The sequence below is a fragment of the Fluviicola taffensis DSM 16823 genome, assembly GCF_943372375.1.
Lineage (GTDB): Bacteria > Bacteroidota > Bacteroidia > Flavobacteriales_D > Crocinitomicaceae > Fluviicola > Fluviicola taffensis_A.
This window is the reverse complement of record NZ_CALRYJ010000012.1, coordinates 57,672-115,342: the sequence shown is the minus strand read 5'-3', so window position 1 is coordinate 115,342 and position 57,671 is coordinate 57,672. Positions and strand designations below refer to the sequence as shown.

The window sequence follows — 57,671 nt, the reverse complement described above, 5'->3', positions numbered from 1 at the left end:
AAATCCAGCATTCGTTAATCCGAATGGTGATGACTTTAAGTTTTACTCCACTTCCAGTTTGAGTAACAATGCTAATCCGACTTACTCAACGGCACAGGATATACGTGGATTTGGAAGAAATTCACCTCCTGATATTGGTGTTTATGATCTCCCTTAATCTTTCGATTCGGCAGTTTTAAATCTCCATTTCTCACTTTTTCCGACGATATTCAGGTATTCTCCGTAACAAAGATTCAGACTGAGCTTTAGTGAAATGCTATGTAGTGAGGAATCATACGACTGACGCACATCCGTTCGAAAATAATAGCCGTAATTCAGAGATAATACACCGAATAAGGTAATCCCTACTTCAGGAAGTAAAAAAGTAGATTTCCGGGCAAACAACACCGAGCTTTGCACATTGAAACCGATTGGATCTTTCAAGCGCTGATAAATCCCGCGTATGGAAATACCATCACGCCTTTCATCAACTAGGGTAATCCACTTATAAGTGCTTTCAATCCCATAATAATTAATAACATCGTTGGTAAGTCGTCCGCGGGTGGCAAATACATTCGCTCCCAATTCAAAAGACTTCAGATCTACGAAATTCTTTTCTATGCTGATTCCAGGTTTATAGTGCAATTTAACAACTCCAACCCTGTCCTGACCAAAAAGGATCAAAGGAAATTGAAAGATTAGTAGTAAAAAAAGAAATTTGGTCTGCATGGGTTGATTCTTTAAACATGTAAGCCGATTCAAGGTAAGAATTTCTTCATGAAAATGGACATTTTGAGTAAAAAACGTAGTTCGCCTTTCATTCTAACAACTGATTGGCTTATCAAGTATCCGGACTTTTTCATTTCCAATCTAAACGTGGAAATGATTATTATTGTGCAGAACATCAAATTACTACACATTGCTTATGAAATTCAATACATTCATTTTCGCACTTGTTTGTTGCGTTTTTTCTTTTTCCTTAAACGCCCAGATTGTTATCAATGAAGGCAGCAACCGGAATTATTCAACCATTGCAGATGAGGATGGTGAATTCCCGGATTGGATCGAATTGCACAATACCACTTCGGACACGGTTTCTCTCTTCAATTACTCATTGAGTGACAATCCATCGCAACCTCAAAAATGGACATTCCCTGCAATCAATTTGCTCCCGAACGAATACAAGACCGTTTTTTGCAGCGGAAAAGACCGGAAGCCCATTTCAGGTTTCACACATGTGCTTACTGCATCCAATTACACACCAACAACAGGTTGGAATACGCATACATTGACAACTCCTTTCTATTGGGATGGTGTTTCAAATATTCTGGTCAACACCTGTTCGTACAGCGGAGCCGGTTATACACTCAATTCCATTTTCAATCAAAGTACGACCCCTTTTGCTTCCACCGCTTTTGCCTTTCAAGACAACAGCGATGCCGCTTGTGGCTTCTCTTCCGGAAATACGGCAAATCAGCGACCAAACATGAGATTCAATGGATTTTCTGTTGGAAGCGGAACCATTCAAAATTCGGGAACCGACTACCCTGCCCCCTATGGAAACTGGTATTGGGGAGCGAAACACCAATTGCTCATATTAGCATCCGAATTGAGTGCAGCGGGATTAACTGCCGGTTACATCAACTCCTTTGGATTCGATGTAGTGAGCACAGATCCGGGCATGGTTTACGATTACATCGAATTTGACATGATGCTGGTTTCATACGCTTCATTATCGTCCAATTTTGAGATGGTCAACCCTAACCAGTATCAACATACCAATTTTTCCATTTCAGGCTCCGGCGAAACTATCGGTCTATACACTCCTTCACAAACCCTTTTAAATAGTTTATGGGTTAATTGTCAGAATTTGGATGAAAGCCGCGGATTACTTCCGGATGCGAGCAGTAATTTCGTGACATTCGGATCGCCAACACCTGAATCAACCAACAACGGTTCTCAAGGATATAACGGATACTTTCTTCCACCTGTTTTCTCCGCTCAATCGGGTGTCTACGGTACAACTGTTCTCGTAACAATTGCCAATACAAATGGTTCGGGCTCCCAGGTCTACTATACCACTGATGGAAGTACACCAACTACCTCTTCCACTTTATATACAGGAAATCCTGTTCCTGTTCTTTATTCCAGCGTTTTACGTGCACGTGTTTTTGGCACCGGTTTTTTACCCAGCAGTATCACCCAAGCTTCCTATTTACTGGGAATCAACCATGAAACACCAATAATCTCTCTCATCACTGACAACCAAAACCTATATGGACCAGATGGTATCTTTGATAATTGGCAACAGGATTGGCAGCGCGCTGCACACATCGATTATTTTTCAGAAACCGAGCAGTTATTATTCTCCAGGAATACAGGTATGCAGATCGATGGAGGTTATGGAGGAAGTCGTTCCCACCCTCAGCATTCGTTCCGCTTGGAATTGGACAATGGAACTTTAGGTGAAGGTCCAGTCAATTATCCGGTAATTCCAAACCGTCCAAACAGAACAAAATACAGCAATTTTTACATCCGGAACGGAAGCAATCAATGGCTCCAATTTCCTTATAAAGATGCCTGTCAGGAAGAAGCGATGTCTGCAACGACAAACAACTATTATTCTGCCTGGCGTCCTGTGACAGTTTACATCAATGGATCTTATTTCGGTTTGTATGAATTGCGTGAAAAAATCGACGATGAGTTTTTCAAATTGGCGGATGATGCACACAAGGATTCTTTAGACATTTTGTCTTTGAGTGCATGGAACAATTCTGTTTTGCGTTCAGTGACAGGAGCTCCGGTAGATACATTCAATACGGTTTATGCTGCTTTCAACAACTTAAATCCTGCTTCCGTATCCTATTGGGACCAGGCGGATCAGTATTTCGACCAAACTTATTACACGGATTACATCATTGCGGAATCATGGATGGGGAATACCGATTGGCCTCAAAACAACATCAAGATCTACCGTTCAAATAAAACCGATTTCCGTTACCGGTTTTGCACCATTGACATGGAACTTGCGCTGGCACCATTTTCCTGGTCTGATTGCTACGATGACCACATTGCCTATATGATGGGACAAAGCACAGGCAATCCATTCATTAATATTTGGTTAAAAGGAATTCAGAACAATCGATTCAAGGATTACTTCATCAACCGCTATGCGGATCTAATGAATACCGAATACCTTCCAAGCCGCTTAATCCCATTGGAAGATGGTTTTTTCAATCAAATTGCCGTGGAAATGCAAAAGGAATATGCGCGTTGGGGAGACCCGAACAACATTCCTCAACAAATGACCGATTTGTACAACAGTCATCTCACATTCCAGGATCAACTCACCGAACGAAGCAATCAGGTTAGAGATCACATCGAAAACAACTTCAGTCTACCCAATCAAGTGAACCTGGTTTTGGACGTACATCCTGCCGGAGCCGGGAAGATTCATATCAGTACGATTGAACCGGGAACCTATCCGTGGAATGGGATTTACTTCAACGGGGTACCGATTAAAATTGAGGCGATTGCCAATCCCGGATTCACTTTTAGTAATTGGGGAAACAACGGAATCATTGCGAATGTCCTTTCACCTGTATATTTAGACACATTGGATGTCACAGCGATTCAATTTGACGCTTATTTCACTGGGAGTGGTTTAGGTTTAGCTGAAAATAGTCAACCTAACGGATTCAATCTATATCCGAATCCTGCACAAGAACAAGCTATTATAGTGAATCTTCAGCAAACAGCAAATGAATCTTTGAAGTACCAATTGGTCGATTTATCCGGTCGCATTTTGGAGTCTCATGCACTTTCTGTTACCCAAGCGGAAACACCTATAAATCTATCGGGGTATCCCAATGCAATCTATCTAATCCGCATCGTTTCAGGTACGGAAATGGTGCAGCAAATGCGATTAGTTAAAATGGGGAAATAATTGAACTTAAGACAGAGTAAAAGATATCTATCATTATAAGACAAAAAAAACCGGTGCAACCAAAGCTGCACCGGTTAAATATAAAGTGATACTTACTTAGTATTTAAGGTCTCCGTTTATCTCTCTTACAGCATCTGCTGCTTCAGCAAACTTCGCTTTCTCATCTGCAGTAAGTGTGATATCTACGATCTTTTCCACTCCGTTTTTCCCGATAATTGCAGGAACTCCCAAACAGATGTCACTTTGTCCATATTCACCGTCAAGCATCAAAGAACAAGGAATCATTTTCTTTTGGTCACAAGCGATTGCCTGAACCATTACGGAAACAGCTGCACCCGGTGCATACCAAGCTGAAGTTCCCAAAAGTTTCGTCAGGGTAGCCCCTCCTACTTTCGTTTCTTCAACTACATATTTTTGCTGCTCATCACTTAGAAATTCCGTTACTGGAACACCATTTCTTGTTGCTTTGCTTAATAATGGAAGCATTCCTGAATCACTGTGCGCAGCGATCACCATACCATCCACATCAGAGATCGGGCTTCCCAATGCTTCTGCCATTCTATATTTGAATCTCGCAGAATCAAGTGCACCACCCATTCCGATAATCTTGTGTTTAGGAAGACCTGAGGTTTTGTGTACCAAATAAGCCATGGTATCCATTGGATTGGAAACAACAATAATGATCACTTCCGGAGAATGCTTCACTAGGTTTTGCGTAACATCTTTCACGATACCTGCATTGATTCCAATCAATTCTTCTCTGGTCATTCCTGGTTTTCTAGGAATACCCGAAGTGATTACGGCTACATGAGATCCTGCAGTTTTACTGTAATCCCCTGTTGTTCCAGTAATTTTCGTGTCGAATCCGTTAAGTGATGCTGTTTGCATTAGATCCATTGCCTTACCTTCGGCAAATCCTTCTTTAATATCTACTAACACCACTTCTGAACAGAAGTTTTTCATTGCGATATACTCTGCACAGCTTGCTCCTACAGCTCCTGCACCTACTACCGTTACTTTCATTGCTATCTAATTAAAATGATACTTAATTTCTATAAATCGCAACGAATTTAAGAATAAAACTTTGCTCCTGCTGTAAATTTTGTATAGAAATAACGTTATTTGTAATTCAAAATTAAAAATGCAAAATTCAAAATAATTACAAGTCTGGAATTGTAAGCAAATAGTTCTATTTGCTTTTGCATTTTAAATTTTACATTTTGAATTTCTTTAAAGAGGCAACCCTATTGACAATCCTTCGTTATTGAGTAGAGACAGTGAAACAGAATTGGGAATTAGAAGATATAATTGAAGGCTGTAAGTCATCCGACAGGAGGGCACAGGAGCAATTATTCAAGAAGTTTTATGGTAAAATGCTTGTTGTTTGTCAACGGTATATTCGCGATAAGGATTCTGCCCAGGAAGTTTTACAAGAAGGTTTCATTAAGGTCTTTGAACATGTTAAGGGTTACGACAAGAAAGGATCTTTTGAAGGTTGGATGAGAAGAATTATTGTGAATTGCGCAATTGATTCAATCAGAAAATCTAAAAAGGATTGGGTGCTTAGCGATAACGACAATGATTTCAAATACATCCCTGAAGAAGATCAACTCGGGGAAGATTGGGAAATCACGACGTTAAAAGCTGAAGTTGCAATGGAAGCTATCAATAAGCTTTCTCCAGCTTACAAAGCCGTTTTCAACTTGTATGTGATGGAGGAATTTACGCACAAAGAAATTGCGGAGATACTTGAAATCAGTGAAGGAACGTCGAAATCCAACTTAGCAAAAGCCAAAATGAACCTACAGAATTATTTGAAACAGAAATTTACAAAAATTGCTCAATGAAGAACATTGACCAGATTATAAAAAAGTCCCTTGAGAACCATGAGTTGCCTTACAACGAGGCTGCATGGGAATCCATGTCTAAAAGATTAGACGGGACAACTCCTTCTCCATTCTACCGTAAATGGTGGGTTGCCGCTTCAATTGGTACCATACTAGTTGGTTCTGCCATCTTTTTCTCCTTGAACTCCAAATCGGAGTCATCGAAAGCTATTGAACCAAATACGCAAATAGCAAACGAATCAAATACCACAGTTCAAACGAATAAACCAACTGAAAATCGTTTGAATTCACATGATACTCCTCAAACAAACACATTAAGCGAACAACAAAATGCAAGCAATTCAACTGAAAAAGTTGAAGAAAGCACGAATCCTCATCGTATTTCCAATGAAATCCCTGAGGTTACTCCATCAAACAATAGCAATCCTCCAATCATCAATTCTCAAAAAAGTGAGAATGGTAATCATGGAACTCCGTCTGAGCAAAAAACTTACTTACCGGTTTTGATCACTCAAACGAATCTATGTATTGGAGACGAGATTGAAATTACGAATCCGAATGATGGGTTAGCGATTTCAGTTGTTCAAAACAACCGCACGCAAATTATCAAGGCAGGAAGTAAAAAAGTCATTACCGCTACTAATGAAGGCGTAATTGAAGTGGTGTCCGGTAAAACGGTACAGACAATTACTGTCAACAAACCAACCGATAAATTGTACATCAGCGCTGATCCAACAATCCTTTATGACAATGGTATTCCTTCGATTGAGTTCAATGTTGCAGGGAATGAATCCGGAGTTCAATGGAGTGTTGAAAAACACCATGGTGAAATTCGAAATGGCAATTTTATTGTTCATCCTTATACCGGAAAAGACATTACCGTAAAAGTCACCGGTAAAGATTTAAATGGATGTACTGTTAGCGAAACAAAAAACATAACGTTAAAAGAAGAATACAATCTACAGGCTGTTAACACATTTAATATCAATTCAAACGATCCTAGAAATACGAGATTCATGCCATATGCATTGATTGAGAGAAATGTTGCATTTGAATTATTTATTTACGATGCTAAATCAGGTCGCGTAATTTATAAAACGAACGATACTTCAAGTGGTTGGGATGGTACGGATATGAATACCGGATCTGTTGTTCAGCTAAATTCAATTTATGGCTGGAAAGTAATTATGAAAAATCCATTACCGGGAGAACCAAAGGAATATAAAGGAACAATTTTAGTAAATAATTAAAGATAGTTCTACCAGACTACTACTGGGTATTGGGAAAGGAAACTTTCCCTTTTTTGTTTCAGATTAGTTTGATATTCTGCTGCTTTCTTTGATTCGGGATAAAGTAACCGATGTTCTTCCATTTTACGAATTTTCATCAATTCTTCAATAATCTCATTCGTTCTATCCAAAAAAAGCTCCTGTTTCAGGAAATCCCAAACAAATTGGGTTGCCTGGTCCGTTGGATGAACTCCATCTGTTTCGAAATAACGGTAATCTCTCAATATATCATTTACCAGTTCATAGGCAGGAAAATAATGGATTTGATCGCCACTGAGTAAAGAAACCAAACGGAATAACTCCGATTTTGATCGGGAATCCGCTATCAGACCATCTCGCACATAGCGGACAGGACTCACTGTAAATATCACTTGAAGTGATGGATTCGCTTTCCGTAACTCATTCAATGCAAGGTGCCAGATGGGAAGCATTTTCCCGGCATCACTTAATTCCTTATCAAAAGTTGATTGAGCTTGTTGATGGCAATTCGCAACGATATTCCCGGATGATTTTAATCGGTAACCATGAGCAGAACCGAATGTGACTATCAGAATAGAAGCCTTCTCCAGAGATTCTTTCAGCTCTTTCAACTGATGGTTCATTAATCGCTCCAATTCTGGAGCATTCATTGCATACAGGGTGCTACTTGCATCATAACTCAAACTCACATCTTCTTTTTGGACAAATTCACTCCATTCTGTTTTACCGAAAGCCATTAAGATCTGCTTTGCTAAAGGAACCGGGTGAAAAATTACTCCCAAGGGATTATCAAGCACCTTAAAACCTGCTTTGCGAAACCAAGCCGACATATTGGTGGAGAAACATGAACCGAGCTGAACAATTGAATCACCGTGTTGAATTTTTGGAAGGGATTCCTTTTGACTTAAACTTGCTGTTGAAAGATTCATTTTAATTGTTCTAATGTGTGGTCAAACACTTTTTTCCATCCTTTCCACTTCCCGGCTTCAGCAATTGTTTCATTGTGCCAGATAAAACAAAAAACACCACCGTATCTCTTCACTTCAGCTACCAACTGGTCAATGACTGCCAGACTTTTCTCAATGCTCAGCTTTTTGTATTCCAGCAATGTTCCATCCATATAAGCAAAAGGAACAATCCGATAATGGGGAAATGCCTCATTCGTCAATAGATCAAAAAAGGCATGTTCATGCGCAGTTCCAGCACGAAAACCGTAATCATCCGCATATCCCATTGTAAAGTCTTTTTCGAATCCCTGGTCCATCATACGACGATAGGTTTTGGGCAGATTGAGTTTCAGAAAGTGCTGCCGAGATTCTCCAATTGGCTTGGAAGTGATGGTTTTAATGCGCACAACTTCCTGATTTAACTTCTCATCGGAATAATTGCTGGAATAGCTCGGATGCAATCCTAAATATCCGATGGAGCTCATTTCCAAAATCAACTGCTGATGCCTTTGATCATTCCAGGCAATATTCGTATCGTATTTGGCATAATTTCCTAAGTGCCAAAAAACGCGTGTCTCAGGATAATTTTTATAGATGGAACGAATCAATTCAAAAGCATCAAAGGGGTCTTCCAATTCTCCCTTTTGAACCAATTTTCGTATTTTAAGTCGTTCTTGGTTGTTTTTCACCAAATCTTTTCCATTAGACAACCAGGAACGCCAACCTTCCTTCCATTTAAAAGCGAAGGTATTATCGATGTCAAACGAAGGAATGATTTGAACACTTCTACCCAATTCCAATTGCTTTAAATACTTAGGAGAATGAATCCGGAAGAATGCTTCTATCCAATGCTCCACAATTTGAATATGCAACCAACCCAATTTGCTTTGGATACTTTCCTTTGAAGTAAACCGTCCATGTTCATCAGGAAATTTGACATGATATTCTTCATATCGGGTCAACACGTAGAAAATGGATGAAAGAGGATCCGAAACACTATCAAACTTCAAGCAATCAACTCCATGCCAGCTTCCCTTTTCTACTACAATGGATTCCCGGAATGTTTCTTCAAACAATAAGCTTGCCGGATTCAAACAAGGTGTATTCCCGAATTCGAAATCGGAATAGGAGATTTTAGTTCCTTCAAAAGATTCAAAAATAGGCTTGTCGTTGGTCAATTGGTATGCTAAACCATGCTCATTGAATACAAAATCCAAAGTGTAAATTAAGCGAACTGAAATTTCATCAACGTAAAACAGCATTTTCAAAGAAGTTCTTGATCTGAGAAGCTAAAATAGCCATTATCTGTGATAATGAGGTGATCAAGAACAGGCATTTCGATGAGTTCTCCGAATTGCTTGATTTGTTTGGTGATTTTCTTATCTGATTCGCTCGGTTTGCGATTTCCGCTCGGATGGTTGTGAGCCAAAATAACAGCTGAAGCATCCATATCAATTCCGTACTTAAATATGATTTTGGGATCAACATAGGTTCCTGAGACTCCTCCAATAGATAATTGCTTAACACGAATCAGTTCGTTTGCCCGGTTTAGGTACATCACGAAAAACTCTTCGTGACTCAAGTCTGTGAAATAAGGTCTAAGCTCCTTAAAAGCCCTTTCAGAACTATCCATTTTCGGACGTTTCTTAGTTCGGATTTCTTTCCTCCTGCGCCCCAACTCCAAAGCCGCTAAAATAGAAACTGCCTTCGATTTGCCAATCCCTTTGACTTCACAAAACTGCGACAATCTCAATTTCCCAAATTCATATAAATCACCTTTTGACAACAAGAGTAACTCCCTTGCCAAATCGACGGCTGATTTACTTCCGCTACCAGTTCCAATTAGTATTGCAATTAGTTCTGCATCCGAAAGCGAGTTTCTTCCTTTAAGCATCATTTTCTCACGTGGTCTGTCCTCTTCAGACCAATGACGGATAGTCATTTTTCGCACCTGCATTTTACTTTTCTTTTCCATGAAGTTACGAAAATAGTTTGGGTCAAAAAAGCATTTAACACACGTTTTTCCATTTTTATCAACATTTTAATCTTAATTTTTAATCAAAAAAAAGGAAATTGGTCCCGAATTTGAATTTAACCTTACTTTTATACGTATGGATTCTTTGACACAAATCGTACTGGGTGCCGCGGTTGCTGAAGCGGTTGCAGGCAGAAAAATGGGAGCTAAAGCAGCTTTATTGGGAGCAATTGGTGGAACCATTCCTGATTTGGATGTATTCCTGCGTTTCTTTTACGACCCTTTGGACGCAGCACTAGTTCATCGCGGATTTTCACATTCCTTATTATTTGCTCTTTTGGCTGGAACATTACTCACTTTTGTTTCGGATAAACTTACCAAACAACGTTACGCAAAAAGAATGTGGTTCTTGCTATGGTTTCTATCTATCGTCACTCACCCGCTACTGGATATTTTCACCAATTATGGAACACAGTTCTTCTGGCCATTTTCCTGGCGTTTGACCTTCAATTCTGTTTTCGTGATCGATCCGCTTTATACCATTCCATTCATATTCCTGCTTATTGGCGCACTTTTTATGAAAAGGGAATCTAAAAGAAGACGCATTTGGAATTGGTCCGGAATTATTTATTCTTCAGTGTATTTATTGTGGGGAGTCGTCATCAAACTGATCGTTTATAGCAATACCACTTCTTATTTTGAGCAAGCAGATATTCACCCAAAAAGAACCATGGTGACTCCTATGCCCCTGACTTCTTTCTATTGGGACTTGATAGTGGAAGACGATTCGAATTATTATGTGGGATACAAATCACTGTTTGCGCCATTTGACCCCAAAGACATAGAGGTCATTCCAAAAAATCACGAACTCTTGCAAAATATCAACTGGGAAGGAAATTCACGGATTGAAGAAATCGAATACATTACAAATGGTTTTTACGCCGTTGATTCGCGGTCGGATAGTTTGTTTATTTATGACTTGCGTTTTGGAACAACCGCTGCAATCACCAATGGAAAGATTAAAACCCCTTTGTTCGGTTATGGCTTCACTACAAAGGGACAAAAAATAGAAACACTCTTCTCACATAGAGCACGAGATTTCAGTAAAATTGACTTTAAGGTTTATTGGGATAAAGTTTTTGGAGAATAAGCCTACTTTGTTTTAATTTCTCAGGAGTTAAAACTATTTATTCATGAGAACTTCTAAGATTAAGGCACAAAAGCAGAAAAAGCCGGGTATGGAATCCAAAATGGTTCCCAAACCTGAGTACATCCGTAAGGGATACAAATCAAGTGGTAAACTCCTGAATAAAATTGCATTGATTACGGGAGGTGACAGCGGAATCGGAAGAAGTGTCGCGTTGCATTACGCCTATGAAGGAGCTCATGTTGCCATCGTCTATCTTTCTGAAAAAAAGGATGCAAAAGAGACCAAAGAACTTATTGAAGCTCAAAACAGAAAATGCCTGCTGATAAAAGGCGACCTTTCTGATGAAAAATTCTGTAAAAAGTGCATTGATGCCACTTTGAAAGAATTCGGGGGAATTAATATCGTGGTCAACAATGCCGGAACTCATTTTTCAGAGCGGGATGCAACGAAAATTACTACCGAACATCTGAAAAAGACATTCGAGACCAACATTTACCCGATGTTCTATCTATTAAAAGCGTTACTCCCCTATCTATCAAAAGGCGATTGTATTATCAATACTTCATCCGTAACTGCTTATCGTGGAAGCGACCATTTACTAGATTATTCAAGCACAAAAGGAGCTATTTCAACTTTCACCAAATCACTTTCCACCATGTTGGCAAAAAAAGGGATTCGTGTAAATGGTGTTGCACCTGGTCCGATCTGGACTCCCTTAGTTGTTTCCAGTTTTGATAAATTGGACGATTTCGGGAAGAATACACCCCTTGGTCGCCCCGGACAACCATCTGAAGTTGGTCCGGCTTATGTGTTTCTCGCCTCGCAGGACAGCAGTTATATCACTGGACAAGTTATCCATGTAAATGGTGGAGAAATAGTAGGAAGTTAGCCAACAGTAATCAATCACAAAACACAAGTAGTATGAAACAGAAAAAATCCGGCAAGCAATTTTTTGAAAGATTTGCGTCAAAAGCATCCAAAGCAGTAGGAAGTTCATATGCTTTTATCAGTGCATTGACAATTGTAATACTTTGGGCTGTCAGCGGTCCGTTTTTCGATTTTTCAGAGACCTGGCAGTTGGTCATCAACACAGGAACAACCATTATTACTTTCCTGATGGTTTTCCTCATCCAGAAATCCCAAAATAAGGATTCTTTGGCCATACAACTCAAGTTGAATGAGTTGGTCGCTTCCAATAGTGATTCGAGTAACCGACTGGTCGATATTGAAAGCATGACTGAGGAAGAAATGTTGATCGTCCAAAAATATTATCAGAAACTCAGTGAGTTGTCCAATAAGCATGAGCCTATAAAAACTTCCCATTCCATTGAGGAAGCACATCAGGACCACCAAGAAAAATATGCTTCAGCCTCAAAAAAACCGACCGCACGCAAAGCAACAACCAAACCTCCGACCTCCGGAACAGCAAAATCAAAATGAAGTTCTTTCACTTAAAAATGAGGGAATTCACTGTCGAATTGTTTATAAGTGAGATGGCAAAAAGCAATCGTAAGAAACTTTCGGCTTACATTTGCAGCAACTATGATAAAAATAGAAATGAAACATTGGATTACAATTTGTGCATGTTCCGTCTTATTACTTCAGGCTTGTGGACAAAATGCAGAAGGCACTAAAGCAGAACCTCAAAAAGAAGAACGAAAAGTTCCTCAGCTTCCGAAGATAAAACACACCTTCAAATTGACGGATTACTTAAGCGACAATGCAGATTTGGATAAGGATGTGGAAGATTTGTTCCAAACTTTGGATGATACCGCTATTGTAGCTCAATTGATCATGCCGGCAGTCGGAAGACTTGGAAATACTCCTCAATCCATTAAAGCTTTGATTGGAAAGCGTGCTATTGGTGGTGTTTTAATGTTGAATGGAACCAAAACGGAATTCACATCCTGGATCAAGGAATTCAATCAATTGAATGCAGCAAATGGAAATCCCGGATTTCTATACAGTGCGGATGCCGAACCAAGTTTGTTTAATCGGAAAATATCCGGTTCTTCAGTCGTTAAGAAAGCAAATGAGATCACCTCGCTGGCTGAAGTGAATCAATGTGCGGATACGATCGCAGCTACTTTAAAAGCCATTGGAATCAATTACAACTTCGCTCCTGTTGTCGATTTGGCGAAAAACGGAACAGTTGGATACCGCGGTTTTGCAAAAGTGGAAGCAAACAATGTTCCTTGGTCGAATGCCTTTATTGCACGGATGCAAGAACAAGGAATAATCGCTACCGCAAAACATTTCCCTGGACACGGATTGGTTTCAGGTGACACACATAAATCCCTTCAGGCAATCGACGGTGAGTTGAAAGAAGTTGCAACTTACCCCGGTTTGATCGAAAAAGGAGTATTGAGTATCATGATCGGACATTTAGCGGTGGTAAACAATTCGAAATACAATACAAACGGACTTCCTGCTACTTGCTCGAAAGTGATCATCACTGACTTGCTTCGCAAGGAACTTAGGTTTAAAGGATTGGTAGTGACGGATGCCATGAACATGGGCGGTGTTACAGCTGTAAAAGGAAATAGTGTGAAAGCGATTGAAGCTGGAGTCGATATCTTGTTAATGCCATTGGATTGTATGAAATCTCACGGTGAAATCCTGGCAAAATACCGTTCGGATGCAGCTTTCAAAGCAATTGTAGATGCCGCAGCAAAACGCGTACTTCGCATGAAATTATGCGCTGGAGCAATTAAATAACCTGGCAATTTTAACATTTGAGGTCGATTTTGAAATGAATCGGCCTTTTTTTTGCTCAATTGATTTTTGGCATTACTTTTATGGTGCTACTAAAAACTTAAAACTTATATGAAAACGATTGTTACGCTTATTGCATTAGTGGCTTGTCAGGTCATTTACGGACAAATCTTACACCAAACGCTTCGTGAAGATAAAACTCACGAATATTGGTTTTCCCTTGATCAGTATCAAAAACCGTTGAATTATGCTGTTGAAATTGCTCATTTGGGTGGAAATATCAATCGATTAACAGGAAAGATAAGCGGCAACAAGAAGAATGGAGCAATTGCAATCACAGATATCAAAGGCAAAGTACTATTCGAAAAGATATTGGGTCCGGAACTGAATTTTGAATTTGCTACCGATCAAAAGGAAATCGTGATCGAGTTTTCAGTCGACGGATTTGTCACCTACTCGAAAAAGATCAATGCGGAAACACTTTCTGTCCTCGTATTGAAATTACAACCGGAATCACAGGAGGAAGTTTACCAGATCAATGCTCAAAAGGAATTATCCACAAACGAATTGGACACCATCATGCAATGCGTGAACAATTGTGTTCAGTACACTGTCAATAAAGACGTCACATCTTGTGGAAAAAAGGGTGAATTCACCATCAGTGTTCAGCTTTAGCTTAGCTCAATTAGTGCAAATCCAACGAGAGATCAAATAGAATAAACTACCTTCGCATTCTTAATTCGCCTTTTTAATAAAGAGTCATGCAGGAATCGGTCAGATTAAACAAATTCATCAGCGATAGTGGTTACTGTTCACGCAGGGAAGCCGACAAATATATTGAGCAAGGATCTGTATTTATCAACGGTACACGCGCAATAATCGGCACGCAGGTAAAACCGAGGGATACGGTCGTGGTGAATGGACATACCATTCAACGAAAAGATCAGGAAGACGAACTATACATTGCCTTGAACAAACCCAAAGGAATCACTTCCACCACAGAAAAAGGAGTTGAAGATAACATCGTGGACTACATCGGTCACCCCAGACGCATTTTTCCGATTGGAAGACTGGATAAAGATTCGCAAGGATTGATTTTTCTGACAACCAATGGCGACATCGTAAACAAGATTCTACGAGCTGGAAATCAGCATCAAAAAGAATATATCGTCACCGTTGATAAACCCATCACTGCTGATTTTGTGGAGCGAATGGCTGCCGGAGTTCCCATTCTGGGTGTGGTCACCAAAAAATGTGTGGTCGAGCAGCTTTCATCCAATGTTTTCAAGATTATCCTAGTTCAAGGATTGAATCGCCAAATTCGAAGAATGTGTGAGTATTTTGGCTACAATGTGACCAAACTGGAGCGGACACGCATCATGAATATTGAACTGAAAGGGATTCCGTTGGGTGAATGGCGCGAATTGACGGATGCAGAAATGCGAATCATGAATGACTTGCTGAAAGATTCTACCGGAGAAGCTGATAAACCCAAAAGCAAACCCAATCCTGCCAAGAAAAAAGCACCGGTTCAGCAAAAGAAAAATTCACCCGAAAAGCCACGTACTTTTGGAAACAAACCTGGAGGAAGTAGCAGAGGTGGTGGAAAATCAACGAATTTCAAAGGAAAAAAGTCTGCACCAAGAGGACGAAAGTAAAACTCAATCTTTTCACCGCAAAGAACGCTGAGGACGCAAAGAAGTCGAAGCCATCCCTTTGCTCCTTCGCTGACCGCATGTAACCAAAGCTTTAGCGGCGGCACAAGCTATGGAGTCAAGCGTTCACTCTTTGTGATTCAATTAACCGCGAATTCCAAAGTTATTGAGGTCGATTTAAATAAAAAAACGGGACACTCTTTCGAATGCCCCGTTCAATCTATTTATTGATCTATTAATTCGTTGTCCGCAACCAATAATCAAACTTATTTTTGGAAGTTCCGTTTGGCTCTATCTTGAATGAAGGTCGTTCATATAGGGTCATTTCTACTGTCAGTTCCAACAACACATCATCTCTGGAAACTAGTAAAGTACACTTCTCGCCTTCTCCCAAACTTCCCACATAGCTTTCAACTCCGCTGTTATCTACACGCATGTTATCCGCTGCGATAATCTCATCCCCAACACTCAATCCTGCCGTTTCTGCAGCACTACCCGCTCTGATGGCTTTCACCATGCAATTTCCACCTTCCTGAGAAAGCGAGGCTCCAAAAGAAGTAACCGGTTTTCCAGCATAAGTCACATCCAATCCAATCTTACCGAATACTTCCTTGTAATTTGGAATTTCTGTCCCGTTCACGTACTTGTCAAAGAAGAAGTCCATATCCTGCCCCAGGAATTTCTCCAGGGATTCCTGAAATTCGATTTCGGTAAACCCGCGATTCTTCTTGATGTAAAACTCTTCATACAAATAGTGCATGAAATGATCCAACGACTTTGTTCCATTGAATTTATCGATAATCATTGCATCCAGGTAAGCACCCAAAATTGCACCTCTGGAATAGTAAGTCATCGTTGTGTTCGCACTATTCTCATTCGGACGATATCCTTTGATCCACGCATCATAACTCGAATGAGCAACCGGTTGAACACGCGAACCAACTGATCCTTCCACATAATTCAATGTTCCCAATAACTTTCTCAAGTATTCCTCTTTTGTATAATATCCAGCTCTTACCAATAACAATTCATCGTAATAAGAAGTGAATCCTTCCATCACCCAAAGCAATGAGGTATAATTTTCTTCATCGTAGTTAAACGGTCCCAATTGAATCGGACGAATGCGTTTCACATTCCATAAATGAAAATACTCATGTGCAACCAAGGATAAAAAGTCCTTGTAAGCTCCTCCGTATGTCCAGCGATTGACACTTAGAACACATGAATTGGCATGTTCCAATCCTCCTTGTCCATTTACCACATTGTGAATGATGAACGTATAATTCTTATTGGGGTTTTTCCCTGCGAATACTTCATTCTCCGATTTGACAATGCGAGCCATATCCACTTTCAATTCATCGATATCATAATTCCCGGCTCCGTAAATCGCCACCTTGTGTTTGGTTTCACCAACTGTAAAGTCAAATACTTCCTGGTTTCCGATTTCAAAAGGAGAATCCACCAACACATCATAATTTGGGAACTGAAAGGTTTGCCCCCCCTCTCCCGATTTTTGCTCGGATGATTTTTCCAGAGGCGTCGTAATGACTTTAAAATCTTTGTAAGGATAAACGGTTACTTCTCCTGCTTTGTCTTTATGTCCATCCAGATAGCAGAAAACTCCTGAATTTGAAACAAAGCCGTGTGTCAAATCCAAAAAGCTGGTCCGAACAGATAATTCGAATGCATAGACTTCGTATTGGACGCGGACCTTTTTTGATTTTCCGGTAACAATCTTCCATGCATTTTTGGAAGTCTTTCCAACTTTCAATTCTGCACCTTTTTCATCAAAGGCACGAACCAAATTTACATTTTTCGAAAACTCTCTTACTAAATACGATCCCGGAGCCCAAACCGGAATTTTAACCGTCAGATCACCCGCTTTGAATTCGGAAATTTCCATTTCAACCTCAAAATAATGATTTTGTGGTTTTGTCATACGCAATGCATAATGGATTTTCTGGGCGTTGATAATTCCTGCCAATCCAAGTGATAATAAAAGTAATACTGATTTCATTGCTTTATTTTAGTTTACCCAAATATACTTCTTTCCAAATAAATTCATCATTTTCTAATCCTTGTTAACAGCAATTTGACATGCGATTTACATTGTAGCAAAAAGAAGAGATGAATTTTGTACCATGAAAAAATCGTTGGTGGTAGTCCTTGGTGGATTTGGTTTGGTGTTGTTGATTTTCGCTTCTTTATCTTGGTATTTTAATCAAAAAATGCATGAAAAACAGGCTTTGCTTGTTAAATTGGACGACCTCTCCACTCAGGTTCAAGATCATAAAGACTGGATGGAACACATTACCAATCAGAAGATATGGTACGATTCCATTGCTAAAAACGAAATCGAATACCGAAGAAAAAATAGCTTCAGTCATGAATTGATTCGTCAGAATGTGACGGAGGTATTCTCTTCTAACAAAGAGGTGGAAAGAGAATTATTGTCGATGCTAGACGATTTATTACTCACTGAAGACCGTATTCTGAATGATATTTCAAAAATTGGGTTCAAGGAATTTGGTTACATTGGAAAAATGCGTGAAGTGATTCACCAGGTGGAAGAAACATTCCCTGAGTTTGATCAACAGATTTTGAGCCTCCGCAGGCATGAGAAAGATTACATCATGCGGAATGATGATAATTATGCAGAATCCCTTCACAAGGAAATTGAGAATTGGCAGGCTCGTGGAAATTGCCCTCCGGAGCTCATCCAATACCTTCAGTATTTTGATTCCGTGAGAAGTCGCATGCAAATCCTATTTGCAATCCCAAATCGAAACCATTATTCGAATTGGTCACTAAACGTTGCGAGTGTGCAGTCTAATCTGCGCCGTTTCAGAGGGGAATTTATCCGCGAGTCCTATTCCTTGTCCAATGATTCACTCACCATGCAATACATCATATCCGGAATCGCATTCCTGGCATTGATCATTGGAAGTGTTTATATCATAAAAAACATCACCATTCAAGTCAGCAGATTACAGCGCAGCATGAACGAGTTCATTTCTTCCAACTACCAGGATTTTGAAAGCATCTCCCCTCAACTACCTAAAAATGAAATTGGTCAAATCAGTATTCAATTCCTGAAAATGGCCCGGAAAATCAAATGGGATGTTCATTTACTGGAAGATCGTGTATCCAGACGAACCAATGCCTTACATGAAAAGAATCTCCAATTGGAAAAACAGCATACTGAAATGATGGATAGTTTGCGCTATGCTCAAAAATTGCAAGAATCATTATTGGTATCCAGAAAGCAACTGGTGCAGCATTTCGATCAAGTTCATGTGCATTACACCCCTAAAAATCTAGTCGGAGGAGATTTCTACTGGATGAAAAATTTCCGTGAAAACGGCGCTGAGAAAATTCTTTTTGCATTGGCAGATTGTACGGGACATGGAGTTCCCGGCGCTTTATTGAGCGTTTTAGGCATGAATACATTGGATGAATTGTTTGCCGATGGAATCCGGAAACCCAATGAATTGCTGGATTCCTTGCGTAAAACCATTCTCCGTCGGATCAGTTCGGAAGAAGAACAACGCATGGATGGAATGGACATAGCCATCTTTTGCTTGGACAAACGAAGTCGCGAGTTGCATTTCTCAGGAGCTCAAATGCCTCTATGGATCGTGCGGAACGCTGAAGTCATTGAATTGAATGGCGAGCGGGTTCCAATTGGCTTCACCTATATGAACCATCTCGAGTTCAAGTCGCAGCACCTCATTCTGGAGGAAGGGGACAAATTGGTTGTTTTTACAGATGGCATTGTGGATCAGTTCGGAATGGAATCAAATAAGAAATTTGGGAAGAAACAACTACGTCACCTCTTATCCCGCTCTTCCGACCAAAACGGAAGTGTTTTGTATAACCGTCTGATGAATCAGTTTTCCTTCTGGAAAGGCGAAGGGGAACAAACGGATGATTGTACGTTCATGATTTTGGAACCTAAGTTTGTGAGAACAAGAAATTTGAAGATTGAGACACCTATTGCAAACGAAAAAGTGGAAGTCTAATGAGTCAAATTGAGAATCCAAAAATTTGAAACTGGGATTAGATTGATATCAGCTCGGAATCGAAATGAAATGAGAATGCTTTCGTATCAACCGGATTTTCAAACAAATCAGGATAATACTTCTGCATCTCCTGATGCATCAACTCAAAAGGCACGTCCCCGAATTCGCCATAAAAATGCAGGTACTCCATAAATTGGGTATTCTCCACGTAAGCCTGGAAAAGAGAATCTTCCCTTCCATCCCATTCCAACAATGGTACTCCACTCAATTTACAAATTCGCGGATCAAAAGCCGGTGTACATTTACTCCATTTTCCTTCAATCCAAACTTCCACGTAGCCATGGAATACAATCTCATCCCGCTTTAAATAGGTTTTCAATTTCTCGACGCCGATGTGATTTTTAACAATTCCAAAACCCAACCTGGCAGGAAAACCAAAAGCCCGAAAACAAGCGCACGCCAAAAGTGCCTTTTCAACACACCACGCCCGATTTTTAGAAACGATCACGCTGGCTTTCAAAAAATCCGGACGTAAATCCAGGTGGTACGGATCATACAAAAAGGAATCGCGAACCGTTTCATAAATGGCCACAACTTGTTGAACAGAATCAGAATAAACCGGAATCGTTTGAATAAACTGCCTTACTTCCGGAGTTAAAAAATCCATCTGTGGGGTTTCCAAAAGGAATTCTCCCCAATTTACCTTCTGATTTTGCGTATTCATTGTACGAAATTAGTTAAATTCGTTGAGTGACGGATTCTGATAAAAAACATTCATTTCGCGAGGAGTTTGAGGCTCATCTTGAAAGCCCCATTCCTATTTTGACCCGGTTGCGCAACGTAATTTTCGGGAAGGAATCGCCCGACACCTATACTCAAATCAGTTTTTACCTGGGAGTGATCATTTGGACGATCTTTTTAGTCTGGACTATTTTAGGGCATATGGTACTCACCAGCACAGATTGGATTGAACAGGAAAAAGGACTGGACGTCCATTCGCTTATTGAACAACGTGGTGAAGCACTCGGATTTGTTGGAACGGACTTTCAGAACAGTCTGATCACTTTTTACAATGTTGCATTGGTTGCGTGGACCGGAATCTTTATCGGTTTGGTGCTTCAATGGCGAAAAAATGTGTATTTCATTTATTTCATTTGGGTAGCTGCGGCAACTTATTTACTAGCCATGTGGTTCTTATTGGGATTTTCCTATTGGTACAATGACACAACCACTTTTGACAAGATAGCTTTCTTCCTGCTCGTCGGACATTCCAGCCTTTACTATTATTTCCTGAATCGGGAAGCCCGCGGTGATAAAACCAATTTCTTCGGAATTGACGAGGATCCTGAATAACTAATAAATCAGTTTATTTAATTCCTTTATCAACTTTTCAACTAACTCAATAGGTGAATTTCGCTCATTCGGCATGATCAGTTTTGCCTGCTTGTAGAAATGCACTCGCTTACTCAACAATTCTTCCACAAAAGGATGGAATTCGGAATCACTCAGCTCCTTCAATAATGGTCTCAATTGCTTCTCATCCTTCAGGCGTTTGATCAAAGTCAACAAGCTTGTATTCAAATAAATAACCAATCCCAACTCATGCATTAATTCAAGAGCGCCTTCCACTATCGGGAGACCTCCTCCAACTGCAATCACAGCAGGTTCTGTTGATCTTAACTGATTCAGGAAGTTCATTTCCATTTCACGGAAGGCAGCTTCGCCATCTGTTGAAAAAATGTCTGTAATGCTCCTTCCTTCGATCTTTTCAATCGCTTTATCCGAATCAATAAACGGAAGGTTTAATCGTTCTGCGAGTAATTCTCCGACAGTGGATTTACCGCTTCCCATGAAACCAATCAGGAAAATAGGTTGTTTGTTCATATCACCAATGTATGTTCACCGCAAAGTCTCAGAGAGCGCTAACTCTTTGAATTTCCTTTGCGGTTAATTAAAAAATTAGTTTTCTTTCTTTTAAGTCCGTAAGCGCTCTTTCCAGTCTGATCAAATCTTCTTCTGAATTGAATGCATTGATAGAAAACCGAACGTATGCCTGCCCGTTTTGAACCATTACCGGAATCTCGATCTTATATTCAGAATAAAGGATATTTTTCAATTCCATAGGGTTTTCACAACGAACAGGAATACTTCCCAATTGACCGATAAATTCATCCCTTACAGGAGCTAATGGCTTTGAACCAACCAGATCACACAATCTTGGAAGCCAACTATGGACCAATTTCCGACAATCTTCAGCTACTCCCCACCAATCATTCCATTTCATGAAATCAATTGCTTTTGGAATAGTCAGGTAAGCCGAAAAATCACGTGTTCCATTAAATTGGTGGTAATCCAAAAACTGTGAATTACTTGGGAAATCCGCTTTATATCCCCAACTGACAACCAAGGGATTTAATCCTTGCTGATGCGCTCGTTTGACATACAGGAAACTGGAACCTTTTGGCGTAAGCATCCATTTGTGGCAGGCACCTGTGTAAAAATCCGGATCCAACTCCGTTATATTCAAGGGAATTTGCCCCGGAACATGTGCCCCGTCGATAAAAACCAATACTCCTCGTCTCTTAGCTTCGATACAAATCTCTTTTACGGGTAAAATAAGCCCCGTAGCTGAAGTAATTTGTGAAATAAAGACCAATCTAGTTTTGTCACTGAAACCTTTCCAGAAATCGGCTAAAAACGCTTCTTTCGAAGTCAAAGGTAATGAAATGGGTTGTTTGATGTATTTTACCCCTTTCTCCTCACAATGGAAATCCCAGGTTCTATCGCAAGCTCCGTATTCCATGTCCGTACTTAAAACCTCATCTCCGGATTTCAAATCCAGAGATCTTGCAACAATATTGACTGCATAGGTCGGATTCGGCACATAAACCAGATCATCTGAATGACACCTCAGGTATTCACCCAAACAGATTCGGCTTTCTTTCAGGTAAGCAGGACCTTTATTCACAATAAACTGAACCGGTTCGTATTCCAATTCTCGCTGAAAACGCTGGTATTCATCAAAAATCGGTTTCGGACAAGCCCCAAAAGAACCGAAATTCAAGAATGCAATATCTTCCCGAAGCAAAAACGCTTCCTTTAAATCGTTGTAAACAATATTTTCAGTCATGTCGTCTTTTGAATTTTGCATTTTGCCTTTTGAATTGACTAATGTTTTTCCCAAATCTGAACCAACTCCACCAAGGTGTCTACTGCTTTCTGCATATCTTGAATACTGACGTACTCATGTCGGCTGTGGATAGCCATTTCGCCAGTGAAAATATTCGGACAAGGCAGCCCCATGAATGACATGCGCGAACCGTCCGTTCCACCACGAATAATGGTCGGTTTCGGAGTGATCCCCGCATTTTTCATTGCTTCGATCGCATAATCCGTCACAAAAGGAACATCCTTGATAATCTCTTTCATGTTTCGATATTGCTCCGTAACCTTTGAAGTATAGGCTGCACCCGGAAATTGAGCAATCGTATCTTTCAATATTCCTTCCAAACGTGTTTCATATTCAGCCAATTTAGCCGTGATATGATCCCGGATAATGAAACTCACGGTCACTTCTTCCAATCCACCGGAAATAGCTGTCGGATGAACAAAACCTTCGCGGTCTTTGGTACTTTCAGGCGACCATTCGTCTTTGGGCAAAGCATCAATAAATGCACTGGCAACTTTCATTGCGTGAACCATCTTTCCTTTTGCATACCCCGGATGCGCACTGACTCCTGTAATTACAAAGGTCATCGCGTCAGCTGAAAAAGATTCATCTTCAATAGCACCCAATTCTGCAGAATCCAGTGTATATCCATAATCAGCTCCAAGCTTTTCCATATTGAGCTGTTCTACTCCTCTTCCCACTTCCTCATCCGGTGTGAAAAGAATACGAATCTTTCCATGAGGAATCTCCTTCTTTTTCATCAATTGTGCTGCCAGATCCATGATAATGGCAACACCTGCTTTATCATCAGCTCCCAATAAGGTCAATCCTGAAGCGGTAATCAGGTCATCTCCGATTTTTTCTTTCAAATACGGATGTTTCTCTGCTGTGATTACTTGTGTCGGATCATCCGGAAGTGTAATCGGAGCTCCGGTATACTTGCGGTGAATGATCGGTTTGACATTCGTTCCGGAACAATCCGGTGCGGTATCCATGTGCGAACAGAAACAGATTGTTGGAATATTTGCTTTCCCGGAAGTGGCAGGAATGGTTGCATAAACATATCCCCACTGATCAGCTTCCGCATCTTCAATTCCCAATGCTTTCAATTCTTTCACCAATAAATGGGAAAGGTCCTTTTGTTTTTCACTGGAAGGAAAAGAAGTGGAATTCGGGTCTGCTGTGGTATCAATCTGCACGTAGCGAACAAAGCGCTCTTCTACTGAATATGGGGCATTTTTCATCTGAATACAATTTTTTCTAAAATTAGAAGATTTTTAAGACTAAAGACCTAAGAACAGAGACGAAAGACAGCCCCATGTCTTAAGTTTTCAGTCTATCGTATTTTGTCTCATAGTAATTTCATCATTCTTAGTGATTTTAGAAAAACGAATGGTCTATAAGCTGCAAAGTGTGTCCTACGAAAGTTGAACGATATGAAAGAAGATTAGGTCGCTTTACTAGCGATGTCCGCCGGCAAGTTGGATCAATTCTTCCTTTTTGACAATGAAGATCTTGCGGGTTTGCGTATCGATCAGACCTTCTTCCTTGAGCTCTTTGAGCAATCGGATCAATGTTTCTGTTGCTGTTCCAACAAAATTGGCTAAATCCTCTCTGGATAGATTGATGGGTTCATCATCGTAAATATCTGCCAGTATCATCAGGGAATAAGCCAAGCGTTCACGCACTGTTTTTTGAGCCAGGTTGGTTATGAAAATGGCGCGCTCACCCAATTCTTTCGACAATTCCTTGATGAGGGAATTCCTCAAACTGGCATGGGTATCCAGCATGTTTAAAAAGTCGTCCTTAGCAACAAAGCAAATATTGGAATCCTCCAATGTGGAAGCAGATAATTTATAAGGATCTCCGCTTAACATCGCACGGAAACCGATTACTTCCCCGGCCTTCGCAATATGCACGATCTGTTCCTTTCCTTCATCACCTAAGGCATAAATCTTCACTTTGCCATGATTCACACAATAAACTCCTCTTGGAAAGCTTCCTTCTACGAAAATGGTCTGGTTCTTTTTGTAAAACTGACACGATTTATGGTGATCCAAGTCTTTGACATCGAGCTCACTCAAATGTGCAAACATGCTATTCGATCGGACTGCACACGCTTCACAATTCACATGCTTATGAGACTTTTCTACCATCAGATTAGTTTTCGCCTTATTACTGAGTAGTAAAAGTACTCTTTTTCATCGATTCCCCGAAAGGTGATGCACATCATTTTTTCAAGAAAATCAGCTATCTACCTTTGTCAAAATTGAAGAATGGAATGAATGCTAATGGCTTGATTCAAAAATACAACCAACCAGGACCAAGATATACTTCCTATCCACCGGTTCCGTTTTGGAAAATCGCTCATTGGGAAACCTCCGATTGGATTGAAACAATCCGAAAAGGACAGCAATTACCGGAAGGAAAGGCCATTTCCATTTATGTCCACCTGCCCTATTGCGAATCCCTCTGTACTTTCTGTGGTTGTCACAAATACATTACAACCAATCATTCGGTTGAACATGCGTACATTGATACTGTCCTGAAAGAGTGGGAATTCATCGCGAGTCATCTTGCAGAAAACACGACTATAGCAGAAATTCATTTAGGTGGTGGAACTCCCACTTTCTTTGCTCCGAAAGAGCTAAAGCGACTTATCGATGGACTGACAAGTCACTTCTCTGTTTCCCCCGATGCAGAAATGGGTTTTGAAGCACATCCCAATTCGACTTCAACAGATCATTTGGCGGTGTTGCATCAATCCGGATTTCGACGGGTAAGTTTCGGGATTCAGGATTACGACCCACAAGTTCAGCAAGCAATTCACCGCATTCAATCCCATGAACAAGTTTCAAAATGCCATTACGAAGCCAAGCAATTAGGGTATACGAGCATTTCACATGATCTGGTGTTTGGACTGCCTAAACAAACAGTGCAAGGTTTTGAAAAAACAGTCAGACAAACCATTGAATTCAAACCTGACAGGCTTTCACTTTACTCCTACGCCCATGTTCCTTGGGTGAAAGGAACCGGTCAGCGGGGATACGATGAAAATGACTTACCCACTCCGGAAGAAAAGCGAGCGCTTTATGAGCTTGCAAAAGCACTTTTTCTGGAAGCAGGTTATCTGGAGATTGCCATGGACCATTTTGCTCTTCCGGAAGATGAATTGGCAAAAGCTTACTCTTCAGAAACATTGCATCGAAATTTCATGGGATATACGACCAATAATACCAAGGTATTAATCGGATTAGGCATGTCTGCAATTTCGGACAGCTGGTTCGGTTATGCTCAAAATGAAAAAGATTTGAAAAGCTATCAGAAACGCATTGAAGAGACGAATCATGCATGGGAAAAAGGGCATTCATTATCAATTCAGGATCTTGAAACACGAAAACATATCAATCAACTGATGTGTCAGTTTGAAACTGAAATTGCCCCGGACAGCTGCATGGAGTTCGAAGAAATTGCGGATCAACTGATTCCACTCATCGATGATGGACTCGTTGAAATAAGCGGACGAAAAATAAGTGTGACAAAAAAGGGAAAACCCTTTGTCCGAAATGTCTGTATGGCATTTGACCCTTATCTGAAAACTCCGATTTCAAAACCAACCTTTAGCATGACTATTTAAGTTCAAGGATATGACCTCCCAAGAAACAAGTGAATTAATCTGTTTTCACTGCCATGAACCTGCAGCAAATGAGCTTATCCGATACGATGATCACCTTTTCTGCTGCAATGCTTGCAAACAAGTCTATCAATTACTTTCCACGCATGCCCTCGGAGAATATTATAATCAAGATGTCAATGCCGGAATCAGACCAAACAACATAGCAAAAGAAGCATTCTCAGTCTTAGATGATTTGGAATTAAGAAAAAAATACATCGAGTTTGAAGAAGGAAACACGGTGAAATTAACCCTGCACTTGCCTCAAATTCACTGTGCAAGCTGTATCTATTTACTGGAGCATTTACACCGACTACACGAAGGAATTATTCGGGTTACAGTTCATTTCCCAAAAAAAACGGCTACAATTACTGTTAATACGGAGTTGATCAAACTATCTGAACTAGCAATCCTGCTTACAAAAATAGGATATGAGCCTAATTTTAAGGCAATTGACAAATCCAGTTCCACGTTCGATAAACGTCTCTTATTCCAATTGGGAATAGCCGGTTTTGCTTTTGGAAGTATTATGCTTTGGAGTTTCCCGGAATACTTAGGCATTGATCAAACCTACTCCGGAATCCGCAATTTCAGTTCCTATCTCTCATTTGCAGTATCGATTCCCGTTCTGTTATTCTCTGCACAAGACTATTTCAAATCAGCAATAGCAGGAATTCGGATACGAAGTCTTAATCTGGATATTCCAATAGCCATTGGGATTCTCGCATTGTATATCAGAAGCTGTGTCGCCATTTTTAGTCAGGAAGGACCCGGATATATGGATTCTTTTGCTGCATTCATTTTCTTCCTCCTGATTGGTAAATGGTTTCAAGGAAAAACCTATCAGTGGTTATCTTTTGAGCGAGATTTCAGGTCTTATTTTCCTGTTGCGGTAATCAAGAAAAAAGGCGATGACACATCGTTATGTCCGATTGACGAATTGCAAATCGGTGATCAAATTTTTATTCGGAACGAAGAAATTATTCCTTGCGATTGTATTCTACTCAGTGATAAAGCAACCGTCGATTATAGTTTTGTGAGTGGTGAAGCTGATTGGATTGAAAAGAAAGAAGGAGATTTCCTTTATGCGGGTGGAAAGAATTTCGGAGAAACGATTCAATTAGTTGTTTCCAAAACCACTGAACGAAGTTCCTTAACACAACTCTGGAATGATCATCATACCAAACGAACCGAATTGGCTTTTCAAACCCGACAAGACCGCATTTCGAAATATTTTATTGCGGTGGTGCTTGGACTTGCTCTTATTTCTTCAGCGGTTTGGTTCTGGATTGATCCAACACAAATCCCTGAAATTGTTACTGCAATCTTGATTGTTGCCTGCCCGTGTGCTCTGGCTTTATCCGTTCCCTTTGTTTATGGAAACATGTTGCGTGTTTTGGGTAAAAATGGATTTTATCTTCGAAATACTGCAATCATCGAACGCATTCAACAATGCAACTACCTCGTTTTTGATAAAACAGGAACTTTGACAGAACAAGATCACAAACAAATTCAATACGAAGGTAGGACGCTTACCGAATTTGAAAATCTCGCACTTTATCAAATGACAAAGCATGCAGTGCATCCTTACGCAAAAGCAATTCACGAGATGCTTTCTGTTTCATTAACAGACTCTCATTCTAACACTAAAGCCATTGAGATCCCCGGAAAAGGAATTTCACTTGGTCATTTTAAACTGGGTTCCGCAGCATTTATTGGTCTCAAAGACTCACAAAGTGATGAATCGCAGGTCTATTTTGCCGCTGAAGGAAAATTATTGGGAACCTTTACTTTTCAATCCAAATTGCGAACTCAGCTAAAAGAACTCATCCAACTCTTAGCCACAAATTACCAATTAGCGGTAGTTTCAGGAGACAAACCCAAAGATTTAGCTTTGCTTCGAAGTATTTTTCCAACTGAAACGAGCTTTCATTTTGAACAACGACCGCTTCAAAAAAAGGAATTTATTCAAGATTTGCAGGCGAAAGGAAATTACGTTCTAATGATAGGCGACGGATTAAACGATGCCGGAGCATTAAATGAAGCATTTGTAGGAATCGCATTGTCTGAAGATCTGGTACGCTTCACTCCCGCTTCAGATGCAATTTTGAAAGCAGATAACCTAAAAAAATTGGGGAATTATTTCAAATTCATCCGAGACGGGAAAAATTTTCTCCGCATTTGTTTCGCTTTTTCACTTTGTTATAACCTCACCGGAATTGGTTTTGCGGTAACCGGACAATTAACTCCATTCGTCGCAACCATTCTCATGCCATTGAGCTCCATTACTGTTGTATCATTAGCAACGTTTTTGACTATTCGGAAAAAGTTTGATTAGAATTTAGAGCTGAATAAAATCAACATGCAACAAATCCTGAATATAGCGCAATTTCTTGCGTTCCACTGCTTCAACCAAGCTTAAAGAAATTCCTCTTTTCCCGGCTCTGGCAGTTCTCCCGCTTCGATGTGTGTAATAATCCGGGTCATCCGGTAATTGGTAATGAACTACAAATGCCAGATCCGGGAAGTCCATTCCACGTGCGGCAATATCGGAAGCCACCAAATATTGAGTCTGCTCCTGCGAAAACATCCGCATGGCCTTTTCCCGCTCCTTTGGAAACATTTCCCCATAGATCTCCGTCACTTTCTTTTCATGCGTTCTCAGAAAACGTGCAACATGTTCCACATCGCCTTTGGTTCTGCAAAAGATGATCCCACGTCCTTTTTTCATGCTTCCGAGAAATTCCAGCAACATCATCGGTTTGTCTTCTTTCTGACATTCGATGTATTGATGCTCGATCATCGGATTCATCACTTTTTTGGTTGCAATGATTGCCTGTGGAGCATCCATATGAAGTGTCTGCTTGATCCATTTGGTCAATTCACCATGAATCGTTGCCGAAAACAGCCATTTTTTATGAAAATCATTGGTTTCACCTAAAATCTTATCGATCTCCTTCATGAAACCTTTCGCGTACAATTCATCCGCTTCATCCAAAACGATTGTTTTCATCCGTCTCAAGGAAACAGCTTTCATCCGAACCAATTCCAATAATCTTCCCGGAGTTGCCACCAAAACCTGAGTCGGGCGTTGTAAATTTCGCTTTTGCTCTTCAATATCATCTCCCTTTACAATGGATTGAATGAAGAATTTATCGAGATTCTTAGAAAGTTTGAACAAGGTTTTAGTGGTTTGAACAACCAATTCACGGGTAGGAACCAAAACAACAGCCTGCACATCCTTGTCCTTTGCATCAATGCGTTGAAGCAATGGAACACCGTATGCAATGGTCTTTCCGGACCCTGTATGAGCCTGACCAACATAATCCTGATGCTTTTCAATCAGATACTTCCAGGCATGTTCTTGAATCGGAGTCGGTTTTAAAAAACCCAGTTCCTCCAGACGACTTAAGATTTTTGGATTAATCGGTGAATTTGTCTTCATAGTACAAAGGTAGTTAGAACAATTGAAATGAATGATTTCTCCTATAAGAGCTACTTTCCAAAACATGATAAAAATCACCTTTTTGAGTTACTTAAATCATGTTTTTTTTTTCAACTAGTGGTGTTCTTTGCCCTATGGGAATGATCTACATAATGCTAATCGTAAGTCTCTGTCTGGCAGTGTTTTTCTTAGTCATTTTTCTTTGGGCTACAAAGACAGGTCAGTATGACGACGACTATTCTCCGAGTGTCCGAATTCTTTATGAGGATGAATCAACTAAAAATGAAACAAATCAAAACAACGATGGAAATACAAACAATTAAGTACGACAATCGAATTGTCAAATATTTTGCATTCGCCACCATCCTCTGGGCGGTCATTGGAATGCTGGTCGGATTAATAGCAGCCTTGCAATTAGCTTTCCCTGAATTTTTCAACGATTACCTCGGGTTTCGTTACATCTCATTTGGAAGAATCCGCCCTCTGCATACGAATGCAGTAATTTTCGCCTTTGTAGGAAACGGTATTTTCATGGGGATCTATTATTCCTTGCAGCGTTTATTAAAGGTTAGGATGTGGAGTGATAAGTTGAGTTACCTCAATTTCTGGGGTTGGCAGTTCATCATTGTATGTGCTGTTCTAACCTTGCCATTCGGAATCACTACCAGTAAAGAATATGCAGAACTGGAATGGTGGATTGATATCCTTATCGCTTTAATCTGGGTTGTCTTCGGATGGAACATGTTTGCAACCATTCTTAACCGGAATGTAAAACACCTATACGTTGCCATTTGGTTCTACATTGCCACATTTGTAACCGTTGCCATCTTACACATTTTCAATTCATTTGAGCTACCGGTTTCTTTCTTTAAAAGTTATTCCTGGTATGCAGGTGTTCAGGATGCACTTGTTCAGTGGTGGTACGGACATAATGCCGTGGCTTTCTTTCTAACCACTCCTTACCTCGGTTTGATGTACTACTTTGTTCCAAAAGCAGCCAATCGACCGGTTTATTCTTATCGATTATCCATCATTCACTTCTGGGCACTCATTTTTATCTATATCTGGGCAGGACCTCACCATTTGTTATACACTTCCCTTCCGGACTGGGCACAAAGTTTAGGAGTGGTATTCTCCATCATGCTGATCGCACCATCTTGGGGAGGAATGTTAAATGGTCTTCTGACACTTCGCGGAGCCTGGGATAGAGTGCGTGATGATGTCATGCTCAAATTCATGGTTGTTGCGTTAACATGTTATGGTATGGCCACATTTGAAGGTCCACTCCTATCCCTGAAATCTGTAAACATGATCTCTCATTTCACAGACTGGACAATCGCCCATGTACACGTTGGAGGATTAGGTTGGAACGGAATGATGACATTTGGAATGATCTACTGGTTGATACCAAGAATGTTCAAAACCACATTGTATTCCAGAAAATTGGCAAACCAGCATTTTTGGATCGCCACATTAGGAATCATCCTTTATGCTGTGCCAATGTATATTGCAGGATTCATGCAAGGTTTGAGATGGCAAGACTTCAATCCGGACGGAACCTTGGTGAATAAAGATTTCTTAGAGATCGTAATCGATATGAAGCCTTACTACATCCTTAGATCCATTGGTGGTTTACTTTACATTATCGGAGCTTTAATGTTGGTTTACAATATTTTCAAAACTGTAAAAGCTGGTTCATTTGAAGCAAACGAGGAAGTAGAAGTTGCCGTAGAAAAAGCACATCCGTCTAAAGGAAAAGAATACTGGCACCGCAGTATTGAAGGGAAACCGGTTCGTTTCATGCTAATAAGTATCATCGTAGTAGCAATCGGTGGTTTGGCAGAAATCATCCCGACCATTGCCGTGAAATCCAATATTCCGACAATCAGCAGTGTAAAACCTTATTCTCCACTTGAATTGGAAGGTCGTGATATCTATATCCGGGAAGGTTGTAATAACTGCCATTCCCAGATGATCCGACCATTGCGTTTCGAAACAGCCCGTTATGCTCCAACACCGGAAAGCGGAGGTTACACTAAAGCTGGCGAACATGTATATGACCATCCATTCCTTTGGGGTTCCAAACGAACAGGTCCCGATTTGGCAAGAGAAGGCGGATTGCGTGGAAACTTGTGGCATTACAAGCACATGATCGATCCGAAAGCACTTTCTTATGGAACAATCATGCCAGCCTACACTTGGTTGAGAGATGACAATTTGAACACGGACTTACTGACGAAAAAAATCGAAGCGATGCAAACGATGGGCGTTCCTTATCCAAAAGGATATGCAAGCAAAGCAAAAGCAGATTTGGATGAGCAAGCCTTAAAAATTGCAACCGACATTGTAGAAAACACACCAAAAATTGCCTTGAACGGTCAGGATAAAAATGCAAAAATCAATGAATTGAAACAAAAAGAAATCATTGCATTGATTGCATATCTGCAACGCCTAGGCACAGACATCAAAGTAAAACAATCTAAATAAGGAGTGATATGTTACGATTTATTAAACATCATTTAGCAACAGAGTCGGGAGTGGAATTTTACGGAATCTTCTCACTCATGATCTTCGTACTCTTTTTCCTCGTGGTTCTGATTCGCATCTCCCGAATGAAAAAATCGACTATTGAAGAGCTAAGCAACATTCCTTTAGGAACTGAAGAATCAACTATTGAAAATAAAATACCATGAGAATCGGACAACTACTTACACTAGCTGCATTGTTCTTAGCAATAATGGCTAACAGTCAAGGAGAAGCTTTATTCAAGGCGAAATGCAATACCTGTCACGCAGTGGACAAAAATTCCACAGGTCCTTGGTTAAAAGGAGTAAAGGCAAAATGGGCAGATGCCGGTGAAGGCGAATTACTTTACGATTGGGTTCGAAACTCCAATAGTCTGATCGCCGGTGGAAAAAGTAAAATGGCGCTGGCAATAAAGGATTTTTCCGCATCGGAAATGCCACCACAACAGGCAAGTAACGAGGAAGTGGATCAGATATTGGATTACGTCGATAATTACGCTCCTCCAGTGAAAACAGCTGAAGTACCCGGTGATCCAACTCAGACAGAAGTGGAACTCCTCCCCGATTACAAAGGGAATTTGAACATCTTCTATGCACTTGGTACTTTGATGATTATTCTATTGCTTGCAATTATTCTCATGAGTAGCTCTATTCTTTCATTCGTGAAATCGGATCTGTTCAAAAAGAAATTGAGAGATCAGGAGAATCTAACCAAGTTCCTAATTATAATCATTTCGCTTGGAGCGGCGTTCGTACCGGGTTATTCTTATGGGATGGGAATTCCTGACCCGACAAACCCGGCTGAAGTCTCTTATCCGTGGCTCCTGGTTGAAAAGGTCGATTTATACATTCTAGTTGGAATCAACTTGGTTCTGTTACTGGTTGTGCTTTATCTGAGAGGGCTTTTCAATAATTTCTATTACATGGTTTATCCACGTAAAGTAAAAGCTGCAAAACAGAAACAAAAGCGTGTGGCGAAGATTTTGGTCGATGCAGTTCCGCTTGAGGAAGAAAGCAGCATCCTGATGGATCATGAATACGATGGAATTCGTGAGTTGGATAACAACCTTCCTCCATGGTGGGTTTGGGGATTCTATTTGACCATCGTGTTTGCCTTTGTTTACCTTCTATACTATCATGTATTTGATGGAAACACACAGAAAAAGGAATACGACATCTCCATCATGAAAGCACAAAAGGAAATTGATGCCTATCTGAAAGAAGCAGCTATGAATGTTGACGAGAGCAATGTGACGCTATTGAATGACCAAACAGCGCTTAACTCCGGAAAACAAATCTTCGAAGCCAATTGCAAGGTTTGTCACAAGGACGGAAGCGGAGATATCGGTCCGAACTTAACAGATAAATTCTGGTTGTATGGAAACGATATCAAAACCGTGTTCGGAACCATTAAAAACGGAACATCGAACGGAATGCCTGAACATGCTTCTAAGCTGAACCCGATTCAACTTCAAGAGGTAGCTTCTTATGTCTTAAGTCTGAAATACATACCTGGAAAAGAACCGCAAGGAAAAGAGTTTCCTGCAAAATAACAAAGAAATGCCTGCCCGAATGGGTGGGCATTCTTTTCATCTAAACAAAAATGGAAGAAGAATTCAGAGATCATATCGCCACTGTCAACGAACATGGAAAACGCGTCTGGGTGTATCCTAAAAAACCGAAAGGAAAGTTCACCAACCGCAGAAAATGGGTCAGTTACTCCCTATTGATTTTCTTGTTAACAGCTCCGTTTATCAAAATAAATGGGGATCAACTCATCGAAATAAATATCCTGGAACGCAAATTCTCGCTGTTCGGAGCAACATTTTGGCCCCAAGACCTCTACCTGTTCGCCATCATGCTGATCATCTTCATTGTTTGTGTCATCTTGTTCACCATTATTTACGGGCGATTATTTTGTGGCTGGTTCTGTCCGCAGACCATCTTCATGGAATTCGTCTTCCGCAAGATCGAATATTGGATCGATGGGGATTGGACACAGCAAAAAGCACTGGATAAGCAACCCTGGAATGCTCAGAAATGGGGAAAACGCATTTTGAAACACACTCTTTTTTGGCTGGTATCATTCGTTATTGCAAACATATTCCTCGCTTACATCATAGGAAGTGATTCGTTGCTCAAGATCATGATGGAACCCATTCAACTGCACATCGGAGGATTGATCTCAATCGGAATCTTCACCACCTTGTTTTACTTTGTGTTCTCCCGTTTGCGTGAACAAGTCTGCACCACCATTTGTCCCTACGGACGTTTGCAAGGAGTATTGCTTGATCAGAACTCGATGGTGGTCGCTTACGACTATGTTCGAGGGGAAGAGCGCGCCAAATTCAGAAAAGGAGAAGACAGACCGACAGCGAAAAAAGGAGATTGTATCGATTGCGCGCAATGTGTTCATGTGTGCCCCACAGGAATTGATATCCGCAACGGGACACAATTGGAATGTGTAAACTGCACAGCGTGTATCGATGCGTGTGATTCGATGATGGAAGGTGTAGGATTGGAGAAAGGATTGATCCGCTTCGTTTCCGAAAACGGGATAAAGAACCGCACGCGTTTCCAGTGGACCAGAAGAGTTATTTCCTATACTGTTTTGTTGATCGTTTTGGTTGGAATATGGACCACCATGTTAATCATGCGGGAAGATTTCTCCACCACCATTATGCGCCAACGCGGATCGACCTATCAAGTCACGCAAGATAAAGGTATCAGCAATATTTTTGAAATCGACCTGACAAACAAGACGAAGGATCATTTCCATGTCAAATTGATCTCAGCGAATCCTGCTGTGAAATTGGAATTGGCTAGTGATTCTTTGGAATTACCCGGACAAAAACACATCCGTGAGCGATTCTTGGCGCGTTTCCCCTATTCTTTCATTGCGAAAGGAACACAGAAAATTGACATCATTATTCTGGGGAACGGGAAAGAGATCGATCGGGTACATATCAAGGTCATCGGACCGAGCTATTAAGTGAATTCAAAAGTAAAAATGTAATCCCGATAGCTATCGGGATCAAAAATGAGATGCATTTCGAATTAATAATTAGAACATATGAATTGGGGAAAAGGAATAATTATCGGGATGGTGCTCTTCATGGGCTTCATCCTGACCATGGTGGTGACCATGATGCGCCAGAAAATTGATCTGGTGGAAGAAGATTACTACAAACGCGAACTGAATTATGAAGATCAGTTGGCTGCACAAAAAATGTATGTCACATCTGTCGAAAAAATCGCTGTAACAAGCGAAAAGAACAACCTACATGTTTATTTTCCTGTTGAATTTCAGAAGAATGATGTAACCATTACCTTACGACGTCCAAATGACAAAAGCAAGGACCTGGTGCTCACCATAAGACCTATTAGTGAAGTAACCATTCCAACAACTGATTTTCCAAAAGGACTATTTACCGTTACAATTAACGGATCCATTCAAGGTAAACCCTATGAAATGTCTGAGCAAGTAACTATCAAGTAATGATTTTTCTGATCAATTCATTTGTTTTGGGACTTGCAGGTTCGTTTCACTGCATCGGGATGTGCGGGCCAATTGCGCTCGCACTTCCGCTAAACAGAAAATCGGTTGCAAGTATGCTGATTGGAATTCTTGCAGCAAACAGCGGGCGCATCATTACCTATACCCTTCTGGGGTTCCTTATCGGGAGTATCGGTTTTTCATTACATCTGTTCCGACTCTTCCAAGTGCTAAGCATCCTCTTTGGAGTGAGTCTGATTGTTATCGCATGGCGCAAACAAGTTCTTAAGCGATTTGAATTTCGTGTTCCGGGATTTCAGAATTGGGTTTCAAAAAAAATGGCGCTTCTACTCAAACAGAATGGGACACTCAAATTATTCGGCATCGGCTTTCTGAATGGTCTGCTTCCTTGCGGAATGATCTTTCTGGCTCTTGCAAATGCGCTTTTGGCTGAAAATCCGATTGGAAGTGCAGCAGCAATGGCAGCTTTCGGACTTGGAACATTTCCTGCACTTTTGGCGGTGGGATTTTTTGCACAAAACATCAATCAAGTATTTCGAAACAAACTCTCTACAGCCTTTCCCTACCTTTTATCGGTGATTGGGTTACTGGTTATTTTGCGGGGTGCAAACTTGGGAATTCCATACATTAGTCCGAAAATGGAACAACAAACCGGTATTGGAAATCAAAAAACAGTCCGGATCGATTGCCACACTCCCAACCACTGAAATCACTTCTTCAATTTATCGCGTTCTTGTCCAAGTTTCAAAATGCGGTATTGGGTGTACTTGATGTATTTTTTCTTCGCGTGATTCTCAATTAGATTCTGTTGAATCTGCTGATATAGATAAATGGCATTCTCATAATCCACTTTCAACAAAAGCTGTTTCCGTTTCGTTTTCTTATCCAACACCTTATTGATACGAACTTCCAGGAGTTTCAAACTTGCACCTTTCACCTTTTTATTGAATAGTTGAGCTGCAAAAGCTTCATCCAATAATTGTTCCTTCCAATCTTTCTCCAGTCGTTGATTGAGAATACTATCTCCTAAAGGAGTTTCATTTGTATTGGAGATACGCCACAAAAAACGGTGATATCGGAAATCTTTATATGAACGTTCGCGATTAACCAACTGAAAAGCGGGATCTGCCGGAAGATGAAGGATTCCAAATTTCACCGGATCAGTAAACAAAAAATTACAATCGATCCGCTCCTTGTCAAACTTCTTTTTGGTAAAATGCTGCATACCAAAAGTCACATCCAAAACGTACCATCTTCCATCAACACGAACCACATTCCACGCATGATTGTAGTAATTTTTCCTTACCGGATGAAACAGATTAAAACTCCGGGAGTAACCCGAAACGCGAAAACATCCTATATCCAAACTATCACATAAGGTGACAAATAAATTGGCAAAATCACCACAAACACCTTTTTTCTTTTTGATGACTTCAGACAGATACAATTCACGTTTGATTTCTCTTTTATAAATGAGTTTCAATCGATTCAAATCGTATTTATAAGAACCTGCAATGTAGGAGTAAATAGTATAAACGCGTTCCAATTCCGTTTTGCACGAATCTCCAATAAGATGGGACACTTTGTTCCAGGACCGATCTTCTTTGGAGGCCAATTGAGCAATTTCATTCAAACGGGTGGTATCCAATTCTTTTCCAAGGAAAATTCCTGTTTGATTTTGTCCAAACGCAGAAACTCTACAAAAAAGCAATAAGATGATTGAGAGGTTCTTCAAGGCACAAACGCATTTTAGGATCAGTAAAATTAAGATATTCCAGCCATGTTCTATACTTATAGGAATCTATTTCAACATCGGATGAACATCTTCGTCACAGTACTGCACCTCACTACCCGAACGTTTCGGGATATAAAGCACTTTCTGATCTTTTCGTCTGGTCTTGTTCCTGGAGGATTGGATACTGCTTGTCACCACTATCTTATCGTAAATCAACGGGATGAAGATATTTCCCTTTCGATCCACAAAACCGAATTTGGACTCGTCCATCACCAAGGCATAACCGCAATACAGATCATTGAAATGTCCAATGCTGTCGTATTGTAATTCCCACGCAACTACGCCAAGTGAAGCGTTTTTACTGCCGGAGCCTGTGTTTTCTTCCGTCTTTCTCTCAACCACTTTTCCATTTAGCCGGTCATTCGTATATCCAAGTACTTTTGTCGGAACTTTGCCGGACAAGGAAACGGTATCCAATTGTAGTCTATTGCGATCGTTTTTCAAATCTACCGCAGTCAGAACTTCTTTTCCATTCTTATTCACTGCAAATATTGGCTGATTGACCTTATTTTTTGCTTTGGCAGAAGCTGGAGAAACAGTTGTTCGGGTTGATCCCTCATCTACCGCTTTCCAATCAGAAGATTGAATAAGAGAACTTTTGTCTCCTGTTTGGGCTGGTTGATTGATGAGTGTATCTCCTGAAGGAATGGATTTCTCCTGAACTTCTTGTTTGTTTTGCGCTACAGATTCCTGTTTTGGTTGAGTGGGTTCCACCTGCTTCTTACTTTGCACCCAATAAATGATCCCTACAGTAGTTGCAGCTGTAACCACCACGCCGATGGTGAATTGCTTGATCCGCAGGTTACGTAAATAAGCCTGACCTGTTTGTTTGATGACCATTCGCTGGGAAGCACGTTTGGCGGCAGACTGAATGAGTTGGTGCATTTCCAGTTCTTCCCGGAGTTCGGGATTCAGCTGGAGTTCTTGTTCAAAAGCTGCCCTTCCCTCTTCCGAAAGTTCATTCTGCAGGTATAATTCTATGAGTTGATTCCAATTTGTTTCCATGTCTTATGCTTTGATCGGTTCAACTCTGATTTCCTGTTCCTGAATCAATTCCTTCGCTTTTTGCAAGCAACGGTATTTCTGGGCTTTTGCAACTTTGTCATTCCGCAAGCCTATTTTTTTGGCAATATCCACCATGTTCCATCCTAATCCGTAAAACAATTGCAGCAATTCCTGGCATTGAGCACCCAATTTCTCCAAGGTCGATTCTACTTCGCGAATCTTCATTTCTTTTTCAAACCAGGCATCTTCCGTTGCTTCCATATTCTCCGATAATTCAGTCGAAATGTGCTTCTGTTCCTTCCGTGCCTGATTGTACCACAACAACTTACAAGTATTGCGCACATAGAAAAACGGTTCAACCGTGAGCTCAAACCCGGATGATTCACGTTTACGGACATAAATAAGTAGCGCTTCCTGAAAAACATCCTCAGCGCTCACCGAATCGCAGCCCAAAGTCTTCAGATAACGGCGGATATCCGGCCATTTCCGATAGAGCTGTTTTAATTCTTGTTGCATATCTGCTGGTCCAATCATGGAGGTATTTTCAATCTAATGTCGGGAAAGTGAAAAGGTAAACATTAATTCAAAATTATGAATTCAATCCCGATAATTATCGGGATCAAAAGGGAAAGATAGATTCAGCCAATAAATACTAAAAGCCGGTTCTACTAGTGTGTGATTCTTAATTTAGGGTCAGGCACTAACAAATAAATTCGCTGATTATGAAAGAAGTAGTTGTATTGACATCCGCAGTATTGATCGTTATTATAAACGGAATCATCGGACATTATTACCCAACGAGCGGAATTATGGGAACACCCATTATTCTTGGAATCACTTCAGTGATCATCGTTATGGGACTGGGGAGAAAATCCGGAAGTATTCTGAAAAGTATCTTTTTGATCGTCTGCGCACTTTTGAATGATTTCCTGATCCGGAATTATTCCGGCGGAATCCTTGACCGCGAAGGTGCTTACCTGATAACGCTATACCTGTTCTACGGATCCATTGTCAGCTACCTTGTTTTAATCCTGGGAACTTTCAACAGCAACGACAAAACGAGGAAGAAAATTAGTGCGTTGGTACTTTTCCCGCTTGTAATGGGTTTGTATCTTGGGATGATGTAGTTGATTTACACTTTTGAGAAAACCTATCAAAGATTCATTGCGTGACTTCCCGCCGTTTCAGACTCAGTCTGCGAGTCCTATTTCTAATAAAAGTACCCGAAAATCAGTAAAACCGCATGTTAAATACTTAACCTTTTAATACTCTATCTATGCTTTATCTATGCTCTATCCATGGTTGATCTATGCTTGAAGGTCGGGAGAAGAAAAATGGAGGTAATTTGGATGATTTGCAGTCAAAATAATTAGTTACACTAGTGAGAAATGCGGCGATTTTTATTTTCCCCACGGACGGGCATAGAAGAACACAGAAGTTTTTTGCAAGTCCTGATGTCTTAATATCCTGACATCCTAATATCTTTAAAAAACATTCATTCTCACTCCACATTTATCCCGTATCTTTGATTTTTAGGTATCTTTTTCAAAAAAACAAACTACATGGATGACGTTGACAATGTCGAACTGACGTATTTAAGCATAACGGATTACGAAGCTCTGAAGGAAGCCATGGTGGAATCTTACACCGGATTAGCGAATCCCTATTGGACAAGAAAGCAGGTTGAAACACTGATCAATCAATTTCCGGACGGACAGGTTGTCATCAAGGTAAACGGTCAGATTGCCGGTGTGGCGCTGTCTATTATTGTGGATTCTTCCAAATACGAGCATTTACATACTTACAAACAAATTACCGGAAATTATACTTTCAAAACGCATCGCCCCAGCGGGAATGTCCTGTACGGAATCGATGTATTTATCAAAAGAGAGTTTCGCGGGTTGCGACTTGGAAGACGTCTTTACGATTACCGCAAGGAATTGTGCGAGAAACTGAACCTGAAAGGGATTGCTTTCGGTGGACGGATTCCAAATTACCACCAGTATGCGAAGCAAATGTCGCCCAAGGAATATATTGAAAAGGTAAAACGCAAAGAGATTCACGATCCGGTATTGGATTTTCAGATGTCGAATGATTTTCACCCTTCCAAGATCCTAAAAAACTATTTGGAAGGCGACGCCTATTCGAAGGATTACGCGGTTTTGCTGGAATGGGATAATTTGTACTACGAAGTAAAAAGCGAAGCTCCGAGTTCCATTAAGACCGTTGTTCGTTTGGGATTGATTCAGTGGCAGATGCGCCCCTACTCCAACCTGGATGATCTGATGCAACAAGCAGAATATTTCGTGGACGCCGTTTCGGGTTACCGTTCGGATTTCGCCTTGTTCCCTGAGTTCTTCAATGCTCCTTTGATGGCGGAAAACAACCATTTATCGGAACCACAAGCGATTCGTGAGTTGGCGCAATACACCCATGATATTGTTCAGCAATTTTCCAAACTGGCTATCAGCTACAACATCAATATCATTACGGGAAGTATGCCCGAAATCCAACACGATCGCTTGTTTAATGTCGGCTATTTGTGTCACCGGGACGGAAGAATCGAGCGCTTTGAAAAGATCCATGTAACACCTGACGAAGCTAAAGTTTGGGGAATGGAAGGTGGTAATTACCTGCATGTCTTCGATACGGATTGTGGGAAGGTCGGGATCTTGATTTGCTACGATGTCGAGTTCCCGGAATTAAGCCGCTTGCTTGCAAATGAAGGCATGGATATCCTATTCGTTCCTTTCCTGACGGATACGCAAAACGGGTATTCGCGTGTACGCAATTGTGCACAGGCGCGCGCCATCGAAAACGAATGTTATGTGGCGATTGCCGGAAGTGTAGGAAACTTACCGAACGTGCACAACATGGATATTCAGTACGCTCAATCAATTGTGTTCACTCCGTGTGACTTTGCCTTTCCGTCCAACGGGATCAAAGCGGAAGCAACTCCAAATACGGAAATGATCCTGATCGCGGATGTCGATATCACTTTATTGCGCGAGTTGAATCAATTCGGATCCGTCCGAAACCTGAGAGACCGAAGAACGGATATTTATGATTTGAAGAAGAAGAAAAAGAAGGAGTGACTTCGACTACGCTACGCTTATGCTGAAGCTTTAGCGCAAGCATTCAGTCACCTTTCAATTTACATCATGTAATTCATAACGAAGGTGGTTGATCGCAGTCAAAACCCCAAAGTGTTGATTTATTCCCTAAATGAATTATTCCGAATTTAAAAAATGGTATTATAATTGTAAAAACCGAATAAAAAATTGAAACTATGAAAAACCTATTTACATTACTAGTACTCTTTTTAGCTTCCAATGGTGTGAATGCACAACAAGTTTATTCTGTCGATTACGAATCACAGGCAGATGTGAAAGTATTTGTTGTGGGTTACGAATCCCAAGCAGATTTGAAAGTTTACAAAGTGAAATATTCCTCTCAGGCCGGAGATAACGACGGAAAATGGTTCTTTGTCGATTACCAGAGTCAGGCTAAAAAATCGATCTATTTCGTGAAATATGAAAGTCAGGCCGATTTGAAGATCTTTTTTGTGGATTACGAAAGTCAGGCGGGATGGAAAAACAGCAGTAAGAAGCAGTTGATGTATTAATTTAGAGGCAAGACTATAAGACAAAAGAGTCAAGACTTTGCATATATTCAAAGTCTTGACTCTTAATTCTTGACTCTATAAGTCTAAAAAATCAGCTAACTTCGCATCCATGTGGCTAAAGAATCTGGTTAAATATTATTTCAGCAAACGCATACATCGCGACAAACTGCATCCTTCCGTTGGAATTCAGCAACGTGCTTTGATGCATCAGTATCAAATAGCGCAAGCAACTAAACAAGTTCCGGCTTTCAACACCACCGGTTTTAAGGTTTTCTCGCAGTTCGAGGAAGACGGGTTGTTGCTCTTCCTGTTTTCTCTTATCGGAGAAGGAAGTAAGACTTTCATTGAAATCGGTTCGAACGATGGAATCAATAGCAATTGCAGCAATTTAGCCATTCACTTTGGCTGGTCCGGTTTGTTTTTTGAAGGTGATCCGAGGTTGATCCGTCGTGGGGAAAAGTTCTATTCCAAGATTCCCACTCCCTATCACCCGAAACCGACATACGTTCAGGCAATTATCAAACGAGAGAATATCAATCAGTTGGTTGAAAAAGCTGGTTTATCCGGTGAAATTGAACTCCTTTCCATTGATATAGACGGAAACGACTATTGGGTTTGGGATGCACTTACAATCGTTCAACCGAAAGTGGTTGTTATTGAAACACATACGGAGTTCGGATTGGAGAACATCGTAGTGCCTTACGATCCAAATTATATGTATCCCGGAAAACATCCGATTTATCATGGAGCCAGCGTCATTGCTATGAATAAGCTGGCAGAAAAGAAAGGGTATCGCCTGGTTGGTGCAAATGATTTGGGAATGAACCAGATTTATATCCGGAAAGATTTACTCTTAGAAGAAGTTCCTACCGTTTCACCCGAATCGACTTTGTGGCATCCGAAAGCAAAAGCGGATTACTCGAAGTTTAGTGAGATCAAGGATTGGGAATACATTAAAGGTTAGATTATGATAATGAAAACACTTTTTTCGAAACAGGCTTTGGACAAGAGCATTGATCGAATCAATCAATTACAGGCAGATATGCAACCGCTTTGGGGTAAGATGAACGTCACCCAGATGTTGGATCATTGCAGTGAAACCATGAAAGTGGCTCGAGGAGAAAAGGAGTTGAAACGGATCTTTCTGAGTTACGTGATGGGAAGTCTGATGAAGAAATCGTTCTACAACGACAAACCTATTCCGAAGAATGGTCCGACTCATAAAGATTTCATTATCACCAACACTTCTGATTTTGAGAAGGCAAAACAGGAACTGATAGACCATTTGACTGCTTTCCAGGAAGGCGGCATGGATCAATGCACATCAGCGCCTCATTCTTTCTTTGGAAACATCACCAAAGAGCAATGGGGATTGGGCATGTATAAGCACCTGGATCATCATTTACAACAATTCGGAGTATAAAATGGAATTTATTGATCAGGCACTGGATGATTACTGTGGTGCTCATACCACGGCAGAATCTGCCTTATTGGCAAAATTGAATCGCGATACCCACGTGAATATCCTGCAACCGCGCATGTTGAGCGGGCATTTTCAAGGGCGTCTGTTGAGTCTGCTTTCTAAAATGATCCGTCCGGAGCGCATTTTGGAAATCGGAACTTATACGGGTTATTCTGCGCTTTGCATGGCTGAAGGATTGACAGAAACGGGAAAGATCATCACATTGGATATCAATGCGCAATTGGAAGATTTTGTTCGCTCGTATATTTCAGAAAGTGAATACGCATCCAAAGTGGATTACCGCATTTGCAATGCCATGGAAGAAATTCCGCAACTCAACGAGCAGTTCGACCTAGTTTTCATTGATGCGGATAAACTAAACTACATCAATTACTACAACCTGGTTTTCGACCTGGTGAAGCCGGGTGGATACATCTTCTCCGACAACGTTTTGTGGTCCGGAAAAGTCGTTCAGACAGAAGGAAAGATCGACAAGGACACGCGGTTATTGAAAGAATTCAACCAATTGATTCAGAATGATCCGCGAGTGGAAAACATCTTGCTTCCGATACGGGATGGGATTATGATCGCAAGAAAAAAGTAATTCAAAAGGGATTTCGACTCCGCTCAATCACCTTTTGAATTCGCATGAAGGACACTGAGCGCAGTCGAAGTGACCTCATTCAAATTCCCTTTAAGAATTTCTTCACTTCTTTAGACTTGGCATAATCAACCGGCAATTTATCGTAGGCATCTTTTTTCCTGGAATCGGCTCCTTTATTGATTTTATTGAGTACGGATAACCGCTTTCTCTTTTTCCAACTCCACGTCGGTCAATTTGCTCTTTGAAACGAATCGTCCCTCCTTGAATTCATAGGTCAACAAATCGTATCCATCGTAAGTGTTTGTAGTTCCTGCGTTTTTAAAAGGAAGTGCGATTTTCAGAACCCCTGTAAATTCTTTCCCGTTCAGGAATAATTCGTGAGACTCCAAGTTATTCAAAAACTTGCTGTACTCTAAGAAAACTTCATCTGTTTCGGTCGTTTTTCGATTAGAAACATAATAATGAACCACTTTGAAGGTATTCTTACCATCTATTTTCTTTGGAATCCCTTGGGTCGTCAGGAAGAGTTTCTTCTTTTCCGTGACGATGTTTTTCGAACAAATAGTGAAATAGCTTCTTCCTACTTTTTGCTCCTTACAATCTGTTTGGGCATTTCCATTAGTTGGAACAAAAGAACTAAGCACTAAAAGGCTAAGGCTAAAAAGGAGAAATCTGGTTTTCATCGGTTTCAAATTTGATTCACTAAAAATATGCATTTTCAGGACGAATAGTGAGAAAAAATTATGCCAACATTTCATAATTTCGAATTCCGAATTATTGAAACAAACCGGGGTTTCGACTCCGCTCAACCACCTATGTTTCGTTCGTAGCCATTTCAAAAAAGATGACTGCCTCGCCGTCGACTAGCCTTTGGCGGCCGATGGAGCTTAGTCGAAGGCACTTTTTGAATTTTCTCAGCAGTAAATTATAAAAAACAGTAACCTTTTCGCTGAAAATACGATATAGTTAATTGGGCATCATTATTGCCTGATCGAACTGTATTTTAGTGCATATGTGGAAGAACTACTTATTAATCGCAGGAATTTCTCTTGCTTTCATCAACTCATTTTACGCGCAGGAAGAAGATCCTTCTTGTTTGGCGCCTTCAAAAAAGACTCAAAAGCTAATTGATGCTGGAAAAAATGCTGCTGACGGGAAGACTGCATCCGAAAATTTTGCCAAAGCAATCGAAGCGGAACCGGAAAATGCGGGACCTTATTATGAATTCGGGGTGTATGCCTACCTTGCCGGTATGAAATACTACGAAACAGTTGCCAACCCTGCAACGGGCGACAGAAGCTTTCTGAAAGCGGAAGAATTGTTTGAAAAGGCGGCTGAATTGTGTCCGGATTACCATTCGAACATCTATTACTACCTCGGAGTTATCAACTATACACAGGAACAAAAAGAAATTGCGATCAAGTGGTTCGAAAAATTCGTCGCATTCAAGAATAACGATAACTCTCGCTACGGTGAAGAATATACCAAGCAACTTGCCGACGTGAAAAAATTGTTGGCTTCCCAAAAGGAAGAAACCGAGATGCTTAGCAAACAGGTTCCCTTCAATCCGAAGAAAGTTCCGAATGTAAGCACCGGAAATGACGAGTATTTCCCGATGATCTCTCCCGATAACTTATTGATGTTCTTTACCCGCAAACAGGATATGAAAAACCTGGGAGATATCGTATCAAACGTTCAGGAGGTCTACACCTACTCTATCCGCACCGATGAAGGAATTTCATTCGACGGCGGAAAAGCGTTCCCAAAACCGTTCAATAACGGGACTTTCCAAAGCTATGGTGCCGCAACCATGTCGGTTGATAACAAGGAAATGATCATTTGTGCCTGTAAGAAAACGGAAGTGAACGGACAACCCTATATGAATTGTGATTTGTATTCCACGACGTATCAAAAAACGGGACCGAATCCTTCGGATTATCAATGGTCTGAATTGGTCAATCTGGGACCGAAGATCAATTCGGCGGATGGTTGGGAAGGTCAGCCTTCCATGTCTGCAGACGGAAACACTTTGTTTTATACTGCCAACAGAGCCACTACAAAGGATAACGATGTCTTTATCGTCAGACGAAATGCAGATGGAACCTGGGGAGCCCCAAAACCATTTGATGAAATCAATACGGCAGGAAAGGATAAAAGTCCGTTCCTACATCAGGACAGTGAAACACTTTATTTTGTTTCCACCGTTTCAGACGACCGTAAAGGAGCCGGAGGATTGGATATTTTCTACATGCGCGAAGAAAATGGCGTTTGGAGCAAACCCAAAAATATCGGTTATCCGATCAACTCCAAGGAAGATGAATTGGGAATTTTCGTTTCTACCGATGGAAAATTGGCTTACTTCTCTTCCAAGCAACAAGGAAACTGGGATATCTATGGTTTTGAATTGTATGAGGAAGCACGACCGAAAGCTGTGACGATCATCAAGGGAGACCTGAAAGACCCAACCGGAAAACCGATCGAGAATGCAACCATTGAAGTTGCCTATGAAAATTCAGATAAAGTGGAACAAGTTCGTGTAAACGGAAATGACGGGAAGTTTGCCGTTGTTGTGAAAACAGATAAGCCACAAGATATCATGGTCTCCGTGAAGAAGGAAGGTGCTGCATTCGATTCCAAGCTGATCACCAAAGAGGAAATTGTAAAGAAAGAGAATCGCGTGAACAACAAATTGGAAGTGAAAGAGTTGAAAGTCGGTGAAGCCTATACAATCAACGACATTCTATACGATTACAACTCCGATGTGCTTTCTACCAAATCCCGTTTCATTCTTCGCGAGTTTGCCCGCTTCCTGAAATCAAATCCGACGATCAAGATTATGATTCAGGGACATACCGATAGCGATGGTGATGATGCGAAAAACCTGGATCTTTCCGACCGACGTGCAAAAGGAGTGAAAACCTACCTTGTTTCACTTGGAATCGAGGACGACCGATTGGAAGCAAAGGGATTGGGTGAAACCAAACCAAAAGTGGCGAATGATACACCTGAAAATAAGGCGAAGAATCGTAGAACGGAGTTTTTGATTGAGGGAATGTGATTTTCTAATTGAGAATGATGAATGCAAAATTCAAAAGACGTATAATAGAAATTTCAAAAGGTTGGGGAACCCCGACTTTTTTATTGAACTTTATCTTGCGGCAAAGCACACGAGGATTGTTCTTAAACTGACATTAGACAATATATGAAAAGCCTTTTAGTTCTTATTCTGTTATCAATGACGCTTGCGTGTAACCAGAAAACCACGAATGGAAAAACCTTAGTGGTGGATGTTCGAAGTGAACTGGAATGGAAACAAGGCCATGGTCGCGGAGTCAATATTCCTTTAACTGAATTGGAAAAGCACAAACAGGAACTATTGAACTACGACACAATCATCTTCGTTTGTGAAAAAGGGGGACGATCCCAAAATGCCATTTCCTATATGAATGCGCAAAAGGAACACCAAACTGTTTTCAAGAATGGGGTTTCGTGGACGAACTACCAATAGTGTCCAAAAACAAAAAAGGCGCTTCGACTACGCTCAGCGACCTTTTCAATATTTCTAGTTTCTCAATTCGGTAACTGAGCGTAGTCGAAGTTACTGGTTGATTACCCTAAACGAAGTTCTTCTGTTCTTTTGATGCAATACTTCTCGTTCGGCTTTCACCTTGAAGGTATTGATGTACGATTCGATTAACATTACCGGCTTTCCTTCCGCATCCAAAACCGGTTTCTTATCCGGTCCGTATAATTGATTCGGTTGCGTTTCACCGTATCCTTTCGGGATCAGACGCTCCGGAGCAATTCCTTTCGAAACCAGGTAATCCACACACGATTTCGCTCTGCGCTGAGATAAATCCAAGTTATAAATGTCCTTCCCACGTGCATCCGTATGCGAATTGATCTCAACCGAAATGTTGTTGTTCAATTCCAGGAAATCAAATAACTTATCCAGGATAGCCTGAGAAGCAGGTCTTAATTTATCCGAGTTAAAATCGTATTCGATACCATCGATCTCAATCTCTTCCTGTGGAATTGGTTTCAGGTAAAAATCACGTGTAATGCTTGTCGTTTGTGTGATTGAATTGGTATTCACACTTGTTGCATCTGCAAAGTAATTGATTTTCTGACCTTTGATAAATAACTCCACTCCGTAAGAAAGTTCTTTTTCATAGTATCCATTCGAATCTGTTACGATGACATAAGGAGGGAAAACACCGCGAACGTCCTTGAAAGCCAACTTTACATTCGGTAAGATCTCTTCGGTATCCTTGTTATAGGAATATCCGCTCAAATAGATATGAATCGGCTCATTCACCACTTCATAGATGTCGTAACAACTTCCTCCGGTACAAGGTTCCCTGTCACTGGAGAAAAATCCATTCGACAGGTGAGAATCCCACATCATGTAAGCATCATCCCTACTTGAGTTGATCGGCATTCCCAAGTTTGCAGGCACACTAAAAAATTCTGTTTCCCGGTCATAATGCGATTTGAAAATATCCAAACCACCCATGCTTCCGTGCCCGTTCGAAGAAAAGAACAAGGTGGAAGAAACTTCATGGAAGAACGGAGTCACTTCATCCTGGTCCGAATTGATCAAAGCCCCCAGGTTTTCAGCATGGCCATGCGTATTTCCGGCAGAATCAATTGCAATCTTCCAGAGATCCATTCCTCCAAGCCCACCCGGACGATTAGAGGAAAAATACAAGGTTCTGCCATCCATGGAAACATAGGGCTGAATACTCTTGTAACCCGGATAATTGACAGACGAATCCAATCGATAAGCTTCGAAAAATTTCATATTCATCATTCGAGCCAGGTAAATGTTCTGTTCGGTTTTCTTTTCTTCACTCCAACGCGTATAGAAAATCACGTTGTTGTTATTGAAAGATCCTGCTCCATCGTTTTGGGCACTGTTCAGAGGTCTACCAAAGTTCGTTGGTGCAGACCACGTGCTGTCTTCATTCCGAGAAACCCAGTATAAATCGCACAGATACTCCGATTGTTGTTTTTCATTCAGGATAACACCACCGGCTCTTGCTGAAGTGAACATCAGTTTTTGATCCTTGTCAAAATACATGGTTGCAAAACTTGCTGTTCCTCTGTTGAAAACAGCAGTGTCTGCCATTTTAACACTTATCTCGCGCGTTTTCTCGATTTCCTCCTTCGCCAGGTAACAACCCGTCATGGCTACCTGAGCAGCATGCAATAATTCATCATCTGCCTGTGGCGAACGGATATAATCTTCAAATTGAGTGATCGCCTCATCGTACTTGTTATTATTCATCAAGCTCTGAGCCAGATAATAACTATCGTGAGGATACGCTTTTTCGGCTACCGTGCTCTTCAGATGTTTTTCCGCATTCGGGTAATCATGCAAACGATAATAGCACCAAGCAACATGATGATGCAAGTATTGCTCCATCGTAACTTGTAAAGTACTATCAACAACAACTTTCGATTTGGAGAGCTTCTGATTGGTTACCTGAACTTCATAAGGGTAAGTCATGGAAGACATTGCCACAGAATCCGAAAGGGCTAATTTATATTGTTCGACGGCATTTACGTAATCCAGTTTAGAGAAATACTCATTGCCCAAATAGATGTACATTTTTTTTGATTGCGCCAGTGATATTCCAGACATCACTAAAAACAACAAGCATATGATCTTAGATTTCATAATTGAGAATGCTATTAAAGTCGTGGACAGACTTTGTAATCGGTTGGTTTCTTCTTTTTGTGCACGTAAGTAAAGGACAATTCAAATCCTCCTCTACTTTTGGATGACGTGGTAAGTGATGATATGTTGAAGTCATAAGCCAATTTGAGGGTATATCCATCTTTTTTAGCTCCAATCGTTGCAATCATCGCATCCTTCGCACGGAAGATTACGCCACCAAGAATATACGCTCCACTTCCTTTCAGGAAATACCCTGCTTCCAAAGCATAGGTCTGTTCATGAAACTTCTTTTGGTTCATGATCAATACCTTTGGGATTACATAAAACAACTCCGTGATATTGATACGCGTCCCCAAGTGCGTATACATACGCAAAGGCAGTTTACTTTCTCTTCCAAAGAACGATTCATTCGGCTGAGTCAGATTGAAGAGCGAAACACCAATGAAGGGGTTCAAACGTGATTGTGATTTTGAATAGTAATACAAGGCACTAGCATTCAACATGGGAATGAACTTGGATTGTGCCCCGTAGTTTTCATTCGAAACCAGGGTCTGATCAAATTCACCTCCGTTATTCAACGTGTATTGATTGTTGAAAGACAATAGCTCGAATTCCAATGATTTCTGTGTAACTCCGCCTTGAAGACCGAAATTCACTATGTGCGTCTTATTCTTATTCAAAGGAACATAATACGCTGCAGAAAGCAATCCTTGCAAAACATTGAAGTTACCTGCTCCTGCTCTGAAGTTATTGATCTGAATACCGAATCCCCATTTTTTGATCGGCATGTCAAAACTGATCAACGCCGAGGTATATGGTTTATAATTTACGGATTTCCATTGAGTCCGATATTGACCATGCACCCTGAAATCTCCTTCTACCACACCCGTCAAGGCAGGATTTAAAAATAAAGGGGCGGCATCATACATAGATAAATGCCCATCTTGTCCGTAAGACAATCCATTCATGAAAATGGCTAAAAATACAATTCTGAATTTCATGACTTATCTAATTAAAGTTACGTCGCCAGATTCCTTGACAATAAAATCACTTCCCATATCCACAACAAAAGTCCAGGTATAAACACCCAGAGGAACCGGTTCACCCTTATAAGTTCCATCCCATCCCACATTGGCGTCATCTGATTCGAAAATCACTTGTCCCCAGTTATTATAAACTTTAAAATCAACATTTCTGAATGGTCCGCCACGAATGATAAATACATCGTTTTCTCCGTCACCATTCGGAGTGAATCCACTTGGAAGAACCGGTAATAAAGCGATCGAGATCTGTTTCGAAATCGTATCACTACAACCGATATCATCTACAATTGTCAAAGTAACGGTGTATACGCCTCCTCCATCATAGCTGTGATTCGTAATCTGGGTATTATCCCCTTCTCCGTCTCCAAAGTTCCATTGCCAGGAAATGATATTTCCACCCGTCACATCTGTGAAGGTAATATCTTGCTCCACTAGTGCCGGATTAGGATTCGCGGTAAACTCTGCCGTTGGAATGGCATGAACATCGATCTGTTGAATCACTGTATTGACACAACCAAAATTGGAAGTCGCTGTCAAACTGACATTGTAAATTCCACTGGTAGGAAATACAAACGAGGTGTTTGCTTGATTACTTGAACCAATCCCATTGAAATCGTAGGAATAATTATCAATTGTTCCTGACGGAATAAAGGAAGTGTTTGTAAAATTGGTAGGATACGATTCACAGGCTATCGAAGCATTGAATGATGGAGCCGGTAACGGATAAACAGTTACAGGTTTGATGACCGTGTCCACACATCCATTGGAGGAAGTAACGATCATCTGCACATTGAAATTTCCGAAGCCTGCATAAGCATGTTGCGGATTTTGTGCAATGGAGTTCGTATTATCTCCAAAAGACCAAGACCAGGAAGAAAGTGAGCCTGCATTTGCAACTGATGCATCTACAAAATTCATATTACTTGCCTGACAAACATTTGTAAATGTGAAATCAGCTGTTGGAATCTTATTAAATGTGATTACAATCGTATCCTTATCCGGTGGACAACCGAAATTCGATGTGGAAGTCAGGATCAAACTGATCGGACCTCCTGAGACGTCTCCGACAGAAGGATCATACAATCCGCTTAAATAAGATGGACCGGGAATGAAGGCCCCCGTTCCCAATGTGGACCAAGTTCCTGTTGTATCCGCTCCAACGATATTTCCGTTCAATTGAACCAACTGATTCTGGCAATAGGTCTGATCCGTTCCTGCATTCACCTGCGGCGGAGAAACAAAGGTCACACGTATTGAATCATGTGCAATCGGACAAATTCCGGTAGTGGACAAAATGACATCAATAAACCCGTTGGTGATATCAACCGGAGAGATGGAATAAATCGTCGATAAATTCGAAGGATTTGAAATAGTCCCGAATCCGGAAGTGGTCCATAGTGTAGAAAACCCTGAAGTCACTGTTCCGGTAAGGTTCAGTGTCGGATTATTCGAACAGATGGAATCCATGGACGTGATAGTCACAGTTGGAAAATCAATGATCTGAATTTCCATACTATCCGTAACTGCCAAACAGTTTCCATTATTGGTTGATTCCAGATACAGGGTAACCAAACCATTGGTAATATCTGTAGTTGACAACACATAACTACCATTCAAGGTTGTCTGGGACGGAGAAAAACCTCCGGTTCCATTTGTAGACCAGATTCCTGTTGTTGTAATTCCACTGATAACCGGATTCAAAGCAACATCTGTTGTATTTGAACAAACCAATTGATCTCCACCTGCATCAATGAAAGGAGCATCCGTAAAGAAAATGACAACCGTATCCTGTTTATTCGGACAAGAGAAAAAGCTTCCTGTAGTTGTATAGAAAAGAACCACGCTGTCCGCAGTCAAATCTGCCGGAGATGGTGTATAGGTTGTGGAAGGAGAACCGATATTACCAAATGCGCCTCCGTTTCCACCGCTCCATGTTGCTGCCGCAGAATAAGCGAATGCTCCGGTAATTGGAACTGCTCCAACATTGTTCTTACAATAAGAATCATCTGTTCCGGCATTTGCTTCCGGAGATTGGATAAAATTCACCACCATCGTATCTCTTACCGGATCACAGTTTCCTGTGGAAGAAAGGACGAAAGTCAAGGTTCCTTGTGTATAATCCGAAGCAGAAGGTACGTAAGAAGTGGATAAATCAATATCATTAACAAAGGTTCCGGCTCCGTTAACCACAGTCCATTGACCGGTAGTTGAACCACCTTCAACAGAACCATTCAATAAAACAGCAGGATCACCGTTACAAAGTGTGGTATCATTTCCAGCTTTGGTATAAACCTTTCTGTTAAACGCAGACATGTAGTGGTAATAACATCCGGTACCTGCTCCACCGTTGATTACCCCCATTCCGAAATATTCGCTTGAATTGGTAATCAGGTTGGAAGAACCAGCCGGAATATCCGTCGTATTAAATGTGATCTGAGCTCCGCTCCAAAAACCAGCAGTTCCCGGTACAGGATTGAATGCTGAACCCGGAACAAGCGTCGCACTGCCATTTAATAAGAAGTCATTAATTGCAGAGGTCGGACACAAAATATTTAAAATAAATGTCTGAGCATTTGTTCGTGTAAAACTTACCTGACTGGATCCCGCACAGTTGATCGGAGGAAGCAATGCTTCTCCAACTTCACATCCAAAACCACTTGCCTGCAATACGTATACGTTTTTATCCGCATCAACATACGCCAACGTTTCCGTGGCGGTTAGCACATATTTCCAGGTATCACCCTGATTCAGTAGTTGTGAAAAAGTACCCAAAGTCGTTGTAACTGAAACGGAAGTAAAGTTTTGAGTTGCAACGATGAAAATCCCTTCCTGAGAGTTCGCAAACATATTTCCTCTGTTCACGATGTAATTCGTTCCTACAACATCGACAGGAACAATCTGGTCTCCCATTAAATCGCGACACCCACCACCGGAGTTTGTTACCGAATCATCGGAAACAGTTACAGCAATAGGCTTATCGGACACGACAATGGTTCCTCCCAAGTTATTCCCCGGAGTATTTGTTGCCTGTGAGGTGTTTTCCACCGTATATGTCTGACCTTTATTGAGCATGATAGAGTAAGTAACTCCAATGGGATGCCCCACAACAGTTGCTTTCGGTGTGATCCAAATAGTCGTGTTATCTTCCGTAGCGACGATACAGATCATCGATTTCGGTTGAATCGGAGCATAGTTCCCATTCACCCAGGTATTTTGAAAAGGACAAACAAACTCCGTTCCGAGCGCATTTTGACCTTTCAAAGAATAGGTTTCCGGGTTATTACCGGATGTAACTACCTCATAAACAATAGTCACCAAAGTATCCGCTTCTATCTTTATTCCGTAATTCAGCACATTATCCGCTGGTTTTGATTCCAAAGTATTCACGATTGAAGTCAAAAAATGAGAATTCAGCGAGTTTGCAGGAACCACAAAAGTGGAATCGTATGTTCCAGCTGGTTGATACACCCGAACTGTTGTCGGTGTATTGAATGTGGAGATTCGCAATGCCAAAGGAGTATTCCCGGCGTGACTAGGAGTTACCCATGGTGCAGCGAACCAAAAGACTGAGTCAATCTGACCTTTACTTTCGAATGAACCGAAAGTAAATATCAAAGCTAGTAGCAGTATTATTCGACGTAATTTCATAAGCTCTAAATTCATCCTACTATTTATTCTTATCGATTTCCTTTTGGATATCTTCCAGAATACTATTATTCAATTTATCATCTTCCTCCTCTAACGAAGGTCTGTTTTTCGTAATAATGAATGAGATTCCGATTTCATGGGAACCAGCACTGTATTTTCTCAACTTGGTGTAGCTGTAGTCGTAACCGTAAGTAATCGCCAACCGATTTTTCAGTCTGACACCCACAAAAATTCCCATTGCATCCTTGGTTCTAAAATTCAAACCACCAAAGAACTTATCCTTATAAGTCAATTGAGCCAGAATAGAAAACTGCGATGGAACCGGTTTCGTGTATCTAAAGAGGATTGCAGGTCTTAATTCCCAGTTTTTCTTAAACACAAACTTATACGAACTCATGAATGTGTAATGGAACTGTAGATTCTGATTGTATGAATTGAAATTCAATCCTTTTCCTATCAAATGGTCAATTGTACCACTGAATTCAAACTTGTCACTGTACAATCTGAAACCGGCATTTACATCAAATGCATTTCCTGAATAGGTATTTCCGTTGAAAATCGGATCTCCCTCATCAGCAATCACTGCATCATACAAACGAACCCGGTACTGAACAAACCCCGGACGGACACCTAAGCCCATTTTCCATTTTTTGCTCATCTTGATCTGATACCCGTAATTCAAATAAAACCCGGTCTTACTCAACAAACCTGTCTGTTCCGAAAGCAATTGCAATCCGTAACCGTGTTTCGCCTTATTCTTGAATGACCCGTGAAAATTCAAATAGAAGTTTTTGGGAGCATCTTTAAATCCGACCCATTGAGTTCTATTAAAAAAGCTCACTTCATGATAATTCGTACTTCCAACATACGCGGGAGAGTAGTGCAATGGATTTGCGAGCACATTTGTAAATAAACTTTGTTGCTGTCCGTATGAAACAAAGAACAGAATAACAAATAAGCTTGTAATGAAATTCTTCTTGCTCATCTTAATCTCGTTTTCTTAACACCATTAATACTCCTTTGTAGATATCCGGTTCAGCATTGGCATTCAACTGAATCACAAACATATAATTCCCATCCGGAACAGGTTCTCCTTTATAAGTTCCATCCCAAGGGGTATCATATCCATCCGAGGTGAAGATGGTTTGCCCCCATTCGTTGTAAATCTCCACATGGGCATTCGGATAACCCAATTTTAAGAATTCCAGTTTCCAGACATCATTCGAACTATCCCCATTTGGAGAGATGATAGTTGGAATCAAGGTGTTGATTTCTGTTGTAACCGTATTGATCGCTACAAATCGAATGGCACTGTCTATACAACCTAATGCATTGGTGATTTGAAGGACGATGTAGTAATTTCCATTTCCATAATAGGTATGGCTCGGATTCATTGTATTGGAAGTAGACCCATCTCCGAAATTCCAGGAATAGCTTACCGCATAATCTGAAGTGTCAATGAAATTGAATACTGCACCGATATTCATCCCGCCATTGGAATTATAGAAGAATCCTGCATCCGGCAGCGGATCAATGACTACAGGAATAACAATCGTATCGGAACAGCCATTCACCGTAGAAACAATATGTGTAATGGTATAAGTTCCTCCGCTTGCAAATTGCTGACTTACATTAGCCAATGCAGCAGAACCTTGTCCGCCAAAATCGTAAAACCAATAATTGAGCGTCTCCGAACTGGTGGAAGCATCCGTAAATGCAACCGTAACCTGATTATTCGGACAGGAATTTGCTGAAGTGAAATCTGCAACCGGCTTATCATAAAGGGAAACAGAAATGGAAACTGTGTCCTTACATCCATTTGAATTGGTTACGATCAATTCCACAGGATAAGTTCCAGGAAGTGAATAAGTATGTGACGGGTTTTGAGTAGTTGAGGTCTGTCCGGTCTGGAATCTCCAAGCCCAATTTGTCAAGGTTCCCGAACCAGGAAGTGAAAAGTCGGTAAATACGGTAGGAAGCCCTTCACAGACGTTTGTCCCGCTAAAGTTTGCAAATGGTGGAGCAACAAAATTGATTTGAATCGCATCTGAGACTACATTACATGTTCCGTTATTGGTAGAAGTCAAGGTCAGTACAACACTTCCATTTGAAATTTCAGTGGCAGTCGGGGTATAAATCGCATTCAAAGCATTAACAGAAGGAGTATACGTTCCAAATCCACCGCTCCAAACAGCTCCGAATCCAACTCCTGTCACACTACCATTCAACTGAACCTGCACCGCATTGGAACATTTCAATTGATTCGGTCCCGCATCGACTCTTGGTCCATCACTAATGGAAACATAAATACTGTCTTGAACCGGAAGACAATTCCCATTGGAAGTGGATTCCAAATAAATCCATACAAAACCTGCAGTTGTATCTGCAACACTTGGAATGTAAGTAGTATTCAAAGAACTATTGTTCGGTGAGAAAATTCCCGACCCGCTTGTCGACCATAAGCCCGTATTCGTTTGTCCGCTAACTGTTCCTGACAAACTCACATTGGCATTATTTGCACAAACGATTAATGTATCAGGACCAGCCTCGACAACTGCTGCAGCGGTAAAAACCACATTCATGGTATCCGTTACAGCGGCACACGAAGCGGCATTGGTAGATGTCAATATAAACTGGATAGCTCCGGAAGTAATATCTGATGCTGAAGGAACGTAATCTGCATTCAATGTATTTGCATTCGGCAGGAACATTCCGGATCCATTGGAAGACCACGTACCTGTTGCGGCACCTCCACCAACAATTCCATTCAATTGAATTACCGCGTTGTTTTCACATATCGATTGGTCCACATTTGCATTTACAAGCGGAGCCGGAGTAATTTCCAGATACATTGTATCTTTTGCAACCGGACAAAAACCTGTAGTGGAAAGTATGATACGGATCGGGCTTATCAAGGTATCCAATGGACTTGGAACATACACATTCGGAACGGAAGTCAATCCGTTCTGGAAA

50 protein-coding genes (2 of these 50 cut by a window edge) are annotated in these 57,671 nt (G+C 40.8%); 29 read left to right on the top strand and 21 right to left on the bottom strand.

Annotated features, from left to right (window positions below; genetic code table 11):
• Positions 1 to 157, top strand: the final stretch of a protein-coding gene (locus AAG807_RS15770) for a right-handed parallel beta-helix repeat-containing protein (RefSeq protein ID WP_341905997.1). It extends 1,247 nt beyond the left edge of the window; only the last 157 of its 1,404 coding nucleotides appear in the window; its start codon lies off the left edge, out of view; its stop codon occupies positions 155 to 157.
• Here the strand turns inward: AAG807_RS15770 and AAG807_RS15765 are convergent.
• Positions 154 to 708, bottom strand: a complete 555-nt coding sequence (locus AAG807_RS15765) for a hypothetical protein (RefSeq protein WP_341905994.1) — start codon at positions 706 to 708, stop codon at positions 154 to 156. The genes AAG807_RS15770 and AAG807_RS15765 overlap by 4 nt on opposite strands.
• A gap of 196 nt (positions 709 to 904) precedes the next feature.
• Between AAG807_RS15765 and AAG807_RS15760 the strand changes: the two genes are divergently transcribed.
• Positions 905 to 3,925, top strand: coding sequence for a CotH kinase family protein (locus AAG807_RS15760; protein WP_341905991.1), 3,021 nt, complete (start codon positions 905 to 907; stop codon positions 3,923 to 3,925).
• Between the two features lie 96 nt (positions 3,926 to 4,021).
• On the opposite strand, the gene AAG807_RS15755 is transcribed toward AAG807_RS15760, so the two are convergent.
• Positions 4,022 to 4,948 carry a malate dehydrogenase gene (locus tag AAG807_RS15755; RefSeq protein WP_341905988.1) on the bottom strand — a complete coding sequence of 309 codons (927 nt, stop codon included), beginning with the start codon at positions 4,946 to 4,948 and terminating at the stop codon, positions 4,022 to 4,024.
• 254 nt (positions 4,949 to 5,202) lie between these two features.
• Between AAG807_RS15755 and AAG807_RS15750 the strand changes: the two genes are divergently transcribed.
• Together AAG807_RS15750 and AAG807_RS15745 are read left to right on the top strand one after the other, a co-directional pair.
• A complete protein-coding gene (locus AAG807_RS15750) occupies positions 5,203 to 5,772 on the top strand; it encodes an RNA polymerase sigma factor (protein WP_294861925.1) in 570 nt (189 codons plus the stop codon).
• Complete coding sequence (locus AAG807_RS15745; RefSeq protein ID WP_341905984.1) at positions 5,769 to 7,022, top strand: hypothetical protein; 1,254 nt, start codon at positions 5,769 to 5,771, stop codon at positions 7,020 to 7,022. The genes AAG807_RS15750 and AAG807_RS15745 overlap by 4 nt, the downstream gene beginning before the upstream one ends.
• An 8-nt stretch (positions 7,023 to 7,030) precedes the next feature.
• Here the strand turns inward: AAG807_RS15745 and AAG807_RS15740 are convergent, their stop codons facing one another.
• The 3 genes from AAG807_RS15740 to radC are packed head-to-tail and all read right to left on the bottom strand — an operon-like array spanning position 7,031 to position 9,962.
• Positions 7,031 to 7,969 carry a GSCFA domain-containing protein gene (locus AAG807_RS15740; protein WP_341905982.1) on the bottom strand — a complete coding sequence of 313 codons (939 nt, stop codon included), beginning with the start codon at positions 7,967 to 7,969 and terminating at the stop codon, positions 7,031 to 7,033.
• Positions 7,966 to 9,249, bottom strand: a complete 1,284-nt coding sequence (locus tag AAG807_RS15735) for a polysaccharide deacetylase family protein (RefSeq protein ID WP_341905979.1) — start codon at positions 9,247 to 9,249, stop codon at positions 7,966 to 7,968. Before AAG807_RS15735 ends, AAG807_RS15740 begins: the two co-directional genes overlap by 4 nt.
• 2 nt (positions 9,250 to 9,251) lie before the next feature.
• On the bottom strand, positions 9,252 to 9,962 hold the full coding sequence (gene radC, locus AAG807_RS15730) for a DNA repair protein RadC (RefSeq protein ID WP_341905976.1): 711 nt from the start codon (positions 9,960 to 9,962) through the stop codon (positions 9,252 to 9,254).
• A gap of 136 nt (positions 9,963 to 10,098) precedes the next feature.
• Between radC and AAG807_RS15725 the strand changes: the two genes are divergently transcribed.
• The 6 genes from AAG807_RS15725 (at position 10,099) to rluF (ending at position 15,485) form a co-directional block, all read left to right on the top strand.
• A complete protein-coding gene (locus tag AAG807_RS15725) occupies positions 10,099 to 11,112 on the top strand; it encodes a metal-dependent hydrolase (protein WP_341905973.1) in 1,014 nt (337 codons plus the stop codon).
• A 43-nt stretch (positions 11,113 to 11,155) separates the two neighbouring features.
• The gene (locus AAG807_RS15720) at positions 11,156 to 12,001 is read left to right on the top strand and encodes an SDR family oxidoreductase (RefSeq protein WP_341905971.1); all 846 of its coding nucleotides are present in this window, start codon (positions 11,156 to 11,158) and stop codon (positions 11,999 to 12,001) included.
• Positions 12,002 to 12,033: 32 nt separating this feature from the next.
• Positions 12,034 to 12,552 carry a low affinity iron permease family protein gene (locus tag AAG807_RS15715; RefSeq protein ID WP_341905968.1) on the top strand — a complete coding sequence of 173 codons (519 nt, stop codon included), beginning with the start codon at positions 12,034 to 12,036 and terminating at the stop codon, positions 12,550 to 12,552.
• A 117-nt stretch (positions 12,553 to 12,669) separates the two neighbouring features.
• Positions 12,670 to 13,830, top strand: coding sequence for a glycoside hydrolase family 3 N-terminal domain-containing protein (locus tag AAG807_RS15710; RefSeq protein WP_341905965.1), 1,161 nt, complete (start codon positions 12,670 to 12,672; stop codon positions 13,828 to 13,830).
• Between the two features lie 108 nt (positions 13,831 to 13,938).
• Positions 13,939 to 14,502: a hypothetical protein gene (locus tag AAG807_RS15705; protein WP_341905962.1), complete on the top strand. Its 564-nt coding sequence runs from the start codon at positions 13,939 to 13,941 to the stop codon at positions 14,500 to 14,502.
• Positions 14,503 to 14,588: 86 nt separating this feature from the next.
• Complete coding sequence (rluF, locus tag AAG807_RS15700; protein WP_341905959.1) at positions 14,589 to 15,485, top strand: 23S rRNA pseudouridine(2604) synthase RluF; 897 nt, start codon at positions 14,589 to 14,591, stop codon at positions 15,483 to 15,485.
• A 232-nt stretch (positions 15,486 to 15,717) separates the two neighbouring features.
• Here rluF and AAG807_RS15695 read toward each other — a convergent pair whose 3' ends face one another.
• Positions 15,718 to 17,499: a PDZ domain-containing protein gene (locus tag AAG807_RS15695; RefSeq protein ID WP_341905956.1), complete on the bottom strand. Its 1,782-nt coding sequence runs from the start codon at positions 17,497 to 17,499 to the stop codon at positions 15,718 to 15,720.
• A gap of 124 nt (positions 17,500 to 17,623) precedes the next feature.
• Between AAG807_RS15695 and AAG807_RS15690 the strand changes: the two genes are divergently transcribed.
• The gene (locus tag AAG807_RS15690) at positions 17,624 to 19,504 is read left to right on the top strand and encodes a SpoIIE family protein phosphatase (protein WP_341905953.1); all 1,881 of its coding nucleotides are present in this window, start codon (positions 17,624 to 17,626) and stop codon (positions 19,502 to 19,504) included.
• 37 nt (positions 19,505 to 19,541) lie between these two features.
• Here the strand turns inward: AAG807_RS15690 and AAG807_RS15685 are convergent, their stop codons facing one another.
• Complete coding sequence (locus AAG807_RS15685) at positions 19,542 to 20,228, bottom strand: transglutaminase family protein (RefSeq protein ID WP_341905950.1); 687 nt, start codon at positions 20,226 to 20,228, stop codon at positions 19,542 to 19,544.
• 26 nt (positions 20,229 to 20,254) lie between these two features.
• On the opposite strand from AAG807_RS15685, the gene AAG807_RS15680 reads away from it, so the two are divergent.
• Positions 20,255 to 20,857 (top strand): hypothetical protein, encoded by a 603-nt coding sequence (locus AAG807_RS15680; RefSeq protein WP_341905947.1) that lies wholly within the window; start codon positions 20,255 to 20,257, stop codon positions 20,855 to 20,857.
• On the opposite strand, the gene AAG807_RS15675 is transcribed toward AAG807_RS15680, so the two are convergent.
• The 4 genes from AAG807_RS15675 to AAG807_RS15660 all read right to left on the bottom strand — a co-directional run bounded on the left by AAG807_RS15675 (position 20,858) and on the right by AAG807_RS15660 (position 24,829).
• The gene (locus tag AAG807_RS15675) at positions 20,858 to 21,388 is read right to left on the bottom strand and encodes a shikimate kinase (protein WP_341905945.1); all 531 of its coding nucleotides are present in this window, start codon (positions 21,386 to 21,388) and stop codon (positions 20,858 to 20,860) included.
• A gap of 67 nt (positions 21,389 to 21,455) precedes the next feature.
• Positions 21,456 to 22,655, bottom strand: a complete 1,200-nt coding sequence (locus AAG807_RS15670) for an aminotransferase class V-fold PLP-dependent enzyme (protein WP_341905942.1) — start codon at positions 22,653 to 22,655, stop codon at positions 21,456 to 21,458.
• A 17-nt stretch (positions 22,656 to 22,672) separates the two neighbouring features.
• On the bottom strand, positions 22,673 to 23,917 hold the full coding sequence (gene pepT, locus AAG807_RS15665) for a peptidase T (RefSeq protein ID WP_341905939.1): 1,245 nt from the start codon (positions 23,915 to 23,917) through the stop codon (positions 22,673 to 22,675).
• Positions 23,918 to 24,133: 216 nt separating this feature from the next.
• Complete coding sequence (locus AAG807_RS15660) at positions 24,134 to 24,829, bottom strand: Crp/Fnr family transcriptional regulator (protein WP_341905937.1); 696 nt, start codon at positions 24,827 to 24,829, stop codon at positions 24,134 to 24,136.
• A 104-nt stretch (positions 24,830 to 24,933) separates the two neighbouring features.
• On the opposite strand from AAG807_RS15660, the gene hemN reads away from it, so the two are divergent.
• Positions 24,934 to 26,310, top strand: a complete 1,377-nt coding sequence (gene hemN / locus AAG807_RS15655) for an oxygen-independent coproporphyrinogen III oxidase (RefSeq protein WP_341905935.1) — start codon at positions 24,934 to 24,936, stop codon at positions 26,308 to 26,310.
• A gap of 10 nt (positions 26,311 to 26,320) precedes the next feature.
• Entirely contained in the window at positions 26,321 to 28,684 is a 2,364-nt protein-coding gene (locus AAG807_RS15650) for a heavy metal translocating P-type ATPase metal-binding domain-containing protein (protein ID WP_341905932.1), read from the top strand.
• Positions 28,685 to 28,687: 3 nt separating this feature from the next.
• Here AAG807_RS15650 and AAG807_RS15645 read toward each other — a convergent pair whose 3' ends face one another.
• Complete coding sequence (locus AAG807_RS15645; RefSeq protein WP_341905929.1) at positions 28,688 to 29,791, bottom strand: DEAD/DEAH box helicase; 1,104 nt, start codon at positions 29,789 to 29,791, stop codon at positions 28,688 to 28,690.
• Between the two features lie 98 nt (positions 29,792 to 29,889).
• Between AAG807_RS15645 and ccoS the strand changes: the two genes are divergently transcribed.
• The 7 genes from ccoS to AAG807_RS15610 all read left to right on the top strand — a co-directional run bounded on the left by ccoS (position 29,890) and on the right by AAG807_RS15610 (position 36,540).
• Positions 29,890 to 30,114 (top strand): cbb3-type cytochrome oxidase assembly protein CcoS, encoded by a 225-nt coding sequence (ccoS, locus tag AAG807_RS15640; RefSeq protein ID WP_341905926.1) that lies wholly within the window; start codon positions 29,890 to 29,892, stop codon positions 30,112 to 30,114.
• Complete coding sequence (gene ccoN / locus AAG807_RS15635; RefSeq protein ID WP_341906042.1) at positions 30,095 to 32,278, top strand: cytochrome-c oxidase, cbb3-type subunit I; 2,184 nt, start codon at positions 30,095 to 30,097, stop codon at positions 32,276 to 32,278. Before ccoS ends, ccoN begins: the two co-directional genes overlap by 20 nt.
• Positions 32,279 to 32,286: 8 nt before the next feature.
• Positions 32,287 to 32,484, top strand: coding sequence for a CcoQ/FixQ family Cbb3-type cytochrome c oxidase assembly chaperone (locus AAG807_RS15630; protein WP_341905923.1), 198 nt, complete (start codon positions 32,287 to 32,289; stop codon positions 32,482 to 32,484).
• Positions 32,481 to 33,869, top strand: a complete 1,389-nt coding sequence (locus AAG807_RS15625) for a cbb3-type cytochrome c oxidase N-terminal domain-containing protein (protein ID WP_341905920.1) — start codon at positions 32,481 to 32,483, stop codon at positions 33,867 to 33,869. Before AAG807_RS15630 ends, AAG807_RS15625 begins: the two co-directional genes overlap by 4 nt.
• A gap of 50 nt (positions 33,870 to 33,919) precedes the next feature.
• The gene (gene ccoG, locus AAG807_RS15620) at positions 33,920 to 35,308 is read left to right on the top strand and encodes a cytochrome c oxidase accessory protein CcoG (protein WP_341905917.1); all 1,389 of its coding nucleotides are present in this window, start codon (positions 33,920 to 33,922) and stop codon (positions 35,306 to 35,308) included.
• Positions 35,309 to 35,389: 81 nt separating this feature from the next.
• Positions 35,390 to 35,815, top strand: a complete 426-nt coding sequence (locus AAG807_RS15615) for a FixH family protein (RefSeq protein WP_341905914.1) — start codon at positions 35,390 to 35,392, stop codon at positions 35,813 to 35,815.
• Complete coding sequence (locus AAG807_RS15610) at positions 35,815 to 36,540, top strand: sulfite exporter TauE/SafE family protein (RefSeq protein ID WP_341905911.1); 726 nt, start codon at positions 35,815 to 35,817, stop codon at positions 36,538 to 36,540. The genes AAG807_RS15615 and AAG807_RS15610 overlap by 1 nt, the downstream gene beginning before the upstream one ends.
• Before the next feature lie 2 nt (positions 36,541 to 36,542).
• On the opposite strand, the gene AAG807_RS15605 is transcribed toward AAG807_RS15610, so the two are convergent.
• From AAG807_RS15605 to AAG807_RS15595, 3 genes are all read right to left on the bottom strand, one after another.
• The gene (locus AAG807_RS15605; RefSeq protein ID WP_341905908.1) at positions 36,543 to 37,568 is read right to left on the bottom strand and encodes a transglutaminase domain-containing protein; all 1,026 of its coding nucleotides are present in this window, start codon (positions 37,566 to 37,568) and stop codon (positions 36,543 to 36,545) included.
• A 66-nt stretch (positions 37,569 to 37,634) separates the two neighbouring features.
• On the bottom strand, positions 37,635 to 38,633 hold the full coding sequence (locus tag AAG807_RS15600) for a WG repeat-containing protein (protein ID WP_341905905.1): 999 nt from the start codon (positions 38,631 to 38,633) through the stop codon (positions 37,635 to 37,637).
• Between the two features lie 3 nt (positions 38,634 to 38,636).
• Positions 38,637 to 39,167, bottom strand: a complete 531-nt coding sequence (locus tag AAG807_RS15595) for a sigma-70 family RNA polymerase sigma factor (protein ID WP_341905904.1) — start codon at positions 39,165 to 39,167, stop codon at positions 38,637 to 38,639.
• A 188-nt stretch (positions 39,168 to 39,355) separates the two neighbouring features.
• Between AAG807_RS15595 and AAG807_RS15590 the strand changes: the two genes are divergently transcribed.
• The 6 genes from AAG807_RS15590 to AAG807_RS15565 all read left to right on the top strand — a co-directional run bounded on the left by AAG807_RS15590 (position 39,356) and on the right by AAG807_RS15565 (position 44,324).
• Positions 39,356 to 39,760 carry a hypothetical protein gene (locus AAG807_RS15590; RefSeq protein WP_341905899.1) on the top strand — a complete coding sequence of 135 codons (405 nt, stop codon included), beginning with the start codon at positions 39,356 to 39,358 and terminating at the stop codon, positions 39,758 to 39,760.
• Positions 39,761 to 40,195: 435 nt separating this feature from the next.
• Entirely contained in the window at positions 40,196 to 41,728 is a 1,533-nt protein-coding gene (locus AAG807_RS15585) for a carbon-nitrogen hydrolase family protein (protein WP_341905896.1), read from the top strand.
• A gap of 194 nt (positions 41,729 to 41,922) precedes the next feature.
• The gene (locus tag AAG807_RS15580) at positions 41,923 to 42,258 is read left to right on the top strand and encodes a DUF6150 family protein (protein ID WP_341905892.1); all 336 of its coding nucleotides are present in this window, start codon (positions 41,923 to 41,925) and stop codon (positions 42,256 to 42,258) included.
• Between the two features lie 109 nt (positions 42,259 to 42,367).
• Complete coding sequence (locus AAG807_RS15575; protein WP_341905891.1) at positions 42,368 to 43,222, top strand: hypothetical protein; 855 nt, start codon at positions 42,368 to 42,370, stop codon at positions 43,220 to 43,222.
• A 9-nt stretch (positions 43,223 to 43,231) separates the two neighbouring features.
• On the top strand, positions 43,232 to 43,681 hold the full coding sequence (locus AAG807_RS15570; RefSeq protein ID WP_341905888.1) for a DUF1569 domain-containing protein: 450 nt from the start codon (positions 43,232 to 43,234) through the stop codon (positions 43,679 to 43,681).
• A gap of 1 nt (position 43,682) precedes the next feature.
• Positions 43,683 to 44,324: a class I SAM-dependent methyltransferase gene (locus AAG807_RS15565; protein ID WP_341905885.1), complete on the top strand. Its 642-nt coding sequence runs from the start codon at positions 43,683 to 43,685 to the stop codon at positions 44,322 to 44,324.
• 182 nt (positions 44,325 to 44,506) lie between these two features.
• On the opposite strand, the gene AAG807_RS15560 is transcribed toward AAG807_RS15565, so the two are convergent.
• Entirely contained in the window at positions 44,507 to 45,007 is a 501-nt protein-coding gene (locus AAG807_RS15560) for a hypothetical protein (RefSeq protein WP_341905883.1), read from the bottom strand.
• 329 nt (positions 45,008 to 45,336) lie between these two features.
• Between AAG807_RS15560 and AAG807_RS15555 the strand changes: the two genes are divergently transcribed.
• Together AAG807_RS15555 and AAG807_RS15550 are read left to right on the top strand one after the other, a co-directional pair.
• Entirely contained in the window at positions 45,337 to 47,382 is a 2,046-nt protein-coding gene (locus AAG807_RS15555) for an OmpA family protein (RefSeq protein ID WP_341905881.1), read from the top strand.
• Between the two features lie 144 nt (positions 47,383 to 47,526).
• Entirely contained in the window at positions 47,527 to 47,832 is a 306-nt protein-coding gene (locus AAG807_RS15550; RefSeq protein ID WP_341905878.1) for a rhodanese-like domain-containing protein, read from the top strand.
• Between the two features lie 90 nt (positions 47,833 to 47,922).
• Here AAG807_RS15550 and AAG807_RS15545 read toward each other — a convergent pair whose 3' ends face one another.
• The 5 genes from AAG807_RS15545 to AAG807_RS15525 all read right to left on the bottom strand — a co-directional run.
• Entirely contained in the window at positions 47,923 to 49,938 is a 2,016-nt protein-coding gene (locus tag AAG807_RS15545) for an OmpA family protein (RefSeq protein ID WP_341905876.1), read from the bottom strand.
• A gap of 83 nt (positions 49,939 to 50,021) precedes the next feature.
• Positions 50,022 to 51,008, bottom strand: a complete 987-nt coding sequence (locus AAG807_RS15540; protein ID WP_341905873.1) for a PorP/SprF family type IX secretion system membrane protein — start codon at positions 51,006 to 51,008, stop codon at positions 50,022 to 50,024.
• Between the two features lie 3 nt (positions 51,009 to 51,011).
• Complete coding sequence (locus AAG807_RS15535; protein WP_341905871.1) at positions 51,012 to 54,698, bottom strand: PKD domain-containing protein; 3,687 nt, start codon at positions 54,696 to 54,698, stop codon at positions 51,012 to 51,014.
• A 19-nt stretch (positions 54,699 to 54,717) separates the two neighbouring features.
• Complete coding sequence (locus AAG807_RS15530; protein WP_341905869.1) at positions 54,718 to 55,683, bottom strand: type IX secretion system membrane protein PorP/SprF; 966 nt, start codon at positions 55,681 to 55,683, stop codon at positions 54,718 to 54,720.
• Position 55,684: 1 nt separating this feature from the next.
• On the bottom strand, positions 55,685 to 57,671 hold the 3' portion of the coding sequence (locus AAG807_RS15525; protein ID WP_341905867.1) for a PKD domain-containing protein. The gene runs 1,436 nt beyond the window's last position; only the last 1,987 of its 3,423 coding nucleotides appear in the window; the start codon falls outside the window, past its right edge — the gene reads right to left on this strand; the stop codon is at positions 55,685 to 55,687.

Bases quoted from the DNA above. Each gene is read 5' to 3' on its own strand.
- AAG807_RS15705 (WP_341905962.1), top strand. From the start codon at position 13,939: ATGAAAACGATTGTTACGCTTATTGCATTAGTGGCTTGTCAGGTCATT.
- AAG807_RS15555 (WP_341905881.1), top strand. From the start codon at position 45,337: ATGTGGAAGAACTACTTATTAATCGCAGGAATTTCTCTTGCTTTCATC.
- AAG807_RS15590 (WP_341905899.1), top strand. From the start codon at position 39,356: ATGAAAGAAGTAGTTGTATTGACATCCGCAGTATTGATCGTTATTATA.
- ccoG (WP_341905917.1), top strand. From the start codon at position 33,920: ATGGAAGAAGAATTCAGAGATCATATCGCCACTGTCAACGAACATGGA.
- AAG807_RS15695 (WP_341905956.1), bottom strand. From the start codon at position 17,499: ATGAAATCAGTATTACTTTTATTATCACTTGGATTGGCAGGAATTATC.
- ccoN (WP_341906042.1), top strand. From the start codon at position 30,095: ATGGAAATACAAACAATTAAGTACGACAATCGAATTGTCAAATATTTT.
- AAG807_RS15685 (WP_341905950.1), bottom strand. From the start codon at position 20,228: ATGAATACGCAAAATCAGAAGGTAAATTGGGGAGAATTCCTTTTGGAA.
- AAG807_RS15610 (WP_341905911.1), top strand. From the start codon at position 35,815: ATGATTTTTCTGATCAATTCATTTGTTTTGGGACTTGCAGGTTCGTTT.
- AAG807_RS15715 (WP_341905968.1), top strand. From the start codon at position 12,034: ATGAAACAGAAAAAATCCGGCAAGCAATTTTTTGAAAGATTTGCGTCA.
- AAG807_RS15745 (WP_341905984.1), top strand. From the start codon at position 5,769: ATGAAGAACATTGACCAGATTATAAAAAAGTCCCTTGAGAACCATGAG.
- AAG807_RS15725 (WP_341905973.1), top strand. From the start codon at position 10,099: ATGGATTCTTTGACACAAATCGTACTGGGTGCCGCGGTTGCTGAAGCG.
- AAG807_RS15570 (WP_341905888.1), top strand. From the start codon at position 43,232: ATGAAAACACTTTTTTCGAAACAGGCTTTGGACAAGAGCATTGATCGA.
- AAG807_RS15560 (WP_341905883.1), bottom strand. From the start codon at position 45,007: ATGAAAACCAGATTTCTCCTTTTTAGCCTTAGCCTTTTAGTGCTTAGT.
- AAG807_RS15545 (WP_341905876.1), bottom strand. From the start codon at position 49,938: ATGTACATCTATTTGGGCAATGAGTATTTCTCTAAACTGGATTACGTA.
- AAG807_RS15690 (WP_341905953.1), top strand. From the start codon at position 17,624: ATGAAAAAATCGTTGGTGGTAGTCCTTGGTGGATTTGGTTTGGTGTTG.
- AAG807_RS15595 (WP_341905904.1), bottom strand. From the start codon at position 39,167: ATGATTGGACCAGCAGATATGCAACAAGAATTAAAACAGCTCTATCGG.
- AAG807_RS15580 (WP_341905892.1), top strand. From the start codon at position 41,923: ATGAAAAACCTATTTACATTACTAGTACTCTTTTTAGCTTCCAATGGT.
- AAG807_RS15765 (WP_341905994.1), bottom strand. From the start codon at position 708: ATGCAGACCAAATTTCTTTTTTTACTACTAATCTTTCAATTTCCTTTG.
- AAG807_RS15550 (WP_341905878.1), top strand. From the start codon at position 47,527: ATGAAAAGCCTTTTAGTTCTTATTCTGTTATCAATGACGCTTGCGTGT.
- AAG807_RS15630 (WP_341905923.1), top strand. From the start codon at position 32,287: ATGTTACGATTTATTAAACATCATTTAGCAACAGAGTCGGGAGTGGAA.
- AAG807_RS15710 (WP_341905965.1), top strand. From the start codon at position 12,670: ATGAAACATTGGATTACAATTTGTGCATGTTCCGTCTTATTACTTCAG.
- AAG807_RS15650 (WP_341905932.1), top strand. From the start codon at position 26,321: ATGACCTCCCAAGAAACAAGTGAATTAATCTGTTTTCACTGCCATGAA.
- AAG807_RS15625 (WP_341905920.1), top strand. From the start codon at position 32,481: ATGAGAATCGGACAACTACTTACACTAGCTGCATTGTTCTTAGCAATA.
- ccoS (WP_341905926.1), top strand. From the start codon at position 29,890: ATGTTTTTTTTTTCAACTAGTGGTGTTCTTTGCCCTATGGGAATGATC.
- AAG807_RS15720 (WP_341905971.1), top strand. From the start codon at position 11,156: ATGAGAACTTCTAAGATTAAGGCACAAAAGCAGAAAAAGCCGGGTATG.
- AAG807_RS15670 (WP_341905942.1), bottom strand. From the start codon at position 22,655: ATGCAAAATTCAAAAGACGACATGACTGAAAATATTGTTTACAACGAT.
- rluF (WP_341905959.1), top strand. From the start codon at position 14,589: ATGCAGGAATCGGTCAGATTAAACAAATTCATCAGCGATAGTGGTTAC.
- AAG807_RS15575 (WP_341905891.1), top strand. From the start codon at position 42,368: ATGTGGCTAAAGAATCTGGTTAAATATTATTTCAGCAAACGCATACAT.
- AAG807_RS15615 (WP_341905914.1), top strand. From the start codon at position 35,390: ATGAATTGGGGAAAAGGAATAATTATCGGGATGGTGCTCTTCATGGGC.
- AAG807_RS15660 (WP_341905937.1), bottom strand. From the start codon at position 24,829: ATGGTAGAAAAGTCTCATAAGCATGTGAATTGTGAAGCGTGTGCAGTC.
- AAG807_RS15530 (WP_341905869.1), bottom strand. From the start codon at position 55,683: ATGAGCAAGAAGAATTTCATTACAAGCTTATTTGTTATTCTGTTCTTT.
- AAG807_RS15675 (WP_341905945.1), bottom strand. From the start codon at position 21,388: ATGAACAAACAACCTATTTTCCTGATTGGTTTCATGGGAAGCGGTAAA.
- AAG807_RS15740 (WP_341905982.1), bottom strand. From the start codon at position 7,969: ATGAATCTTTCAACAGCAAGTTTAAGTCAAAAGGAATCCCTTCCAAAA.
- AAG807_RS15540 (WP_341905873.1), bottom strand. From the start codon at position 51,008: ATGAAATTCAGAATTGTATTTTTAGCCATTTTCATGAATGGATTGTCT.
- pepT (WP_341905939.1), bottom strand. From the start codon at position 23,917: ATGAAAAATGCCCCATATTCAGTAGAAGAGCGCTTTGTTCGCTACGTG.
- AAG807_RS15585 (WP_341905896.1), top strand. From the start codon at position 40,196: ATGGATGACGTTGACAATGTCGAACTGACGTATTTAAGCATAACGGAT.
- AAG807_RS15565 (WP_341905885.1), top strand. From the start codon at position 43,683: ATGGAATTTATTGATCAGGCACTGGATGATTACTGTGGTGCTCATACC.
- AAG807_RS15760 (WP_341905991.1), top strand. From the start codon at position 905: ATGAAATTCAATACATTCATTTTCGCACTTGTTTGTTGCGTTTTTTCT.
- AAG807_RS15755 (WP_341905988.1), bottom strand. From the start codon at position 4,948: ATGAAAGTAACGGTAGTAGGTGCAGGAGCTGTAGGAGCAAGCTGTGCA.
- AAG807_RS15600 (WP_341905905.1), bottom strand. From the start codon at position 38,633: ATGGAAACAAATTGGAATCAACTCATAGAATTATACCTGCAGAATGAA.
- AAG807_RS15535 (WP_341905871.1), bottom strand. From the start codon at position 54,698: ATGAAATTACGTCGAATAATACTGCTACTAGCTTTGATATTTACTTTC.
- AAG807_RS15645 (WP_341905929.1), bottom strand. From the start codon at position 29,791: ATGAAGACAAATTCACCGATTAATCCAAAAATCTTAAGTCGTCTGGAG.
- radC (WP_341905976.1), bottom strand. From the start codon at position 9,962: ATGGAAAAGAAAAGTAAAATGCAGGTGCGAAAAATGACTATCCGTCAT.
- AAG807_RS15735 (WP_341905979.1), bottom strand. From the start codon at position 9,249: ATGCTGTTTTACGTTGATGAAATTTCAGTTCGCTTAATTTACACTTTG.